47 protein-coding genes, 1 tRNA gene and 1 other RNA gene (1 of these 49 running past the window's edge) are annotated in these 57,671 nt (G+C 66.9%); 3 read left to right on the top strand and 46 right to left on the bottom strand.

The annotated features are described in order from the left end of the window. The 9 genes from rplB to rpsL form a co-directional block, all read right to left on the bottom strand. Positions 1-578 carry the 5' portion of a 50S ribosomal protein L2 gene (gene rplB / locus N1F91_RS11545; protein WP_289992304.1) on the bottom strand. Its footprint begins 256 nt before the window's first position, so 578 of the gene's 834 nt are visible here — the first part of the coding sequence; it begins with the start codon at positions 576-578; its stop codon lies off the left edge, out of view. 18 nt (positions 579-596) lie between these two features. Continuing rightward, the gene (locus N1F91_RS11540) at positions 597-890 is read right to left on the bottom strand and encodes a 50S ribosomal protein L23 (protein ID WP_187972037.1); all 294 of its coding nucleotides are present in this window, start codon (positions 888-890) and stop codon (positions 597-599) included. After that, on the bottom strand, positions 887-1,507 hold the full coding sequence (rplD, locus tag N1F91_RS11535) for a 50S ribosomal protein L4 (protein WP_289992303.1): 621 nt from the start codon (positions 1,505-1,507) through the stop codon (positions 887-889). The genes N1F91_RS11540 and rplD overlap by 4 nt, the downstream gene beginning before the upstream one ends. Further along, positions 1,507-2,214, bottom strand: a complete 708-nt coding sequence (gene rplC, locus N1F91_RS11530) for a 50S ribosomal protein L3 (protein ID WP_289992302.1) — start codon at positions 2,212-2,214, stop codon at positions 1,507-1,509. The genes rplD and rplC overlap by 1 nt, the downstream gene beginning before the upstream one ends. Positions 2,215-2,277: 63 nt before the next feature. Next, positions 2,278-2,586 (bottom strand): 30S ribosomal protein S10, encoded by a 309-nt coding sequence (gene rpsJ / locus N1F91_RS11525; protein WP_072606015.1) that lies wholly within the window; start codon positions 2,584-2,586, stop codon positions 2,278-2,280. 70 nt (positions 2,587-2,656) lie between these two features. Then, entirely contained in the window at positions 2,657-3,832 is a 1,176-nt protein-coding gene (gene tuf, locus N1F91_RS11520) for an elongation factor Tu (protein ID WP_289992300.1), read from the bottom strand. Between the two features lie 66 nt (positions 3,833-3,898). After that, a complete protein-coding gene (gene fusA / locus N1F91_RS11515) occupies positions 3,899-5,989 on the bottom strand; it encodes an elongation factor G (protein WP_289992298.1) in 2,091 nt (696 codons plus the stop codon). 34 nt (positions 5,990-6,023) lie between these two features. Continuing rightward, positions 6,024-6,494, bottom strand: a complete 471-nt coding sequence (rpsG, locus tag N1F91_RS11510) for a 30S ribosomal protein S7 (RefSeq protein WP_126702528.1) — start codon at positions 6,492-6,494, stop codon at positions 6,024-6,026. Positions 6,495-6,521: 27 nt separating this feature from the next. Further along, a complete protein-coding gene (gene rpsL, locus N1F91_RS11505; protein ID WP_024585419.1) occupies positions 6,522-6,893 on the bottom strand; it encodes a 30S ribosomal protein S12 in 372 nt (123 codons plus the stop codon). A gap of 475 nt (positions 6,894-7,368) precedes the next feature. Between rpsL and N1F91_RS11500 the strand changes: the two genes are divergently transcribed. After that, the gene (locus N1F91_RS11500) at positions 7,369-7,650 is read left to right on the top strand and encodes a transcriptional regulator (RefSeq protein WP_289992289.1); all 282 of its coding nucleotides are present in this window, start codon (positions 7,369-7,371) and stop codon (positions 7,648-7,650) included. A 400-nt stretch (positions 7,651-8,050) separates the two neighbouring features. On the opposite strand, the gene rpoC is transcribed toward N1F91_RS11500, so the two are convergent. The 30 genes from rpoC to mraZ form a co-directional block, all read right to left on the bottom strand. Next, a complete protein-coding gene (gene rpoC / locus N1F91_RS11495) occupies positions 8,051-12,250 on the bottom strand; it encodes a DNA-directed RNA polymerase subunit beta' (protein WP_289992288.1) in 4,200 nt (1,399 codons plus the stop codon). Between the two features lie 177 nt (positions 12,251-12,427). Beyond that, positions 12,428-16,564: a DNA-directed RNA polymerase subunit beta gene (rpoB, locus tag N1F91_RS11490; protein WP_289992285.1), complete on the bottom strand. Its 4,137-nt coding sequence runs from the start codon at positions 16,562-16,564 to the stop codon at positions 12,428-12,430. Positions 16,565-16,762: 198 nt separating this feature from the next. Further along, entirely contained in the window at positions 16,763-17,140 is a 378-nt protein-coding gene (rplL, locus tag N1F91_RS11485; RefSeq protein ID WP_289992284.1) for a 50S ribosomal protein L7/L12, read from the bottom strand. A 60-nt stretch (positions 17,141-17,200) separates the two neighbouring features. Further along, positions 17,201-17,719: a 50S ribosomal protein L10 gene (rplJ, locus tag N1F91_RS11480; RefSeq protein ID WP_289992283.1), complete on the bottom strand. Its 519-nt coding sequence runs from the start codon at positions 17,717-17,719 to the stop codon at positions 17,201-17,203. A 373-nt stretch (positions 17,720-18,092) separates the two neighbouring features. Continuing rightward, positions 18,093-18,797, bottom strand: a complete 705-nt coding sequence (gene rplA, locus N1F91_RS11475; RefSeq protein WP_289992281.1) for a 50S ribosomal protein L1 — start codon at positions 18,795-18,797, stop codon at positions 18,093-18,095. A gap of 4 nt (positions 18,798-18,801) precedes the next feature. Beyond that, positions 18,802-19,230, bottom strand: coding sequence for a 50S ribosomal protein L11 (gene rplK, locus N1F91_RS11470; protein ID WP_289992279.1), 429 nt, complete (start codon positions 19,228-19,230; stop codon positions 18,802-18,804). Between the two features lie 155 nt (positions 19,231-19,385). Beyond that, entirely contained in the window at positions 19,386-19,913 is a 528-nt protein-coding gene (gene nusG / locus N1F91_RS11465) for a transcription termination/antitermination protein NusG (RefSeq protein WP_289992278.1), read from the bottom strand. A 27-nt stretch (positions 19,914-19,940) separates the two neighbouring features. Further along, positions 19,941-20,144, bottom strand: coding sequence for a preprotein translocase subunit SecE (secE, locus tag N1F91_RS11460; protein ID WP_187972051.1), 204 nt, complete (start codon positions 20,142-20,144; stop codon positions 19,941-19,943). A 332-nt stretch (positions 20,145-20,476) separates the two neighbouring features. After that, positions 20,477-20,552: transfer RNA gene (locus tag N1F91_RS11455), tRNA-Trp, on the bottom strand. Between the two features lie 126 nt (positions 20,553-20,678). After that, positions 20,679-22,856 carry an NAD-dependent DNA ligase LigA gene (ligA, locus tag N1F91_RS11450; protein WP_289992277.1) on the bottom strand — a complete coding sequence of 726 codons (2,178 nt, stop codon included), beginning with the start codon at positions 22,854-22,856 and terminating at the stop codon, positions 20,679-20,681. A 126-nt stretch (positions 22,857-22,982) separates the two neighbouring features. Next, positions 22,983-24,644: a DNA repair protein RecN gene (recN, locus tag N1F91_RS11445; protein WP_289992276.1), complete on the bottom strand. Its 1,662-nt coding sequence runs from the start codon at positions 24,642-24,644 to the stop codon at positions 22,983-22,985. 16 nt (positions 24,645-24,660) lie between these two features. Beyond that, positions 24,661-25,518 (bottom strand): outer membrane protein assembly factor BamD, encoded by an 858-nt coding sequence (locus N1F91_RS11440; RefSeq protein WP_289992274.1) that lies wholly within the window; start codon positions 25,516-25,518, stop codon positions 24,661-24,663. A 254-nt stretch (positions 25,519-25,772) separates the two neighbouring features. Further along, entirely contained in the window at positions 25,773-26,723 is a 951-nt protein-coding gene (gene lpxC / locus N1F91_RS11435; protein WP_289992273.1) for a UDP-3-O-acyl-N-acetylglucosamine deacetylase, read from the bottom strand. Between the two features lie 293 nt (positions 26,724-27,016). Further along, positions 27,017-28,735 carry a cell division protein FtsZ gene (gene ftsZ / locus N1F91_RS11430; protein ID WP_289992271.1) on the bottom strand — a complete coding sequence of 573 codons (1,719 nt, stop codon included), beginning with the start codon at positions 28,733-28,735 and terminating at the stop codon, positions 27,017-27,019. A gap of 67 nt (positions 28,736-28,802) precedes the next feature. Further along, positions 28,803-30,113 carry a cell division protein FtsA gene (gene ftsA / locus N1F91_RS11425; RefSeq protein ID WP_289992269.1) on the bottom strand — a complete coding sequence of 437 codons (1,311 nt, stop codon included), beginning with the start codon at positions 30,111-30,113 and terminating at the stop codon, positions 28,803-28,805. Further along, positions 30,110-31,045, bottom strand: coding sequence for a cell division protein FtsQ/DivIB (locus N1F91_RS11420; RefSeq protein WP_289992268.1), 936 nt, complete (start codon positions 31,043-31,045; stop codon positions 30,110-30,112). The genes ftsA and N1F91_RS11420 overlap by 4 nt, the downstream gene beginning before the upstream one ends. Further along, a complete protein-coding gene (locus tag N1F91_RS11415; protein ID WP_289992265.1) occupies positions 31,033-31,959 on the bottom strand; it encodes a D-alanine--D-alanine ligase in 927 nt (308 codons plus the stop codon). Before N1F91_RS11415 ends, N1F91_RS11420 begins: the two co-directional genes overlap by 13 nt. 251 nt (positions 31,960-32,210) lie before the next feature. Further along, a complete protein-coding gene (locus N1F91_RS11410) occupies positions 32,211-33,545 on the bottom strand; it encodes an MBOAT family O-acyltransferase (RefSeq protein WP_289992263.1) in 1,335 nt (444 codons plus the stop codon). A gap of 207 nt (positions 33,546-33,752) precedes the next feature. After that, positions 33,753-34,718 carry a UDP-N-acetylmuramate dehydrogenase gene (gene murB / locus N1F91_RS11405; RefSeq protein ID WP_289992261.1) on the bottom strand — a complete coding sequence of 322 codons (966 nt, stop codon included), beginning with the start codon at positions 34,716-34,718 and terminating at the stop codon, positions 33,753-33,755. Beyond that, positions 34,715-36,118, bottom strand: a complete 1,404-nt coding sequence (gene murC, locus N1F91_RS11400; protein ID WP_289992260.1) for a UDP-N-acetylmuramate--L-alanine ligase — start codon at positions 36,116-36,118, stop codon at positions 34,715-34,717. Before murC ends, murB begins: the two co-directional genes overlap by 4 nt. A gap of 32 nt (positions 36,119-36,150) precedes the next feature. Beyond that, complete coding sequence (murG, locus tag N1F91_RS11395; RefSeq protein WP_289992258.1) at positions 36,151-37,257, bottom strand: undecaprenyldiphospho-muramoylpentapeptide beta-N-acetylglucosaminyltransferase; 1,107 nt, start codon at positions 37,255-37,257, stop codon at positions 36,151-36,153. A 16-nt stretch (positions 37,258-37,273) separates the two neighbouring features. Beyond that, on the bottom strand, positions 37,274-38,425 hold the full coding sequence (gene ftsW, locus N1F91_RS11390; RefSeq protein ID WP_289992256.1) for a putative lipid II flippase FtsW: 1,152 nt from the start codon (positions 38,423-38,425) through the stop codon (positions 37,274-37,276). Continuing rightward, positions 38,425-39,825, bottom strand: coding sequence for a UDP-N-acetylmuramoyl-L-alanine--D-glutamate ligase (murD, locus tag N1F91_RS11385; RefSeq protein WP_289992255.1), 1,401 nt, complete (start codon positions 39,823-39,825; stop codon positions 38,425-38,427). The genes ftsW and murD overlap by 1 nt, the downstream gene beginning before the upstream one ends. Position 39,826: 1 nt before the next feature. Further along, positions 39,827-40,909, bottom strand: a complete 1,083-nt coding sequence (mraY, locus tag N1F91_RS11380; RefSeq protein ID WP_289992254.1) for a phospho-N-acetylmuramoyl-pentapeptide-transferase — start codon at positions 40,907-40,909, stop codon at positions 39,827-39,829. Between the two features lie 19 nt (positions 40,910-40,928). Beyond that, positions 40,929-42,371, bottom strand: a complete 1,443-nt coding sequence (locus tag N1F91_RS11375) for a UDP-N-acetylmuramoylalanyl-D-glutamyl-2,6-diaminopimelate--D-alanyl-D-alanine ligase (protein ID WP_289992253.1) — start codon at positions 42,369-42,371, stop codon at positions 40,929-40,931. Then, positions 42,368-43,822: a UDP-N-acetylmuramoyl-L-alanyl-D-glutamate--2,6-diaminopimelate ligase gene (locus N1F91_RS11370; protein WP_289992251.1), complete on the bottom strand. Its 1,455-nt coding sequence runs from the start codon at positions 43,820-43,822 to the stop codon at positions 42,368-42,370. The genes N1F91_RS11375 and N1F91_RS11370 overlap by 4 nt, the downstream gene beginning before the upstream one ends. 57 nt (positions 43,823-43,879) lie before the next feature. Further along, positions 43,880-45,592, bottom strand: a complete 1,713-nt coding sequence (locus tag N1F91_RS11365; protein ID WP_289992250.1) for a penicillin-binding protein 2 — start codon at positions 45,590-45,592, stop codon at positions 43,880-43,882. Next, the gene (locus tag N1F91_RS11360) at positions 45,589-45,963 is read right to left on the bottom strand and encodes a hypothetical protein (protein WP_289992249.1); all 375 of its coding nucleotides are present in this window, start codon (positions 45,961-45,963) and stop codon (positions 45,589-45,591) included. Before N1F91_RS11360 ends, N1F91_RS11365 begins: the two co-directional genes overlap by 4 nt. Before the next feature lies 1 nt (position 45,964). Beyond that, positions 45,965-46,987, bottom strand: a complete 1,023-nt coding sequence (gene rsmH / locus N1F91_RS11355; protein ID WP_289992248.1) for a 16S rRNA (cytosine(1402)-N(4))-methyltransferase RsmH — start codon at positions 46,985-46,987, stop codon at positions 45,965-45,967. Next, complete coding sequence (gene mraZ, locus N1F91_RS11350) at positions 46,984-47,451, bottom strand: division/cell wall cluster transcriptional repressor MraZ (protein ID WP_289992240.1); 468 nt, start codon at positions 47,449-47,451, stop codon at positions 46,984-46,986. Before mraZ ends, rsmH begins: the two co-directional genes overlap by 4 nt. A 382-nt stretch (positions 47,452-47,833) precedes the next feature. Between mraZ and N1F91_RS11345 the strand changes: the two genes are divergently transcribed. Then, a complete protein-coding gene (locus N1F91_RS11345) occupies positions 47,834-48,943 on the top strand; it encodes a cystathionine gamma-lyase (RefSeq protein WP_289992238.1) in 1,110 nt (369 codons plus the stop codon). Positions 48,944-48,991: 48 nt separating this feature from the next. Here N1F91_RS11345 and N1F91_RS11340 read toward each other — a convergent pair whose 3' ends face one another. From N1F91_RS11340 to N1F91_RS11310, 7 genes are all read right to left on the bottom strand, one after another. After that, a complete protein-coding gene (locus tag N1F91_RS11340; protein ID WP_289992236.1) occupies positions 48,992-49,255 on the bottom strand; it encodes a type II toxin-antitoxin system ParD family antitoxin in 264 nt (87 codons plus the stop codon). An 86-nt stretch (positions 49,256-49,341) separates the two neighbouring features. Beyond that, positions 49,342-49,776, bottom strand: an RNA gene (gene rnpB / locus N1F91_RS11335) — RNase P RNA component class A. A 90-nt stretch (positions 49,777-49,866) separates the two neighbouring features. Next, entirely contained in the window at positions 49,867-50,478 is a 612-nt protein-coding gene (locus tag N1F91_RS11330; RefSeq protein ID WP_289992234.1) for a transglycosylase SLT domain-containing protein, read from the bottom strand. Between the two features lie 186 nt (positions 50,479-50,664). After that, complete coding sequence (locus N1F91_RS11325) at positions 50,665-51,429, bottom strand: N-acetylmuramoyl-L-alanine amidase (RefSeq protein ID WP_289992232.1); 765 nt, start codon at positions 51,427-51,429, stop codon at positions 50,665-50,667. Then, the gene (locus N1F91_RS11320; RefSeq protein ID WP_289992231.1) at positions 51,426-52,142 is read right to left on the bottom strand and encodes a DnaJ family molecular chaperone; all 717 of its coding nucleotides are present in this window, start codon (positions 52,140-52,142) and stop codon (positions 51,426-51,428) included. The genes N1F91_RS11325 and N1F91_RS11320 overlap by 4 nt, the downstream gene beginning before the upstream one ends. A 147-nt stretch (positions 52,143-52,289) precedes the next feature. Beyond that, on the bottom strand, positions 52,290-52,607 hold the full coding sequence (locus N1F91_RS11315) for a hypothetical protein (RefSeq protein ID WP_289992230.1): 318 nt from the start codon (positions 52,605-52,607) through the stop codon (positions 52,290-52,292). A 125-nt stretch (positions 52,608-52,732) separates the two neighbouring features. Next, positions 52,733-53,254, bottom strand: coding sequence for a winged helix DNA-binding protein (locus N1F91_RS11310; RefSeq protein WP_289992228.1), 522 nt, complete (start codon positions 53,252-53,254; stop codon positions 52,733-52,735). Positions 53,255-53,365: 111 nt separating this feature from the next. Between N1F91_RS11310 and N1F91_RS11305 the strand changes: the two genes are divergently transcribed. Next, positions 53,366-57,304: a hydantoinase B/oxoprolinase family protein gene (locus tag N1F91_RS11305; protein WP_289992227.1), complete on the top strand. Its 3,939-nt coding sequence runs from the start codon at positions 53,366-53,368 to the stop codon at positions 57,302-57,304. The last annotated feature ends 367 nt before the right edge of the window (positions 57,305-57,671 follow it).

The raw sequence follows: 57,671 nt of genomic DNA, 5'->3' as shown, positions 1-57,671 counted from the left end.
CCGACGGTGGCCATGCAGGAGCCGTGAACGATGCGCTGTTCGCCCGAGTTCAGGCGCAGGATCGCCATGCCCTGGTCGCGGCCGACGAGCTGCACGTAAGCACCGGCCGAACGGGCGATCTGGCCGCCCTTGCCCGGCTTGAGCTCGACATTGTGCACGATCGTGCCGACCGGCATGGCCGACAGCGGCATCGCGTTGCCCGGCTTCACGTCGGCGCTTTCGCCGGCGATCACCTTGTCGCCCGCCACCAGGCGCTGCGGCGCCAGGATGTAGGAAAGCTCGCCGTCCTCGTAGCGGATGAGCGCGATGAAGGCGGTGCGGTTCGGGTCATACTCCAGGCGCTCGACGGTCGCGACCATGTCGAACTTGCGGCGCTTGAAATCGATGATGCGATACGTGCGCTTGTGACCGCCGCCGATGAAGCGGGCCGTCACGCGGCCGTAGTTGTTGCGGCCACCGGACTTGGTCAGGCCCTCGGTGAGGCCCTTGACCGGCTTGCCCTTGTAGAGGCCGGAGCGGTCGACGATCACCAGCTGGCGCTGGCTGGGCGTCACCGGATTGTACTTCTTGAGTGCCATATCGTTACCTCAAGCCTCTCAGAGACCGGTTGCGACGTCGATGGAGTGGCCTTCGGCCAGCGTCACGACCGCCTTCTTGACATCACTCAGGCGGCCGACGGTGCCGCGGAAGCGCTTCACCTTGCCCTTGCGGACCTGGGTGTTCACGGCGCGGACCTTGACCCCGAACAGCGCCTCGACGGCGGCCTTGATCTCCGGCTTCGTCGCCTTGCGGGCGACGTTGAAGACCACCTGGTTGAACTCGGAGGCCATCGTGGACTTTTCGGTGATCGCCGGGCTGACGATCACATCGTAGTGGCGAAGGTCAGTCATTTGAAGCGCTCCTCGAGAGCCTCGACCGCCGCCTTCGAGAGGACGAGCGTGCCGCGGCGCAGAATGTCGTAGACGTTGATGCCCTGGATCGGCAGCACGTCGATGTTCGGGATGTTGGCCGCAGCGCGCTTGAAGCCCGCATCGACCTCGGCACCGCCGATCATCAGCGCATTCGACAGGCCGAGCGACGTCAGGCTCTGCAGCAGCGCCTTCGTCTTGGCCTCGCTCAGCGCCAGCTCATCGACGACGATCAGGCTGGACGACTTCACCTTGGCCGAAAGCGCGTGCTTGAGGCCAAGCGCGCGGACCTTCTTGGGAAGGTCGTGCTCGTGGCTGCGGACGACCGGGCCGTGGGCCTTGCCGCCGCCGCGGAACTGCGGTGCGCGGGCGGAGTGGTGGCGGGCGCGGCCCGTACCCTTCTGCTTGTACATCTTGGCGCCGGTGCGGGCGATCTCGGACCGCCCCTTCGCCTTGTGGGTACCCTGGTGCTTCTTGGCGAGCTGCCAGCGCACCACGCGCTGCAGGATGTCCTCGCGGGGGTCGAGACCGAAGATCTCGTCCGAAAGGGAAACCTGCCCGGCGTCGCCGCCGCTCAGCGTCGTAATCTTGATGTCCATCACGCGGCTCCTTCGACGGCCGGAGCTTCATTCTTGGCCCGCAGCGCAGCCGGCTTCGGCGCATTGTCGGGCAGAGAGGCTTTCACCGCGTCGCGAACCAGGATCCAGGCGCCCTTGGAGCCGGGAACGGCGCCGCGGATGAGGATCAGGCCGCGATCCGTGTCGGTCGACACGATCTCGACGTTCTGCGTCGTGACGCGGGTGTCGCCCATGTGTCCGGCCATCTTCTTGCCCTTGAACACCTTGCCGGGGTCCTGGCGCTGACCGGTCGAGCCATGCGTGCGGTGCGACACCGAGTTGCCGTGCGTCGCGCGACCACCACCGAAGTTGTGCCGCTTGATGACGCCCTGGAAGCCCTTGCCGATCGAGGTACCCGTCACGTCGACCTTCTGGCCGGCGACGAAGTGATCGGCAGTGATCTCGGAGCCGACCTCGAGCATGAACTCGGGGGAGACGCGGAACTCGGCGACCTTCGACTTCGGCTCGACCGACGCGGTCGCGAAATGGCCGCGCATCGACTTCGACGTGTTCTTCACCTTGGCGAGCCCGACACCGAGCTGCACGGCGGTGTAGCCGTTCTTTTCCTGGGTGCGCTGTGCAACGACCTGACAGTTCTCCATCCGGAGGACCGTGACGGGCACATGTTCGCCCGCGTCGTTGTAGATGCGCGTCATCCCGATTTTCTGTGCGATAACACCTGAACGCATCGGTTCGAATTCCTTTTCAGGGTTCCAGGCCCGGGTAGCCCCTGCCTGCCTTTTGCCCGCTGCTTAGAGCTTGATCTCGACGTCGACGCCGGCGGCGAGGTCGAGCTTCATGAGAGCGTCCACCGTCTGCGGCGTCGGGTCGACGATGTCGAGGAGCCGCTTGTGGGTACGCATCTCGAACTGCTCGCGGCTCTTCTTGTCGATGTGAGGCGAGCGGTTGACAGTGAATTTTTCGATCCGCGTCGGCAGCGGAACCGGGCCGCGAACGCTGGCGCCGGTGCGCTTGGCCGTCGAGACGATCTCGCGCGTGGAAGCGTCGAGAACGCGATGGTCGAACGCTTTCAGGCGAATGCGGATGTTCTGACCGTTCATGCGTCAATTCCTTCAGATCTTTCGCGGGCGCGGGCGATGCCCGCCCGCGACAGACCGTTTATTCTTCTTGTTACTCGACGATGGTGGCGACGATGCCCGAGCCGACGGTGCGACCGCCTTCACGGATGGCGAAGCGCAGCTTCTCTTCCATGGCGATCGGCACGATCAGCGTGACGTCGACGGCCAGGTTGTCGCCCGGCATCACCATTTCCGTGCCTTCCGGCAGCGTCACCACGCCCGTCACGTCGGTCGTGCGGAAGTAGAACTGCGGACGGTAGTTGGTGAAGAACGGCGTGTGGCGGCCGCCCTCGTCCTTGGTCAGGATGTAGACCTCGGCCTTGAACTTGGTGTGCGGCTTCACCGAACCCGGCTTGCACAGCACCTGGCCGCGCTCCACGCCCTCGCGGTCCACGCCGCGCAGCAGCGCGCCGATGTTGTCGCCGGCCTGGCCCTGGTCGAGCAGCTTGCGGAACATCTCGACGCCCGTCACCGTCGTCGACGTCGTCGCGCGGATGCCCACGATCTCGACCGTCTCGCCGACCTTGACGATGCCGCGCTCGACGCGACCCGTCACCACCGTGCCGCGGCCCGAGATCGAGAACACGTCCTCGATCGGCATCAGGAAGGGCTGGTCGACCGGACGCTCCGGCGTCGGGATGTAGGCGTCGACCGCCTCCATCAGCTTGCGAACCGCGTCCTCGCCGATCTCCTTCTGCTTGTCCTCGAGGGCGCAGACCGCCGAGCCGGCAACGATCGGAATGTCGTCGCCCGGGAACTCGTACATCGACAGCAGCTCGCGAACCTCGAGCTCGACCAGCTCGAGAAGTTCCGGATCGTCGACGAGATCGACCTTGTTCAGGAACACCACGATCGAAGGCACGCCGACCTGGCGGGCGAGCAGGATGTGCTCGCGCGTCTGCGGCATCGGGCCGTCGGCGGCCGAGACCACCAGGATCGCGCCGTCCATCTGCGCGGCACCCGTGATCATGTTCTTGACGTAGTCGGCGTGGCCCGGGCAGTCGACGTGGGCGTAGTGGCGCGCCGCCGTCTCGTATTCCACGTGCGCCGTCGAGATCGTGATGCCGCGCGCCTTCTCCTCCGGAGCGGCGTCGATCTGGTCGTACGCCTTGTACTCGCCGAAGTACTTCGTGATCGCAGCCGTCAGGGACGTCTTGCCATGGTCGACGTGACCGATCGTGCCGATGTTCACATGAGGCTTGGTGCGCTCGAATTTACCTTTTGCCATGTGAGGTCTCCATTTCTGCTGCCCGCGAGGGGCGTTGAAGTCGGTTTATTGCCAATCCCGCGGGATTTACGCGTATTTCTTCTGGATTTCCTGCGCGACAGCGTTCGGCACCGGTTCGTAGTGATCGAACAGCATCGTGTACTGGGCGCGGCCCTGCGACATCGAGCGCAGGTTGTCGACGTACTTGAACATGTTGGCCAGCGGCACCATCGCGTTGATGACGGCAGCGTTGCCGCGTGCCTCCTGGCCCTGGATCTGGCCGCGGCGGCCGTTGAGGTCGCCGATGACCGAACCCACGTAGTCTTCCGGCGTGACGACCTCGACCTTCATGATCGGCTCGAGCAGCTGGGCACCGGCCTTCTGCGCACCCTCGCGGAACGCCGCGCGGGATGCGATCTCGAAGGCGAGAACCGAGGAGTCGACGTCGTGGAAGGCGCCGTCGATCAGGGTGGCCTTCACGCCCAGCATCGGGAAGCCCGCGACCGGACCCGACGACATGACGCTCTGGATGCCCTTCTGGACGCCCGGGATGTATTCCTTCGGCACCGAACCGCCGACGATCTTGGACTCGAACACGAAGTCCTCGCCCGCCGGGTTCGGCTCGAAGATGATCTTGACGCGGGCGAACTGGCCCGTGCCGCCGGTCTGCTTCTTGTGCGTGTAGTCGATCTCGGCGACCTTGGTGATCGTCTCGCGATAGGCGACCTGCGGGGCGCCGACATTCGCCTCGACCTTGAACTCGCGGCGCATGCGGTCGACGATGATGTCGAGATGCAGCTCGCCCATGCCGGCGATGATCGTCTGGCCGGATTCCTCGTCGGTCTTGACGCGGAAGGACGGATCCTCGGCGGCCAGGCGGTTGAGGGCGAGGCCCATCTTCTCCTGGTCGCCCTTAGTCTTCGGCTCGATCGCGATCTGGATGACCGGATCGGGGAACTCCATGCGCTCCAGGATGACCGGCTTCAGCGGGTCGCAGAGCGTGTCGCCCGTGGTCGTGTCCTTGAGGCCGGCCAGCGCGACGATGTCGCCGGCGAAGGCCTCCTCGATGTCCTCGCGGGAGTTGGAATGCATCTGCAGCATGCGGCCGATGCGCTCCTTCTTCCCCTTCACCGTGTTGTCGAGCGAGATGCCCTTGGTGAGCTTGCCCGAATAGATGCGGCAGAAGGTGAGCGAGCCGACGAACGGGTCGTTCATGATCTTGAAGGCGAGCATCGACAGAGGCTCTTCGTCGGACGACTTGCGCACGATCTCGGCTTCGGTCTTGGGGTCAACGCCCTTGATGTCCGGAACCTGGTTCGGCGCCGGCAGGTAGTCGACCACGGCGTCGAGCAGCGGCTGTACGCCCTTGTTCTTGAAAGCCGAGCCGCAGAACATCGGGAAGAACTTGACCGCGATCGTGCCCTTGCGGACCAGCGAGCGAAGTTCGTCGTGCGACGGCAGTTCGCCGTCGAGGTAGCGCTCCAGTGCGCCCTCGTCCATCTCGACCGCGGCTTCCACGAGCTTCTCGCGGAATTCCTCGGCGCGAGCCTGCATGTCGGCCGGAATCTCGACCACGTCCCATTCGGCGCCGAGGTTCTCGGACCTCCAGACGAGCGCCTTCATCTCGACGAGGTCGATGACGCCGGCGAAGTCGTTCTCCGCGCCGATCGGCAGCTGCATGACGACGGCCTGCGCACCGAGGCGCGAGCCGATCATCTCGTAGGAGCGATAGAAATCGGCACCGATCTTGTCCATCTTGTTGCAGAAGATGAGACGCGGCACGTGATACTTGTCCGCCTGGCGCCAGACGGTCTCCGTCTGAGGCTCCACACCGGCATTGGCGTCGAGAAGCGCGATGGCACCGTCGAGAACGCGCAGCGAACGCTCGACTTCGATGGTGAAATCGACGTGGCCCGGCGTGTCGATGATGTTGAAGCGGCGCATCTTGCCGTCGCGACCGGTCCAGTAGGTGGTCGTCGCGGCCGACGTGATCGTGATGCCGCGCTCCTGCTCCTGCTCCATCCAGTCCATCGTGGCGGCGCCGTCATGGACTTCGCCGATCTTGTGGGACTTGCCGGTGTAGTAGAGGACGCGCTCGGTCGTCGTGGTCTTGCCGGCGTCGATGTGCGCCATGATACCGAAATTTCGGTAGTCTTCGATCTTGTACTCGCGGGCCATGGGAGGTGCCTCTCGCTTGCTATTCGACCTGGGATTACCAGCGGTAGTGCGCGAAGGCGCGGTTGGCTTCCGCCATCCGGTGCGTGTCTTCGCGCTTCTTGACGGCGGTGCCGCGGTTGTTGGCCGCGTCCATGAGCTCGCCGGACAGCCGGTCAACCATGGTGGTCTCGTTGCGACCGCGGGCAGCCGTGATCAGCCACCGGATGGCCAGCGCCTGGCGGCGCTCCGGGCGCACATCGACGGGAACCTGATAGGTGGCGCCGCCGACGCGACGCGACCGGACTTCCACGTGCGGAGCGACATTGTCGAGCGCCTGATGGAAGACCGTCACCGGCTCCTGCTTCGTCTTGGCCTGGACCTGATCCAGCGCGCCGTACACGATGGTCTCGGCGATGGACTTCTTGCCGTGATGCATGACGGCATTCATGAACTTGGTGACGATCAGGTCGCCGAACTTCGGGTCCGGGTTGATCTCACGCTTCTCTGCACTGTGACGACGGGACATGGGTCTCTTTGCCTCGCTAAGCTCTGGTCACTTCGGACGCTTCGCGCCGTACTTGGACCGGCGCTGCTTGCGGTTTTTGACGCCCTGGGTATCGAGCACGCCGCGGATGATGTGGTAACGCACGCCCGGAAGATCCTTCACGCGGCCGCCGCGGATCATGACCACGGAGTGCTCCTGAAGGTTGTGACCTTCGCCGGGGATGTAGCCGATCACTTCGAAGCCATTGACGAGGCGGATCTTCGCAACCTTGCGGAGCGCCGAGTTCGGCTTCTTCGGCGTCGTCGTATAGACGCGCGTGCAGACGCCACGCTTCTGCGGGTTGGCCTGCATGGCCGGAACCTTGTTGCGCTTCACCGGCGCAATGCGCGGCTTGCGGATCAGCTGGTTTACGGTAGGCATTCAACCTTCCCTCTTTTTCAAATCCGTGTCCAAAGCCCGTTTCAGGGCCGTCAGAAGCGCCGCTTCCATACGCAAATTCGGGCCAAAAACCGCCATCGCGGTCCTGCCCGAACAAAAAGCAGAGGAAGCGCAACGCGCTTCGTGCATGCCGGAAATGTCGTCGCTCGTAAAACGAACCCTGTTTGAGACGAACTTCAGAGCGTGTCGCTCCGAAAGGCCAAGTCTCACATCGGCTCAGACGAGGCGGCTTCTAACCCCAACGACCGCCATCGTCAAGCCCGCAGCGCGAGTTTTCGCTTCGAACACGCCAACGGAGCGCAGCCGGCGGCCGAAATGTGGATTTCTTACGAAATCGAGGCGCTGCGAAATGGAATGTGACTATACACGGCCTGTCACATCCGGCCTATCGGTGCGACTATAACAATAGGCGGGGCAACCACTCCCTTAACCCATAGCGATTCGGAAGCTTATATAGATGAACGACAACGAAGCTCGCCCCGTGACGATCATTACCGGCCGGGTCTGGCGACGGAAGGGCGGCGATTCGGAAGGGGTTCATGTCCTTCTTATCGCGCCGGACGACGACACGGCGGTGCGAGTCGCCCTCGAATCGCTCGCTCGCGAAGGCTACGCGGAAGCCGAGTTCGACCAGATCGGCGACCTCGACGGAATCCCCGACGACGAGCCGCATCTGTCGGCCTACCAGGGCGCGATCGAGGGCGAAGTCTCGGTCGTCACGTTCGACGAGCCGGCCTGACGCTTCGTCCATTCCCCTGTGCATTCGCTGCCTGAAAGGCCGGTCGCTCGGCAACTGCGGCAATCGCATAAAAAAAGGCCGTCCGGCGGGGCATTGTCCGGACGGCCAGAATGCGGCTGGGAGGTCATTGACCCGATCGACTGCCGCGCCTTCTTCTCTAGCGCGGCTGTTGTCACGCCGTATGTGAGCTACTTCACTCAGAGCGAAAGCGTTCCATGAAGCAGCTCCGGCGTGCCGCAAAGGGCCCGGATCCCCTCACGGATCGATACGATCTCGGCGGCAAGGTCCGGCCATCGTCCGGCGACCTGCATTCTCCGCTCGCGGTTCTGCCGACCCCTTGAAATGCAAAGGCCGCCGGATGGATCCGGCGGCCCTTGTTCGTCGATCGGGAAACGATCGCCTATTCGGCGGGCGTCCGCGACATGTCGGCCAGCATCGGCTCGGCCATCTCCACGCCCGATGCCTTGCGGCGCTCGTCGAGGATGAGTTCGTCGCGGGCCTTGGCGATGCGCCGGATCTGGCTCATCGTCCCACCCGTGCCGGCCGGGATGAGGCGGCCGACGATGACGTTCTCCTTCAGGCCCTGCAGCGTGTCGGTCTTGCCGGCCACGGCAGCCTCCGTCAGCACGCGGGTCGTCTCCTGGAAGGAGGCGGCCGAGATGAAGGATGGCGTCTGCAGCGAGGCCTTGGTAATGCCGAGCAGGACCGGCTGGCCCTGCGCCGGCTTCTTGCCGTCTTCGACCAGCCGCTCGTTGATCTCGTCGAACTCGATCACGTCGACATGGTCGCCCGGGATGTACACCGAGTCGCCCTGCTCCGTGATCTCGATCTTCTGCAGCATCTGGCGAACGATCACCTCGATGTGCTTGTCGTTGATCAACACGCCCTGCAGCCGGTAGACTTCCTGGATCTCGTTGACGAGGTAGGAGGCCAGCGCCTCCACGCCCTTGATCGCCAGGATGTCGTGCGGCGCCGGGTTGCCGTCGAGGATGTAGTCGCCCTTCTCGATCGCGTCGCCGTCCTGGAGATGGAATGGCTTGCCCTTCGGGATGAGATACTCCACCGGCTCCGCGCCTTCCTCGTGCGGCTCGATGATGATGCGGCGCTTGTTCTTGTAGTCGCGTCCGAACCGCACCGTGCCGTCGATCTCGGCGATGATGGCATGGTCCTTCGGCCGACGGGCCTCGAACAGTTCCGCCACGCGCGGCAGACCGCCCGTGATGTCCTTGGTCTTGGCGCTTTCCATCGGGATACGCGCGACGACGTCGCCCGGCCGCACCTGCGAGCCCGGCTCCACCGACAGGACCGCTTCCACCGAGAGCATGAAGCGGGCGTCGCCACCCTTGGCGAGCTTGCCCACCTTGCCCTTGGCGTCGAGGATGGTGATCGCCGGCTTGAGGTCCGAGCCGCGCGGCGTCGACCGCCAGTCGATGACCTCGCGCTTGGTGATGCCGGTCGATTCGTCGGTCGTCTCCTGCACGGAGATACCGTCGACCAGATCCTCGAACTCCGCCCTGCCCTCGATTTCCGTGAGGATCGGACGGGTATAGGGATCCCACTCGGCCACGCGCTGGCCGCGCTTCACCTTGTCGCCCTCGTCCACGAAGATGCGCGAACCATAGGTGACGCGGTGGACCGCCCGCTCCTTGCCGCCCTCGTCGAGGATGACGATGGCCATGTTGCGGCCCATGACAACCAGATGGCCGTCGGAGTTGCGCACCACGTTGCGGTTGCGGATCTGGACCGTGCCCTCGTAGGAGGCTTCGAGGAATGAGCTGTCGACCACCTGGGCCGTGCCGCCCATGTGGAAGGTACGCATGGTGAGCTGTGTGCCCGGTTCGCCGATCGACTGCGCGGCGATGACGCCCACCGCCTCGCCCTGGTTGACGGGGGTGCCCCGCGCCAGGTCGCGGCCGTAGCAGACGGCGCAGACGCCGACCTTCACCTCGCAGGTGAGCGCCGAGCGGATGCGGATCGTCTGGATGCCCGCCTTCTCGATCGCCTCGACGTCACGCTCGTCCATCAGCGTACCGGCCTTGACGATCAGGTCACCAGAGACCGGGTGGTTGATGTCGTCGAGCGCCGTGCGGCCGAGAACGCGCTGGCCGAGCGAGGCCACCACCTGTCCGGCATCCACGATCGGCTGCATGGTCAGGCCCTTGTCGGTGCCGCAGTCGACCGCGTTGACGATGCAGTCCTGCGCCACGTCGACGAGGCGACGCGTCAGATAGCCCGAGTTGGCCGTCTTCAGCGCGGTGTCGGCCAGGCCCTTGCGGGCGCCGTGGGTGGAGTTGAAGTACTCCAGAACGGTCAGGCCTTCCTTGAAGTTCGAGATGATCGGCGTCTCGATGATCTCGCCCGACGGCTTGGCCATCAGGCCGCGCATGCCGGCAAGCTGACGCATCTGGGTCGGAGACCCGCGCGCGCCGGAGTGCGACATCATGTAGATCGAGTTCATCGGCTTCTGCCGCCCGTCGGGGGTGAACTCGACCGCCTTGATGCGGCCCATCATCTCCTCGGCGACCTTCTCCGAGCACTTCGCCCAGGCGTCCACCACCTTGTTGTACTTTTCGCCCTGGGTGATCAGGCCGTCATTGTACTGCTGCTCGTATTCCTTGGCGAGCGCCTCGGTCTTCGCGACGAGTTCGGCTTTCGCGTCCGGGATCAGCATGTCGTCCTTGCCGAACGAAATGCCGGCACGGCAGGCATGGCCGAAGCCGAGCTGCATGATGCGATCGCAGAAGATCACCGTCTCCTTCTGGCCGCAGTGGCGATAGACCGTGTCGATCATCCGGGAGATGTTCTTCTTTGTCATCTCCTGGTTGCAGGTATCGAACGGAACGTTGACGTTCTTTGGCAGAAGCTCGCCGATGATCATCCGGCCTGGAGTCGTCTCGTAGATCTTGGACGTCGGCTTGCCCTGCGCATCGACGGTCTTGAAACGACCGCGGATCTTGGTGTGCAGCGTCACAGCCTTGGTCTCGAGCGCGTGATGGAGCTCGCCCATGTCGGCGAAAACCATCCCCTCGCCCGGTTCGTTCTGGTTGACGATCGACAGGTAGTAGAGACCCAGCACCATGTCCTGCGACGGCACGATGATGGGCTGGCCGTTCGCGGGATGCAGGATGTTGTTGGTCGACATCATCAGCACGCGGGCCTCGAGCTGGGCTTCCAGCGACAGCGGCACGTGAACCGCCATCTGGTCGCCGTCGAAGTCCGCGTTGAAGGCCGTGCAGACCAGCGGGTGCAGCTGGATCGCCTTGCCTTCGATCAGGGTGGGCTCGAAGGCCTGGATGCCCAGGCGGTGCAGCGTCGGCGCGCGGTTGAGCAGTACCGGATGCTCGCGGATCACCTCGTCGAGGATGTCCCAGACCTCCGGCTTCTCCTTCTCGACCAGCTTCTTGGCCTGCTTGACGGTCGAGGAGTAACCCTTGGCGTCGAGGCGGGCGTAGATGAAGGGCTTGAACAGCTCGAGCGCCATCTTCTTCGGCAGGCCGCACTGGTGCAGCTTCAGCTCCGGGCCGGTCACGATGACAGAGCGGCCGGAATAGTCGACGCGCTTGCCGAGCAGGTTCTGGCGGAAGCGGCCCTGCTTGCCCTTCAGCATGTCGGACAGCGACTTCAGCGGACGCTTGTTGGCGCCCGTGATGACGCGGCCGCGGCGGCCGTTGTCGAACAGCGCGTCGACGGCCTCCTGCAGCATGCGCTTCTCGTTGCGGATGATGATGCCGGGCGCGCGCAGCTCGATCAGCCGCTTCAGGCGGTTGTTGCGGTTGATGACGCGGCGGTAGAGGTCGTTCAGGTCCGACGTCGCGAAGCGGCCGCCGTCCAGCGGAACCAGCGGACGCAGGTCCGGCGGGATCACCGGGATGATCTTCATGATCATCCACTCCGGACGGTTGCCGGACTCCATGAAGTTCTCGACCACCTTCAGCCGCTTCAGAAGCTTCTTCTGCTTGAGGTCGGACGTCGTCGTGGCGAGGTCGTCGCGCAGCTGCACGGCGATCTTGTCGAGTTCCATCGAGGCCAGCAGCTCGTGGATCGCCTCGGCGCCGATCATGGCGGTGAAGGAATCCTCACCGAAATTGTCGACGGCGGCCATGTAGTCCTCTTCCGACAGCAGCTGGTGCTGCTTGAGGTCGGTGAGGCCCGGCTCGGTGACGATGTAGTTCTCGAAATAGAGGACGCGCTCGATGTCCTTCAGCGTCATGTCCAGCAGCGTGCCGATGCGCGAGGGCAGCGACTTCAGGAACCAGATGTGCGCGACGGGCGCTGCGAGCTCGATGTGGCCCATGCGCTCGCGGCGCACGCGCGACAGCGTGACTTCCACGCCGCACTTCTCGCAGATGATGCCCTTGTACTTCATGCGCTTGTACTTGCCGCACAGGCACTCGTAGTCCTTGATCGGGCCGAAGATGCGCGCGCAGAACAGGCCGTCACGCTCGGGCTTGAACGTACGGTAGTTGATCGTCTCGGGCTTCTTGATCTCGCCGTAGGACCACGACAGGATCTTGTCGGGGCTGGCCAGCGAGATCCGGATCGAATCGAACGTCTGCGCCGGAACCTGCGCGTTGAAGAGATTCATGACCTCTTGGTTCATGCCGTTCTCCTGTTAGGAACCGTCGCCGGCCCCCTTTTCGAAAATCTCCGGGCGTCAGGCCCGGACTACCGGACGACGACGGACGCACGGGTCCCATCGTCGTCTCTGAAGACTTCCCCGCAGCCCCGTCCGGGCGGCAGGAATGGGTGCGCCGGTTACGGCGCACCCGGGGTGCGGTTACTCGGCCGCGTCGGGCAGTCGGGCCTGCGCATCGTCGAGACGGCTGTTCTCGAGTTCGACGCTGAGACCCAGCGAGCGCATTTCCTTGACGAGAACGTTGAAGCTCTCCGGAATGCCGGCCTCGAAGGTGTCGTCGCCGCGCACGATCGCCTCGTACACCTTGGTACGCCCGGCCACGTCGTCCGACTTGACCGTCAGCATCTCCTGCAGCGTGTAGGCCGCGCCGTAGGCTTCCAGCGCCCAGACCTCCATCTCGCCGAAGCGCTGACCGCCGAACTGCGCCTTGCCGCCCAGCGGCTGCTGGGTGACGAGCGAGTAGGGTCCGATCGAACGCGCGTGGATCTTGTCGTCCACCAGGTGGTGCAGCTTGAGCATGTAGATGTAGCCCATCGTCACCTTGCGATCGAACGGCTCGCCCGTGCGTCCGTCGTAGAGCACCGACTGGCCGCTCGTGTGCAGGCCGGCCTGTTCCAGCATCTCGTTGATGTTGGCCTCGTTGGCACCGTCGAAGACCGGCGTGGCGATCGAGACGCCCCGCTTCATCTGGTCGGCGAGCCGCACGATGCTGTCGTCGTCATAGCGGCGCACGGGCTCGTTGCGGTCGTTGTCCGGGATCAGCTCCTCGAGCGTGTCGCGCAGCGGCTGGATTTCGCCGCCGGCACGATAGGCCTCGACGAGATCGCCGATCTTGCGGCCCATGCCCGCGCAGGCCCATCCAAGATGGGTCTCGAGGATCTGGCCCACGTTCATGCGCGACGGCACGCCGAGCGGATTGAGCACGATGTCGGCATGCGTCCCGTCTTCCAGGAACGGCATGTCCTCCACCGGCACGATCCGCGACACGACACCCTTGTTGCCGTGACGGCCGGCCATCTTGTCGCCCGGCTGGATCTTGCGCTTCACAGCGACGAAGACCTTGACCATCTTCATGACGCCGGGGGGCATCTCGTCGCCGCGCTGCACCTTCTCGACCTTGTCCATGAAGCGCTGCTCGAGCGCCTTCTTGGAATCGTCGTACTGTGCGCGAAGCGCCTCGAGTTCGCCCTGCAGCCTCTCGTCCTCGAGAGCGAACTGCCACCACTGCGAGCGCGGATAATCGTCGAGCACGGCCTTCGAGAGGGCGGAGCCCTTCTTGAAGCCCTTGGGCCCGGCAATCGCTTCCTTGCCGTTCAGCATGTCGACCAGGCGCGAATAGACGTTGCGATCGAGGATCGCCTGCTCGTCGTCGCGGTCCTTGGCGAGGCGTTCGATCTCCTCGCGCTCGATCTGCATCGCGCGCTCGTCCTTCTCCACGCCGTGGCGGTTGAAGACGCGCACTTCGACGACCGTGCCGAAGGTCCCGGGCGGCATCCGCATGGAGGTGTCGCGGACATCCGACGCCTTCTCGCCGAAGATGGCGCGCAGGAGCTTCTCCTCCGGCGTCATCGGGCTCTCGCCCTTCGGCGTGATCTTGCCGACCAGGATGTCGCCCGGCGCCACTTCCGCGCCGATGTAGACGATGCCGGCCTCGTCGAGGTTCTTCAGCGCCTCTTCCGACACGTTCGGAATGTCGCGCGTGATCTCCTCCGGTCCGAGCTTGGTATCGCGCGCGGCGACCTCGAACTCCTCGATGTGGATCGAGGTGAAGACGTCGTCCGACACGATCCGCTCGGAGAGCAGGATGGAGTCCTCGTAGTTGTAGCCATTCCACGGCATGAACGCGACGAGCACGTTGCGGCCGAGCGCCAGATCGCCGAGGTCGGTCGACGGACCGTCGGCGATGATGTCGCCCTTCTCGAGCCGGTCGCCCACGCGCACCAGCGGACGCTGGTTGATGCAGGTGTTCTGGTTCGAGCGCTGGAACTTCATCAGGCGATAGATGTCGACGCCCGACTTGCCGGGATCGAGATCCTCGGTCGCGCGGATGACGATACGGGTCGCGTCCACCTGGTCGACGATGCCGGTGCGGCGGGCGGCGATCGCCGCGCCGGAGTCACGCGCCACGATCGGTTCCATGCCGGTGCCCACGAACGGCGCCTCGGCGCGAACCAGCGGCACCGCCTGGCGCTGCATGTTCGAGCCCATCAGCGCGCGGTTGGCGTCGTCGTTCTCGAGGAACGGGATCAGCGCCGCGGCCACCGAGACCATCTGCTTGGGCGACACGTCCATCAGGTCGACGTTCTCGCGCGGAGTCATCATCACCTCGCCGGCGTGGCGGCAGATGACGAACTCCTCGGTGAAGCTGCCCTCCTCGTCGAGAATGGCGTTGGCCTGCGCGACGTAGTGCTTGGCCTCCTCCATCGCCGAGAGATAGACGACCTCGTGGCTGACCTTGCCGTCGATGATCTTGCGGTACGGGCTCTCGATGAAGCCGTACTTGTTGACCCGGGCGAAGGTCGCGAGCGAGTTGATCAGGCCGATGTTCGGGCCTTCCGGCGTCTCGATCGGGCAGATGCGGCCGTAATGCGTGACGTGCACGTCGCGCACCTCGAAACCGGCGCGCTCTCGGGTGAGACCGCCGGGTCCGAGCGCCGACAGGCGGCGCTTGTGGGTGATCTCCGACAGCGGGTTGGTCTGGTCCATGAACTGCGACAGCTGCGAGGAACCGAAGAACTCGCGCACGGCGGCGGCCGCCGGCTTGGCGTTGATCAGGTCCTGCGGCATGACGGTGTCGATCTCGATCGACGACATGCGCTCCTTGATCGCGCGCTCCATGCGCAGCAGGCCGACGCGGTACTGGTTCTCCATCAGCTCGCCGACCGAGCGGACGCGGCGGTTGCCGAGATTGTCGATGTCGTCGATCTCGCCCTTGCCGTCGCGCAGCTCGACCAGCGTGCGGACCACGGCAAGGATGTCCTCCTTGCGCAGCACGCGCACCGTGTCGGCAGCGTCGAGTTCCAGGCGCATGTTCATCTTGACGCGGCCGACGGCCGACAGGTCGTAGCGCTCCGAATCGAAGAACAGCGAGTTGAACATCGCTTCTGCGGTCTCGAGCGTCGGCGGCTCGCCCGGACGCATCACGCGGTAGATGTCGAACAGCGCGTCCTGGCGGCTCTCGTTCTTGTCGACCGCGAGCGTGTTGCGGATATAGGCGCCGATGTTGACGTGGTCGATGTCGAGAACCTGGATTTCATCCAGGCCCGCGTCGAGCAGCACCTTCAGCGTCTTCTCGTCGATCTCGTCGCCGGCCTCGAGGAAGATCTCGCCGGTCTCCGGGTTGACGATGTCTTCGGCGAGATAGCTGCCGTAGACGTCGTCCTGGTTGGCGCGGATGAACTTCAGGCCCTTCTCGCCGAGCTGCCGCGCCTGGCGCGCGGTGATCTTCTTGCCGGCCTCGACCACGACTTCGCCGGTATCGGCGTTGACGAGCTCGGTCACCGCCTTGCGGCCGCGGAAGCGGTCGACGGAGAACGGCAGGCGCCAGCCCTCGCCGTCACGCTCGAAGGCGAGCTTGTTGTAGAAGGTCGACAGGATCTCTTCGCCGTCCATGCCGAGCGCCATCAAAAGCGACGACACCGGAATCTTGCGGCGACGGTCGATGCGCGCATGCACGACGTCCTTCGAGTCGAACTCGATGTCGAGCCAGGAGCCGCGGTACGGGATCACGCGCGCGGCGAACAGCAGCTTGCCCGACGAGTGCGACTTGCCCTTGTCGTGGTCGAAGAACACGCCCGGCGAACGGTGCATCTGCGAGACGATGACGCGCTCTGTGCCGTTGACGATGAAGGTGCCGTTCGACGTCATGAGCGGCATGTCGCCCATGTAGACGTCCTGCTCCTTGATGTCCTTGATCGACTTGGCCCCGGTGTCCTCGTCGATATCGAACACGATCAGGCGCAGCGTCACCTTCAGCGGAGCGGCGTAGGTCAGGTCGCGCTGGCGGCACTCGTCGACGTCGAACTTCGGGTGCTCGAACTCGTACTTGACGAACTCCAGCATCGAGGCGCCCGAGAAGTCGGAGATCGGAAACACTGACTTGAAGACGGCCTGCAGTCCCTCGTCCGGCCGCCCGCCTTCCGGCTCCTCCACCATCAGGAACTGGTCATAGGATGCTTTCTGAACCTCGATGAGGTTCGGCATTTCCGCAACTTCCGGAATCTTTCCGAAGAACTTGCGTACGCGCCTGCGACCGTTGAACGTGTGGGTCTGGGCCATCGTCGCTCCTTGCTGCCATACTGGCTTGTCGTTCGCCGCAGCTTCGAAGGTGCCGCGGTAGTCAAAACAGGTGAAAACCCTTTTCCGGAAGGCCGGTATACGGCCGTCAGGAAATGGGTTCCCGGACGCATCCCGACGACAACTCCCCTCGGGCGGGGTCGGCGGACGGGACGGGCCCGTCCGCCTTCACGCAGATGCTTACTTCAGCTCGACCTTGGCGCCGGCTGCTTCCAGCTGTGCCTTGAACTTGTCGGCATCGGCCTTGGACACGGCTTCCTTGACGGGCTTCGGCGCGCCTTCGACCAGATCCTTGGCTTCCTTGAGGCCCAGGCCGGTGATGGCGCGGACTTCCTTGATGACGTTGATCTTCTGAGCGCCGGCTTCCATCAGCACGACGTCGAATTCGGTCTTCTCCTCGACGGGAGCGGCAGCGGCGGCGCCACCACCGGCAGCGGCCACGGCCACCGGAGCGGCGGCGGAAACGCCCCACTTCTCTTCGAGCATCTTCGACAGCTCGGCCGCCTCGAGGACGGTGAGGCTGGAGAGGTCGTCTACGATCTTGGCGAGATCAGCCATTGTTGTGTTCCTTCAGTGAGAATGTGTTCGAACGTGTGTTGGTATGTCCGAGGACCGGCCTCATGCCGCCTCGTCCTTCCGGGCATAGGCGCCGAACACGCGGGCAAGCTGCGCTGCCGGCGCGTTGACGACCTGGGCGATCCGGGTTGCCGGCGTGGAGATCATCCCCACCAGCTTTGCGCGAAGCTCGTCGAGCGACGGGAGCGTCGCAAGCGTCTTCACGCCCTCGACGTCGAGCGAGGTCTCACCCATCGCGCCACCGAGAATGACGAGCTTGTCATTCCCCTTGGCGAACTCGGATGCGATCTTCGGCGCGACGACCGGATCTTCCGCATAGGCGATCAGGGTCTGTCCGATGAACAGATCCTTCATCCCCTCTGACGGCGTGCCCTGAAGAGCGATTCTGGCGAGACGGTTCTTCGCGACTTTGACGGAACCACCTGCTGCGCGCATCTTCGTACGAAGATCGTTCATTTGCGCAACGGTGATGCCGGCATAGTGGGCCACGACCACCGAGCCGGAAGTCTGGAAGACTCCGTTCAGGTCCGTGACGAGTTCGCGTTTTTCCGCTCTGTCCACTGCCTATCTCCAGTTGGCGATCCCTCCCGAGGGAGGAACTGCCGGGTTGCCTTTTGCCGGCCGGGACAATCCGTTAGAATCGCCCGAGCGGCGCTCGAGGATCCTGCCCCCTTTCGCCTCGCCCGCCGGATGGTGATCCGCCGGAGCGCGCTGACAAAAGGCACACACGGTTCGAAACCTTCTCCGAAGCGACGCGTTCGCTTCTTCGTCGGCTCGACCCCGTCTCATGCAGACCCAATCGGATTAAGGACCGGATTGAACCGGCCCGCCTGCAATCTCGGACAGGAGTGCGGGAAGTTACCCTCCCGCAGATCCGGGCCGTTGAGCCCGGAATTCGCTTTGCCGGAGGCGGAACCCGCCTCCCCTGATCGCGTCAGGACGCGACGGTGAGCGTCGCCGGATCGATCTTCAGGCCGGGGCCCATCGTCGAGGACAGCGCCACGCGCTTTACGTAGTTGCCCTTGGCGCCTGCCGGCTTGGCCTTGATCACCGCATCGGCGAAGGCGCGGACGTTCTCGACCAGCTTGTCAATCTCGAACGAGGCCTTGCCGACGCCGCCATGGATGATGCCGGCCTTCTCGACGCGGAACTCGACGGCACCGCCCTTGGAGGCCTTGACGGCAGCGGCGACGTCCATCGTCACGGTGCCGACCTTCGGGTTCGGCATCATGCCGCGCGGGCCGAGCACCTTGCCGAGACGGCCGACGAGCGGCATCATGTCCGGGGTCGCGATGCAGCGGTCGAAGTTGATCTCGCCCTTCTGCACGATCTCCACCAGATCCTCTGCACCGACAATGTCGGCGCCGGCCTTGGTGGCTTCCTCGGCCTTCGCGCCGCGGGCGAACACGGCCACGCGCACGGTGCGGCCGGTGCCGTTCGGCAGGTTGACGACGCCTCGGACCATCTGGTCGGCGTGGCGCGGGTCGACGCCGAGGTTCATCGCGACCTCGATCGTCTCGTCGAACTTTGCCGTGGCGCGCTCCTTGAGCATCTTCAGGGCTTCGGCGAGGTCGTAGGACTTGTTGACGTCGACGCCCTCACGGGACTTGGCGACGCGCTTGGCGAGCTTCTTTGCCATGATCTTACCCCACCACCTCGAGGCCCATCGAACGGGCGGAGCCTTCGACCATGCGCATCGCTGCGTCGACGTCGTTGGCGTTCAGGTCCTTCATCTTCTTCTCGGCGATCTCGCGGATCTTGTCGCGGGAGATCTCGCCGGCCTTGACCTTGCCGGGCTCCTTGGAGCCGGACTGCAGGTTCGCGGCCTTCTTGAGGAAGTAGCTCACCGGCGGCGTCTTCATGACGAAGGTGAACGACTTGTCCTGGTAGTAGGTGATGACCACCGGGGTCGGCTGACCCTTCTCGAGCTCCTGGGTCTGGGCGTTGAACGCCTTGCAGAACTCCATGATGTTGATGCCACGCTGACCGAGCGCCGGGCCGATCGGGGGCGACGGCGTCGCCGATCCCGCTTTGACCTGGAGCTTGAGCTGGCCCACGATCTTCTTAGCCATTTCTCTTCTGCCCTGGTTATGCCGGCTTCATCCGGCGTTGCAGTCGGGTGGTGCGGGTCCGGGGCCGGCTTCAGCCCCCTGTCCCTTCCACCCATTCCAATCGGAGCCGATGGCCCCGCCTCACCCGCCGGCCTTAGCCGGGCGGGGTTATCCGGTCAGCCCTTTTCGACCTGACCGAATTCCAGATCGACCGGGACGGCCCGTCCGAAGATCGACACCTCGACCTTGAGGCGCGACCGCTCCTCGTCCACTTCCTGGACGAAGCCGTTGAACGACGCGAACGGGCCGTCGGAGACGCGCACCTGCTCGCCGATCTCGAAGGTGATCGAGGGCTTGGGTCGCTCCACGCCCTCCTGCACCTGGTGCAGGATGCGGTCGGCCTCGGCGTCGGTGATCGGCACCGGGCGCGAGTCGCCCAGGAAGCCGGTGACCTTCGGCGTGTTCTTGATCAGCGAGAAGACGGCGTCGGAGAGGTTCGCCCGCACGAGCACGTAGCCCGGGAAGAACTTGCGCTCCGAGTCGACCTTGCGGCCGCGGCGGATCTCGACGACCTTCTCGGTCGGGACCACGATCTGCTCGATCTGGTCCGACAGGCCCTTTCGCTTGGCCTGGTGCTCGATGTCCTCGGCGACCTTCTTCTCGAAATTCGAATAGGCGTGGACGATGTACCACCGCGCAGTCATGTCAGGTGCTCTCCTTAGTCGCCGGCGTTATCGACCGATGCCGAGTATCAGCTCGACGCCCAGAGCCATGATCTGGTCCGCGGCGAAGAAGAAGATCGCGGCGATGAACGCGAAGGCCAGAACCATGATGGTGGAGATCAGAGTTTCGCGGCGGGACGGCCACGTGACCTTCGCCGTCTCCTGACGCACCTGCTGAAGGAAGGTGAAGGGATTCGAAGTCTTCGACGCCATCTGCCGCTCTGCTTTCAGGAACCCGTGGACCGGGTCTTCTGGATCGTCCCGCGAAACGGGAAACTTGCCTTATCACGAGGAACAACCACTTTCCGGGGAAGCGATCATCCGCCCATGCAATAAAGGCACGTAAAGCCGATCGTGGCTCCACGCACCGCTTGTCTGGATAGCGCTACATAAAGACGATTCCGTCGGCACGCAAGTGCGGATGTGGAAATTGTTCCCGAGCAGCCGCTCGCTCCGTAGCCCGATCAGGGGCCGCATTGCACAGATCGCTCGTTCCAGGACGTTCCCATGCGCCGGTGACGGCCGTGTGACCGGCTTCCGGGCGCTGGCAGGGGCAGCAGGGCTCGAACCTGCGACCTGCGGTTTTGGAGACCGCCGCTCTACCAACTGAGCTATACCCCTAGGCGCGAGCGGCTACATACACAGTCGTTCGCCCGCGCGCAACGGCGTTTTGTCGTCGAGGCGGGATCGATTCGCCGGTTTCTCCCGCCGCCTTGCACGGCAGGTCGACCAACCGTAGCTCCGCCCCTACCCGCCGACGCGTTCGAACCACGCATCCTCGTCGATCACCTCGATGCCGAGATCGGTCGCCTGCTTGAGCTTCGAGCCGGCGCCCGGGCCGGCCACCACGAGGTCGGTCTTCTTCGACACCGAGCCGGCCACCTTGGCGCCGAACCGCTCCGCCATCGCCTTGGCCTCGTCGCGCGACATCCGCTCCAGCGCACCGGTGAAGACGACGGTCTTGCCCGCCACGGGCGAGGACACGGCGCCCACCGGCTCCTCGTCGAGCGGCGTCGCCCCGGCCGCCAGCAGCGCGTCGACGGCCTCGCGGTTGTGGCCCTCGGCGAAAAAGTCGACCAGCGCTTCCGCCACCACGTCGCCGATGCCGTTGACGCCGACGATCTCGCGCCAGTCCTCGTTGCCCGGATCGCCCTTGCCCTGCGGCGGCACCGCCCTCTCGGCCGCCTCCCGCAGCCGGGCAAAGGACAGGAAATGCCGCGCCAGCCGCTTGGCGTTGGTTTCGCCGATGTGGCGGATGCCGAGCGCGAAGAGGAAGCGCGACAGCGCCACCTGCCGCCGCTCGTCGATGGCCGCGAAGAGCTTGCGCACCGATACCTCGCCGAAGCCCTCCACCTTGTCGAGCCGCTGCAGCGAGCCGTCCAGCGTGTCGGGAAGCGCCTCCTGGCGCGTCCTGAGCGTGAAGATGTCGGCGGGCGTGGCGATTCGCTGCGCCGGCTTGTCGGTGGTGAAGAAGAACTCGATCTGCTTTTCGCCCAGCCCCTCGATGTCCATGGCGTTGCGCGACACGAAGTGGCGCAGCCGCTCCATCGCCTGCGCCGGGCACACCAGCCCGCCGCTGCAGCGCCACACCGCCTCGTCCTCCTCGCGCACCGCGTGGCTGCCGCAGACCGGGCAGCTGTGCGGAAACACATAGGGCGTCGGCCCGCGCGGTCTGTCCGTCACCACGTCGAGGATCTGCGGGATGACGTCGCCGGCGCGCTGCACGACCACCGTGTCGCCCTCGCGGATGTCATGTCCCTCCGGGCGGATCCGCTCGCCGGAATTGCCGATCCCCTGGATGTAGTCCTCGTTGTGCAGCGTGGCGTTGGTGACGACCACGCCGCCGACCGTCACCGGCGAAAGCCGCGCCACCGGCGTCATCGCCCCGGTGCGGCCGACCTGGATGTCGATCCGCTCCACCACCGTCGTCGCCTTCTCGGCCGGAAACTTGTGCGCGGTGGCCCAGCGCGGCGAGCGCGAGCGGAAACCGAGCCGCTCCTGCAGGTCGAGCCGGTCGACCTTGTAGACTACCCCGTCGATGTCGTAGGGCAGCGCCGCCCGCCCGGCCTCGATCGCACGGTAGTGGGCGATCATCTCGTCCAGCGAGGCGCAGCGAACCATCAGATCGTTGGTCTGGAAGCCCCAGTCGCGGAAGGCCTGGACGGCGTCGAACTGCGTCCCCGCCAGCGGCGCGCTCGTCTCGCCCCAGGCATAGGCGAAGAACTTCAGCGGCCGCGACTTCGTCACCTCCGGGTTCTTCTGGCGCAGGCTGCCGGCGGCCGAGTTGCGGGGGTTGGCGAAGGCCGGCTGGCCGTTCTCGGCCATGCGGGCGTTCAGCGCCATGAAGTCGTCGCGGCGCATGTAGACCTCGCCCCGCACCTCGATCACGTCGGGAACGCCGGCCGGCAGTTCGTCCGGGATCTCGTCGATGGTGCGGATGTTGGCCGTGACGTTCTCGCCCGTCGTGCCGTCGCCGCGGGTGGCCGCCGTCACCAGCCGCCCCTTCTCGTAGCGCAGCGACATCGACAGTCCGTCGATCTTCGGTTCGGCGGTGAAGACGAGTTCGGCTTCCGCTGACAGCGACAGGAAGCGCCGCACGGAGCCGACGAAATCCGCCACGTCCGCGTCGGAGAACACGTTGTCGAGTGACAGCATGGGCTTGGCATGCCGCACCTCGGAGAAGGTGCCGGAGGGCGCAGCGCCAACGCTGCGCGTCGGCGACGCCGCACTCGCCAGCTCCGGATAGGCCTCCTCCAGCGCCAGCAGGCGGCGGCGCAGCGCGTCGTATTCCGCGTCGGTAATCTCCGGCGCATCCTTGCCGTGGTAGAGTTCATCGTGGCGCGCCACCTCCGCCGCCAGCCGCTTCGATTCGTCGGCCGCCTCCTCGAGCGTCAGTGTCTCGACCGGCTTGGCGGAAAGGGTCATGGCGAGGTTTCCGGATTGTCTGCGAACGGCCGACTCTAGGCAGCCGCGAGCCGAGGGTTCAAGAGGGACGGCGGCGAAGCTGACGTCTCATGACGGCGCCTCGCGCGGCGAGGCGGACGAAGTCCCCTACTCCGTCTCGGCCAGAAGCCGCCCCGCGGCCGCGCGTGCCTCGTCGGTGATGGTGGCACCCGCGAGCATGCGGGCGATCTCTTCCTGGCGGGCCGGACGCGGCAGCTGAGCGACCCCGGTCGACACGCGGTCCGCGCCGGACTTCGAGATCAGGAAATGCGTCGCGGCGCGCGCGGCCACCTGCGGCGCGTGCGTGACCGACAGGACCTGCACGCGTTCCGCCAGCCTAGCCAGCCGCGCGCCGATCGCATCGGCCACTGCGCCGCCCACACCGGTGTCGATCTCGTCGAAGACGAGCGTCGGCGCCGAGCCGCGGTCGGCCAGGGCCACCTTGAGCGCCAGGAGGAAGCGCGACAGCTCGCCGCCGGAAGCGATCTTCGCCATCGGCCCCGGCCGCGATCCCGGATTGGTCCGCACCCAGAACTCGACCTGGTCGATCCCCTCCTCCCGCCGGTCGTCCGGTTCGGAGGCGATCTCGACGAGGAAGGCCGCGCGCTCGAGCTTCAGCGCCGGCAGTTCGGCCATCACCGCGCCGGCCAGCGCCTCGGCCGCATCCCGCCGCAACGCCGAAAGCCGCCGGGCTGCCGCGTCATAGGCGGCTCGGGTCTCCAGCGCAGCCTTCTCCAGCCCGCCCAGCCGCTCCTCGCCCGCGTCGAGATCGGCGAGGTCGGCCGTCATGCGGTCGCGCAGGACGGGCAGCGCGTCGACGGCGACATTGTGCTTGCGGGCGGCAGCGCGCAGCGCAAACAGCCGCTCTTCGGTCTGCTCCAGCACGCGCGGATCATATTCCGAGGCGCGCATGGCGGCGTCGATCCCGGTCTGCGCGGCGTCGAGCGACATGAGTGCCTCGTCGAGCGACTTCACCACGTCGTCGAGCATGCCCGGCACTTCCTGTGCCTTCCGCTCGAGGCGGCGCAACAGGCTGGCGAGCACCGGCACCGGCGACTGGTTGCCCGAAAACACCTCCTGCGCCTCGCCGATGTCGGAGGCGATCTTCTCCGCCTTCATCATCTGGGCGCGCACGCCGGCCAGATCGGTCTCCTCGCCCTCGCGCGGGTCGAGCTTGCGCAATTCCTCGACGGAAGCGCGAAGATAGTCGGCCTCGCGCGCGGCCGCCTCGACGCGGGCGCGATGCCGGGCGAGTTCCTGCTCGGCCTGCCGCCAGCCCCCGAAGGCCTTTCGGACGGAAACCACGTCCGCGCCGTGACCGCCAAACTGGTCGAGAACATCGCGATGCGCGTCCGCGTCCACCAGCGCGCGCTCGTCGTGCTGGCCGTGGATCTCCACGAGCGCCCGGCCGATGTCGCGCATCAGCGCAACGCTGGCCGGCCGATCGTTGACGAAGACGCGCGAGCGGCCGTCGGCGTTCTGGACACGGCGAAGCAGGATGTCGCCCTCGTCCTCGATGGCGTTGTCGGCGATCAGGCGGCGGGCGGGATGGTCGAGCGGCACGTCGAAGACGGCCGTGACCTGGCCCTGTGCCGATCCGTGTCTGACGAGCGAGGCATCGCCGCGCCCGCCGAGTGCGAGCGACAGCGCGTCGAGAAGGATGGACTTGCCGGCACCCGTCTCGCCGGTCAGCACCGACAGGCCGCGCGCGAACTCGATGTCCAGCTTTTCGATCAGGACGATATCGCGGATCGACAGTTGGACGAGCATGCGCGTTCCGCGCCGGTCAGCTGCCGACCAGCATGGCTCCGGCCTTCGAGATCCACGAGCCGCGGTTCTCGCGCGGCTCGAGGCCGCCCGTCTGCAGCAGCTTGTAGGAATCGCGGTACCAAGGGCTGTCGGGGTAATTGTGGCCGAGCACGGCGGCCGCCGTCTGCGCTTCCGACACCAGCCCCATGGCGTAGTAGGTCTCGGTCAGGCGGGCCAGCGCCTCCTCCACGTGCCGCGTGTCGGAGTAGACCTCGACGACATAGCGGAAGCGCTTCACCGAGGCGATGTACTCGCGGCGCTCGAGATAATAGCGGCCGATCTGCATTTCCTTGCCGGCCAGCTGGTCGCGGCCGAAGCGCTTCTTGGCCTTGGCGTCCTCGACATACTGCGAATCGGGCCAGCGCGTGATCACCTCGTCCATCGCCTCGACGGTGCGGCGCGCTTCCTTCTGGTCCTGCGTCACGTCGCGGATCTGGCGGAACCAGCTGAGGCCGACGATGTACTGCGCATAGGCCGCATCGGGATGCGACGGATAGAGATTGACGAAGCGGGAGGCGTTCGCGATCGAATCCTCGTAATTCCCCTGCCGGTACTGGGCGAAGGCGGTCATCACCAGCGCCTTGCGCGCGAACTCCGAATAGGGGTGCTGCCGGTCGATCGCCTGGAACTTGGCCACGGCCTCCTTCAGGCGCCCGGCCTCGAGGTTGGCGAGACCCTGGTTGTACAGGGCGTCCGCGGGCTCCACGTCCTCGACATAGCTCGTCAGGTCGAGGTCCTTCTCGGACATGCAGCCCGACACCAGCAGGCTCACCGCCACCATCGGCGCCGCGAGCAGTGTCAATCGTGCCGGTCCGGCAGTCCGCTTGGAGATCATCGTTCGCTCAATTCCCTCTGGCGCGAGCGCAAGCCGGCACCCGTGGCCATAAATCATACCCGTCCCCGGGGAACAACGCTATCGCCGTTCTTTCGCGCTTTTTTGTGGCACGGCGACCCCGGCCCGGTCACATTTGCCGTTGCTGGGCCCGTCGCACACGCCCGGAACGCGGACCGCTTCCGATCATCGCAGGACGATCGTGCTGGCGAAAGGAGAGGCAAAGCGTCAGGCGAAAATCGGGCGGCGCGAGCCGCTCAGAGCGCCCAGGGAGCGAAAACCGGCGCGTTGACGGCGATCAGCTCGGCGGCACGGCCGCGCTCGCGGCGGGTCGTCTCGACGATCTCGAAGGCGCTGCGGTCGGAGAGAAGGCGGCGAAGCGCCGTCGCGTTCAGCTTGTGGCCGCCGCGATAGGAGCGGAAGCAGCCGATGAAGCGGGCACCGGCAAGCGCAAGGTCGCCCATCGCGTCCAGCGTCTTGTGGCGCACGAACTCGTCCTCGTAGCGCAGGCCTTCCAGATTGATCACGCGGTCGTCGTCGCCGATGACGACGGAATTCTCCAGCGACGAACCGAGCGCGTAGCCCGCAGCCCAAAGCCGCTCCACGTCCTTCATGAAGCCGAAGGTGCGGGCCCGGGCGATATCGCGCTTGAAGGCCTCCGCCGTGATGTCACCGGCATAGAGCTGGCGGCCGATCGAAGGCGATTCGAAATCGATCTCCACCTCGAAGCGTGTGCCGGTATAGGGCAGGAACTCCGCCCAGGAGCCGCCCTTCTCGATGCGGATCGGCTTGATGACCCGGATGTAGCGGCGCTTGGAGGCGAGCTGGCGCAGCCCGGCCTGCTCGATGGCCTCGACGAAGAGCTCGCTCGATCCGTCGAGGATCGGCACTTCCGACCCGTCGATGTCGATGCTGACATTGTCCACGCCGAGCGCAAACAGCGCGGCCATCAGATGCTCGACGGTGGCGACGTGCACGCCATCGGTGTCGCCGAGCACGGTGCAGAGGTCGGTCCCGCCGATCTCCGAGACAAGGCCCCGGATCTCGCGGCAATCGTCGCCGTCCGTGCTGCAATTGAAGATGACGCCGGTATCGGCATCCGCGGGATTGAGATGAAGGGTGACCGGCTTGCCGCTATGGACGCCGACGCCCGAAAGGGTGGCACGCGAGTTGAGGGTCGTCTGATAGTCGTGCAACTCTATCCCCATGATCCCGCCCCGTTCAGGACCGCTTGTGCCGATCGGCTGCGGTTCTTGTCTCGCAAGGTTACGAGCGACCGGTATCCCCAAACCCACACGCCGGAAGCTCTCGATTGGTCGCGAAGATAAAGATGCCGCAGGGAGTCGCCAAATCACGGTTTCTTACCTTCTGTTACGCCAATCCAGGTTGAACTTCCGGGTGCAAAGCTATGATTTCAAAAGGCTCTATAAAAAAACGGAACGGCTGGTTCACAGCCGTTCCGCTCATTTGTTAGCGCATCGTCAACGGACGCCCGCGAAGGTCAGTTCGCCTGGCGGCGAAGGAACGCGGGAATCTCCAGCTGATCGTCATCGCTGACGGCCCGCTGAGCCGGAACGAGGCGACCATGATCGTCCAGCTGGCCCCGGCGCGGTGCGTAGAGCTGGGCGTCGGGACCCGACAGGCGGCGTGATTCGGCCTGCGGCTGCACGAACTGCGGCTCGCGCGGCGCTGCCGGCTTCGGGCGGGCGACATCCTCGTCGCGCCGCGACGACAGACCGGCCGTCAGGCGCTTCAGGAGCCCGCTCATCGGCCCACGGTCCTCGACCGGCTCGGCAGCAGCAGCTGCTGCCGCCGCCGCGGCGGCGCGGGCGTTCTGCTGCGCGTCCATCTCCGCCTTCACCAGCGGCGGGAAGTCCTCGACGCGCGGCATGCGCGGCTGCTGCATGACCGGCTCCGGCCGCTGCACCGGCGCCTGGGCGGCCGGCTGCATCATCGGCCGCGGCTGCGGCTGCGGCTCGGGGGCCGGGGCGCGGAACAAGCGGTTCTGCGGCATGAAGTCGTCGGCCGGCGCGGCGGGGCGCAGGCTGGTGCGCTCGGCCTCGCGGATCGCCTCCGACACCGGATCGCTGTCCATCGCCTGCTGCGCTGCCGGTGCCTCGTAGTGCTGCTGCACGGGCGCCGGCGCGGGCGCCGCCGCCACGGGAACCGGGCGGATCTCGGCCTGCTGAACCGGCCGCGGCTGCGGCTTCGGCACCTGGCGGATCTCGATCGGCGCGGCCGAAATCTCGTGCGCCTTCTTGTCGATGCCGGTGGCGACCACCGACACGCGGATCACGCCTTCCAGGTCCTCGTCGAAGGTCGCGCCCAGGATGATGTTGGCGTCCTGGTCCACTTCCTCGCGGATGCGGGTCGCGGCCTCGTCGACCTCGAACAGGGTCAGGTCACGGCCGCCGGTGATCGAGATCAGCAGCCCGCGCGCGCCCTTCATCGACGATTCGTCGAGCAGCGGGTTGGCGATCGCCGCCTCGGCAGCGGCCATCGCGCGGCCCTCGCCGGAAGCCTCGCCGGTGCCCATCATCGCCTTGCCCATCTCGCGCATCACCGAGCGGACGTCGGCGAAGTCGAGGTTGATCAGGCCTTCCTTGACCATCAGGTCGGTGATGCAGGCGACGCCCGAATAGAGCACCTGGTCGGCCATCGAGAAGGCGTCGGCGAAGGTGGTCTTGTCGTTGGCGATCCGGAACAGGTTCTGGTTCGGGATGACGATCAGCGTGTCGACGTTCTTCTGCAGCTCCTCGATGCCGATGTCGGCCGTCTTCATCCGGCGCTGGCCCTCGAAGTGGAACGGCTTGGTGACGACGCCGACGGTGAGGATGCCCTTCTCGCGCGCCGCACGCGCCACGACCGGGGCCGCGCCGGTACCCGTGCCGCCGCCCATGCCGGCGGTGACGAAGCACATATGCGTGCCGGCCAGGTGGTCGACGATCTCGTCGATGCACTCTTCGGCGGCCGCGCGTCCGACCTCGGGCTGCGACCCCGCGCCCAGGCCTTCCGTCACGTGCGCGCCGAGCTGGATCAGGCGCTCGGCCCGCGACATCGTCAGCGCCTGCGCATCGGTGTTCGCGACCACGAACTCGACGCCGCGCAGGCCCGCATTGATCATGTTGTTGACCGCATTGCCGCCGCCGCCGCCGACGCCGAAGACCGTGATGCGCGGCTTGAGCTCGGTGATGTCCGGCTTCTGAAGATTGATCGTCATGTCCTCGTCCTTTTCGCCTTGTCTTGCCGCAACGCCGCCGCGGCCGCCTGGGGCAAGCCCCTCGATTCTAGAAACTGTCTTTCAACCACTGTCCCACGCGCTCCAGTCGTCCCCCGGTTCCGGTGGAGCGCATACGCAGGAAACCCGTCACGCGGCCGCTTTCGAAGGAGGCGACCTGCGGATAGATCATTAGACCCACCGCCGAAGAGAAGGCTGGCCCCTTGGCCGCTTCGGGTAGTCCGGCAACCCCCAGCGGCCGTCCGACACGCACGTTGCGGCCGAGAATGCGGCGGGCAGCATCCGGCAGTCCCGACAGCTGGCTGGCCCCGCCCGTCAAAACCACACGCTTGCCCACCGTCGGGCCGAAGCCAGACTGGGCGAGCCGGTCGCGCACCAGTTCCAGCGTCTCCTCGACGCGGGCGCGGATGATGCGCGTCATGACCGAGCGCGGCACCTGCAGCGGCATGTCGCCCTCCTCGGCGCCCACCGGCGGAACGTTGACGACGTCGCGATCGTCGGCGCCCGTCGGCAATGCCGAACCGTGCATCACCTTGAAGCGCTCTGCGGTCTCGACGCTCGACGACAGTCCGCGGGCGAGATCGAGGGTGACGTGGATGCCGCCCACCGGAAGCGAATCGGCATGGATGAACTTGCCTTCGGAGAAGACGGAGATCGTCGTGGTTCCGCCGCCGAGATCGATGCAGGCAGCGCCCAGTTCCGCCTCGTCGTCGACCAGTGCCGCGAGCCCGCTCGCGTAGGGCGTCGCCACCATGCGCTCGACCGACAGGTGCGACCGGTTGATGCAGAGCTCCATGTTGCGGATCGGCGCGGCGTCGCCGGTCAGCACGTGCATGTCGACGCCGAGCGTCTCGCCCAGCATGCCGCGCGGGTCGCGGATGCCCCTTTCGCCGTCGAGCGAAAAGCCCGTGGCCAGCGAATGCACCAGCTCGCGCTCCACCTGCAGCGCCTGCTTGGCGCCCGCAGCCAGCACCTTGGTGATGTCGGAGGCATCCACCTCGTGGCCGCCGAGATTGACGGTCGCGGTCGAGATCTGGCTCTTCAGCCGACCGGCCGACAGGTTGACGATCAAAGAATCGACCGTCAGTCCCGCCATCCGCTCCGCCGCGTCCACCGCCAGCCGGATCGCCTGTTCGGCGCGATCGAGATCGACGATCATGCCGGACTTCACGCCCTGCGACTTCTGATGGCCGATGCCGATGACGCGCACCTGGTGCGTGCGGCCGCGCAGCGACTCGCCCGGCTCGATCGGCTTCAGTTTGCCGATGATGCAGCAGATCTTGCTCGACCCGATGTCGAGGACCGTCACGATGCCGGAGCGTCGCGACGTGTTGGAGACGTTTCCACCAAGCCAGCTCATGTGCGCCGTCCCGCTGCCTTCTCGGCCTTCTGCATGGCCTTCACGTCGGCCTCCCGCTGCTTCAGCCCTTCCGGCGTCAACTGGACGACCAGCCGGTCCGAAAGCCGCAGGTCCACGGCCGCGATGTCGCGCGACAGCAGGGAATCGCTCTCCTCGACCGACATCAGCCAGTCGAGCGCCTTGGCCTCGCCCGTCTCCGGCAGCTTCAGCACGACGCCGTTGTCGAGCCGCAGGTCCCAGCGCCGATCGGCGATGCGCACGTAGCCGCGCACGCGCCGGGCCAGCGTGGGATGATCGGCCACGAGCGAGACGATGCCGCCCGCACGCTGGGCAGCGCCCTCGCCGACGACCAGCGGCAGCGACGCGAAACGCTCGCTGGTGAAGGGAACGATCGGCGCGCCCGAGCGCTCGACCAGCGAAAGCTCGCCGTCGTGCTGCCAGATCGCAAAGGGCTGTTTCTCGACGAGCGATATCTCGAGGGTGGTCGGGTAGACCTTGCGCACGGTGGCACTCTCGACCCAGGGCAGCGCCACGACGCGCTCGCGCACCTCGTCGGCGCCAAGACCGATCAGCGAGGTCCAGCCGTCGAGGGAAAGAACCTGCAGGACGTCGATGTCGGAGACCTCGCGATTTCCCGACACGCGCACGTCGTCGACCGCAAAGCCGCTGTGGGCGGTGAAACTCTGCACCACCTGCGGATAGTGCCCGCCGAGCGCCATGCCGTAGAGGGCGGTGGCGGCAAACAGGCCGCCGGCCAGCATCAGGCCGGCGAAGCGCGGCGCCTCGACCTCTCCCGAGGTCAGCCGGCCGAGCAGGCGGGCAGGCCGCCGCAGGTAGCGCGGCAACACGCCCGTGCCGGACCGTGCAGAGGCCGTGCCGGACGACCGCGCGAGCGGCGCCTGCAGATCCCGTCCGGTTCTCAGCGCAAACACGAAGCGTCCTCCACCATCCAACTCAAGAGTTCACCAAATCGATGGCCGGCATGTGCGGCGATCTCGGGCACCAGCGATGTCGGCGTCATCCCGGGCTGCGTGTTGATTTCCAGCCAGATCACCTCTCCGTTTTCGGAGAAGCGGTCGTCATATCGGAAATCGGATCGACTCACGCCGCGACAGCCCATGGCTTGATGCGCCTTGAGAGACAGTGTCTGTATTTTTTGGTAAATATTCGGTGAAATTTTTGCCGGGCATTCGTGTTTTGAACCGCCGGCGGCATACTTTGCATCATAGTCGTAGAAGGCGTGGCCGAGCGGCACGATCTCGGTCACGCCGAGCGCAACGTCACCCATCACGGCGCATGTCAGCTCACGCCCGTGCACGAATCGCTCGACCATGACGACGTCGCCGTATTTCCAGTCCGTGGAGCCGATGACCTGCGGCGGATTGGCCTGCCCCTCCTTCACGATCACCACGCCGAAGCTGGATCCCTCCCGCACCGGCTTGACCACGTAGGGCGGCTTCATCGGATGCTCGTGGCCGATGTCGAAGCGGTTCATCACCCGTGATTCGGCGACCGGAATCCCAGCGGCACGCGCGACCTTCTTGGCCCGCTCCTTGTCCATGGAGAGCGCGGAGGCCAGCACGCCGGAATGGGTGTAGGGAATTTCCAGATATTCGAGCACGCCCTGGATCGTGCCGTCCTCGCCGAAGGGGCCGTGCAGCGCATTGAAGGCAACCTCGGGGCGCAGCCGCGAGAGGACCTCCACCACGTCGCGACCGACGTCCACCCGGGTGACGGGATATCCCTCGGCCTCGAGCGCATCTGCGCAGGCGTTTCCGGAGGAGAGCGACACGGGCCGTTCGGACGAGAACCCTCCCATCAGAACGGCTACATGCTTCTTCGACATACCCCCGACTTTCCCTCTCTCGCGGGCCGCACAAAAGCGAATCCCGGCATGAATCGTGCCGTTCCGGGGAACGGGACCCCAGAAGGTACGCGACCGACGCGTGCACGAATCAAACCCGGAAACGCTGTAGCACCATAGGAATCAGAGGATGAATAGCGTGGCAACCCCTGAACGTCCGGAGCTTACGCCAAGTTGAATATGCCCGGGATCCGCATCCGATTCCGAGCGCTGCCGGACAGCCCTCGGAGGCGCTAGAATCCGAACATGCGGGGCAGGATCAGTCCGCCGCCGAAGAAGTGATCGTGGATGAAGACCACCGAGAAGACGTTGGTGTGGAACACGAACACCATGCCGGCGATGGCCGACGGCCAGGAGTTGTAGAGCCGGTAGCGCCTGCCGATCGCATGGATCCTGTCGCCACGCGCCTCGTGCCGCTTCCAGAAGGCGTGCCACCCCGTCGTGAGCTCGATCAGCACGATCTGCAGGACCGGAAAGGCGAGCGCGGCGCTCAGCGACGGGAAATGCCAGAATCCGCTGTAGGCGAAGACGCAGAAGAAGCCGAGCCGCGCCTTGCGCAGGCCGCCCACGGGAAAGAACACCTCCTCGCGCAGGAAGACGCCGGCCTGGATGTGCCAGCGCCGCCAGAATTCGAGGATGTCGCGCGAGAACAGCGGCCAGTTCGAGTTCTCCGGTACCCGGATTCCCATCAGCAGGTTCATGCCGATGACGCCGTCGCTGAGCGCGGAGATGAAGATCATGATGCGCAGCATGAACAGGTAGAGCATCAGCCACAGATGCCCGGGATCGGCTGTTCCCGCATTGGCGAAGAGCGCGTCCGCGAAGGGACCGAAATAGCCGTTGGGATAGAAATGGTCGAGGTTGAACAAATGGAAGACCACCAGGAACTTCGCGACGCCGATGAGGATGCGCAGCCAGCCCCTGAGCTGGTTCCCCACCGTCTGCCGCTCTTTGCAGCTGTCCACCTCGCCGCTGAACTGCTTGAACTTCTGGTAGGGGCCGAACCAGAAGGACGGGAAGTGCACGATGAAGTGCACGAACCGGACGAAGGCCCCCGGCTCGTACAGGTCGACCCGGCTCTTGCTGGCCAGGTGGATGTAGTGCAGTGACCGGAAGACGACAAAGGCCGGCCCCCAGAAGAGGACCAGTTCGCCCACCGTCATGAAGCCTTCGAACGTCGGAAGGATGGTGAAGAACAGCGGTGCGTAGAAGGCGTTCACCACCACCCACCCGGCCAGCAGCGGCAGGCCGGCGCCACCCCGGTGCAGCGCCCATCGCTGCAGCACCCGCGCCAGGACGAAAACCAGGACGCAGGCGGCGAGGAGCAGCGTCGTGAAGATCAGCCCGGTCATCACGAGCAGGCAAGCCAGGCTGAGCGCGATCAGCCCTGCACGGACATCCTGCTGCCGACAGAAATAGACCACGGCGACGCCGAGCACGCCGAGATTGAGGGCGAATGGCGTGCGCGCCAGTTCCAGCAGCGGGATCTTGTTGATCCGGATCGCCTGTATGAAATCGAGGGCGAAGACGCCGTGCAGGAGACTGTCCAGGATACCGTTCCGATCCATCCAAGCGGCGGAGGGAGCATGCCGGGTGCGCTCGGCTGAGCCGTCCCCCCGAGCGAGCCCCCCACCCGCCCCCATTCAACTCAGCGCGTCAGCTGACCGCGTCCCGGCGCGATCCGACTTCGCCTTGCGACCCAGAAATATGTCCGCATCGGCCGCCGGCCCCGTCCCGCCATGGTCCAGATAAGCCCGGACCGGCAGCCTGCACCGTCAGAGAAGCTGCCCCAGATAGGGCTGGACTTCGTGACCGGGCCGGAACTCGCCGATCCGCTTGATTTCCCATTCGAGCCGGATGCCGGATGTCTCCAGCACCCGCGCCCGCACCGTCTCGCCCAGATACTCGAGATCATAGCCGGTGGCGTTGCCGGTGTTTATCATGAAGTTGCAGTGCATCGGCGAGATCTGCGCCCCGCCGATCATCAGGCCGCGGCATCCGGCCTTGTCGATCTCCTTCCAGGCAGACGTGCCCGGCGGGTTCTTGAAGGTCGAGCCGCCCGTCTTCTCGCGGATCGGCTGCACCGTCTCGCGGTGGTGCTGGACCTCGTCCATCGCCTTGCGGATCGCGTCGCGGTCTGCCGGCAATCCCTCGAAGATCGCGGAGGTGAAGATCAGATCCTTCGGCGCCGCCGAGTGACGGTAGGCATAGCCCATCGCGGCATTGTCGAGAACGTGCAGCTTGCCGCCGCGGTCGAGTGCCCTCACCTCGACCACGCGCTCGCGCGTCTCGACGCCGTTCGCCCCGGCATTCATGCGCAGCGCGCCGCCGATCGAGCCGGGAATACCGTGGTAGAAGTGGAAGCCGCCGATCCCGGCATCGAGCGCCACCTGCGCCACGCGCTTGTCCGGCGTCGAGGCGCCGGCCCGGATCCGCGTCGGCGCGATCGCTTCCGCCTCGCCGAAACCCCTGGCCGAGAGACGCACCACGAAGCCGCGGATGCCGCCCTCGCGCACGAGCAGGTTGGAGCCGATGCCGACGACCGTCAGCGGCACCTCGTTCGGCACCGCCCTCAGGAAAGCGGCCAGATCGTCCTCGTCGGCCGGGTGGAAGAGGACGTCGGCCGTGCCGCCCGCCCGGAACCACGTGATCTTGTCCATCGCCGCGTCGGGCGTCAGACGTCCGCGCAGGCCAGACAGCCGGTCGCTAAACCGGTCGAGAAGCTCCGCGCCGCCCCTCATGTCCCCGCCTCGAGGTTCTTGGGCAGCTGGTAGGCCCACTGCGTGATGTTGCCGGCGCCGAGGAAGACGACGAAGTCGCCCGCCTTCGCCATGTCCCGGATGGCCGGGGCGATCGCCTCCGGGCCGGCGATGAAGCGCGCATCGCGATGCCCGCCCGACCGGATGCGCGAGACGAGCGCTTCCGACGTGATGCCCTCGATCGGCTCCTCGCCCGCGGTGTAGACGGGCGCGATCATCACCGTATCGGCCTCGTTGAAGCAGGACGAGAAGTCGTCGAACAGGTCGCGCAGCCGGGTGAAGCGGTGCGGCTGCGCGATCGCGATGACGCGGCCGGGCGCAGATTCGCGTGCGGCCCGCAGCACCGCCTTGATCTCGACGGGATGGTGCCCGTAGTCGTCGAAGACGCGCACGCCGTTCCACTCGCCCGTCGGCGTGAAGCGGCGCTTGACGCCGCTGAAGCCCAGGAGCCCCTTTCGGATGGCGTCCGCCGAGATACCCAGTTCGTGTGCGACGGCGATGGCGGCCGTCGCGTTCGAGACGTTGTGGTGGCCGGGCATCGGCAGCCTCAGACCCTCGATCTCGGCCACGGCGCCCGTCTTGCGGTCCCGGATGGTCACGTCGAACCGGCAGCCGCTGGCATCGGTCTCGATGTTGCGGAAGCGCACCGCCGCCTGCGGATTGCCGCCATAGGTGACGACGCGGCGGTCCTCGATGCGTGAAACCAGCGCCTGCACCTCGGGATGATCGATGCACATCACGCCGAAGCCGTAGAACGGCACGTTCTCGACGAACTGGCGGAAGGCCTCGCGCACCTTGTCGAAGCTGCCGTAGTGGTCGAGGTGCTCGGGGTCGATGTTGGTGACGACCGCGATTTCGGCAGGCAGTTTCAGGAACGTGCCGTCGCTCTCGTCGGCCTCCACCACCATCCAGTCGCCCGCACCCATCCGCGCATTGGTGCCGTAGGCGTTGATGATGCCGCCATTGATCACGGTCGGGTCGAGCCCGCCGGCGTCGAGCAGTGCCGCCACCATGGAGGTGGTCGTGGTCTTGCCATGCGTCCCGCCGATCGCCACCGCCTGGCGGAAGCGCATCAGTTCGGCGAGCATTTCCGCCCGTCGCACGATCGGCAGCAGCCGCTCGCGGGCGGCGAGCAGTTCGGGATTCGTCTTGCGGATGGCCGTCGAGACCACCACCACTTCCGAATCGCCGAGGTTCTCCGCCGCATGGCCGACGAAGACCGCGATGCCCTTGTCGCGCAGGCGCTGCACATTGGCGCCGTCGGACTGGTCGGACCCCTGGACCCGATAGCCCAGGCTGTGCAGCGCCTCTGCGATGCCGCTCATGCCGATCCCGCCGATCCCGATGAAATGGACGAGGCCGATCGTCTCCGGCATCTTCATGGCAGTCTCCTGATGTCTTCTTGTTTTGGCGACTATGCTGCGGCGGTCTTGCCCGAGGCAAGCGCTTCCACCAGATCGGCGAGCAGCCGCGCCGCGTTCGGCTTGCCTGTCTTCTGCGCAGCCGACGCCATCGCCGCAAGCCTGTCCGGCTCGGTCATCGCCTTGAGAATGAGTTCGGCTAGCCGTTCGGTGGTCAGCGTCGCCTGGGCATGGACGTCGGCGCCGCCGGCCGAAGCCAGCGCTGCCGCGTTCGCCGCCTGGTCGTGGTCGAGCGCGTGCGGATAGGGCACCAGCAGCGAGGGCCGGCCGATCACCGCGATCTCCGACACCGTCGAGGCGCCGGCACGCGAGATGACGAGGTGGGCCGCCGCCATGCGCTCGGCCATGTCGGTGAAGAACGGCGCGATCTCGGCCTGGATGCCGAGCCCGGCATAGGCCTTGCGCACCGCCTCCTCGTCCTCCGGCCGCGCCTGTTGCGTGATCCGCAGCCGCATGCGCGCATTGTCCGGCAGCGCCGCTATCGCCGGCGGAATAGCCTCCGAGAAGAACTGCGCGCCCTGGCTGCCGCCGAAGACGAGCAGATTGAACCGTGCATCGGGGATGGACGCGAAGTAGGGCGTCCGCGCCGCTTCGATCACTGCCGGGCGCACCGGATTGCCGGTCGCGACCGTTTTCCCGCCTTCGGGCAGGAAGCCGCCGGCGATGGCCGTCACCCGCGCCGCCAGCGCCCTGTTGGCGCGGCCCATCACCGCGTTCTGCTCGTGGATCAGCGTCGGCAGCCCGCGCCGCGTCGCAGCGTAGAGCGGCGGCAGCGTCGGATAGCCGCCGAATCCGACGACCGCCTTCGGCTTCAGCCGGTTGATCAGCTTCGTCGATGCCTGCACGCCCGACCAGATCGTCAGCCCCGCCCGGATGAGCGTCACCGGGTTGCGCGAGCCGATCGTGGCCGACGGCACCGTGTGGATCGCGTCCGCCGGGAAGCGGCCGGCATAGCGCTCGGCCCGCCCGTCGGTGACGAGATGCACGCTCCAGCCGCGCTGCGTCAGTTCGTGTGCCAGCGCCTCGGCGGGAAACACGTGCCCGCCCGTCCCGCCGGCTGCGAGCAGGATGACGCCCTTCGTCGTGTCGCCACTCTCCATCGCGCGCGTCGCCTTTTCACTCTGCCGGCAGGATGCGCGGCGGGAACACGTAGTCCGACGTCTTGCGGCGTTCCGGCCGGCGCGTCGTCAGCGCCAGCACCATGCCCATCGAGATCGCCATGGCGACCAGCGACGAGCCGCCATAGGAGATGAAGGGCAGCGTCATGCCTTTGGCCGGCATCAGCTGCAGGTTAACGCTCATGTTGATGACCGACTGGAAGCCCATCAGGATGACGAGGCCGGACACGGCGAAGCGCGTGAAGTCGTCCTCCTCCCTGAGCGCGAAGCGCAGGCCCTTGAGCACGATGAAGGCAAACAGCGCCACCACCACGAAACACAGCACGATGCCGAACTCTTCGGCTGCGACCGAGAAGATGAAGTCGGTGTGGCTGTCGGGCAGGATGCGCTTGACGGTGCCCTCGCCCGGTCCCTGCCCCCACCAGCCGCCGCGGATGATCGCCTCGCGGCCGGTATCGACCTGGAACGTGTCGCCCTCGCCGGTCAGGAAGCGGTCGATGCGGCCGGCGACGTGCGGGAACACCGTATAAGCGGCGAGCGCGCCTGCGATGCCGAGCGCTCCGAGCAGCAGGATCCAGATCCACGGCATCCCCGCCATGAAGAACATCACGCCCCAGGTCCCCGCCACCAGCATGGTCTGCCCGAGGTCGGGCTGGGCCACCAGAAGCGCGAGCACCAGAACGAGCAGGATCATGGCGAACAGGTTGCCCGGAATCTCGGGCTGGCGCCGGTGCTCGGCAAACAGCCATGCGCAGATGATCACGAAGGCGGGCTTCATGAACTCCGACGGCTGCACCGACACGCCGGCCAGCGCCACCCAGCGCCGCGCGCCCTTGACCTCGACACCGATGAACAGCGCCGCCAGCATCAGGAGCAGCGATCCCGCCAGGATCAGCAGCGCCAGCCGCCGCACGTTGCGCGCCGACAGGAACGAGACGCCGATCATCGCGATCAGCGCCGGGATCATGAACATGATCTGGCGCTCCACGAAGTGGAAGCTGTCGAGGCCGATGCGCTCGGCCACCGCGGGGCTCGCCGCAAAGGACAGCACCACGCCGAGCACCATCAGGCTCAGGAACGCCGCGAGGTACCAGCGGTCGACCGTCCACCACCACGTCGCGACCGGTCCCCTGTCGACACGGCTTGCCATCAGATTGTCCCTCCGATCGGTCGGATTCCTTCGAGCGCGTACACGGCGGCACGGAAGGCCTCGCCGCGCACCTCGAAATTCTTGAACTGGTCGAAACTCGCGCAGGCGGGCGAGAGCAGCACGACGGGCTCGGCCGCGGCGTCGCGCGCGGCATCCGCCGCGGCGTGCCGCACCGCCGCCTCCAGCGTGCCGGAGATCTCGTAAGGCGCATCCTCGCCCAGCGTCGCCGCGAAGGCCGGCGCCGCTTCGCCGATCAGATAGGCCCGCGCGACGCGCGAGAAGAGGCTCCTGAGCGGCTCGATCCCGCCCTCCTTCGGCAGGCCGCCCGCAATCCAGTAGATCCGCTCGAAGCTCGACAGCGCGGGCGCCGCCGCTTCGGCGTTGGTAGCCTTGGAATCGTTGACGAACAGCACCTTGCCGGCGCGTCCCACCTGTTCCATGCGGTGCACGAGGCCGGGAAAGCTCGACAGTCCGGCCTGGATTTCCGCTGCGCTCAGCCCGACTGTCAGGCAGGCCGCCACCGCCGCCAGCGCGTTCTGGGCGTTGTGCTGGCCGCGCAGCGAGCCGATGCCGTCGAGCGACGCCAGCGTCTTCGTGCGGCCGGCCTTCGCGAGCTTCAGCACCCCGCCTTCCGCGAACAGGCCGTCCGTCAGCGCCAGGCGCTTGGAGATGCGCAGCACCGGCTTGCCGGTGCGCTCCAGCCGGTCGGCGATCTGCGCGCACCAGCTGTCGTCGATGCCGACGATCGCCGTGCCGCTGCCGGCCACCAGCCGTTCCTTGATCTCGGCGTAGTGCTGCATCGTGCCGTGCCGGTCGAGATGATCCGGCGTCAGGTTGAGCAGCACCCCTGCCGTCGGGTCGATCGAGGGCGCGAGATCGATCTGGTAGGACGAGCATTCGACGACGTAGACCCGCCGCGGTGCAGGCGGCTCCAGCGTCATGACCGCGCGGCCGATGTTGCCGCCCATCTGCGCGTCCCGGCCGGCCGAGGCGAGAATGTGCGCCGTCAGCGCCGTCGTCGTCGACTTGCCGTTGGTGCCGGTGATGGCGATCAGCGGCGCATCCGCCGCCCATGCGGCGCGCTCGCGCACGAAGAGTTCGATGTCGCCGATCACCTCCACGCCCGCCGCGCGCGCCAGTTCGACGGTCCAGTGCGGCTTGGGATGGGTCAGCGGCACGCCCGGCGACAGCACGAAGGAGGAGAGCCCGGCCCAGTCGGCCTGGCGCAGGTTGCCCGTCGGCACCCCCTGCGCGGCGGCGCGCGCCACGCATTCGGGATTGTCGTCGAAGGCGAGCACGTCGGCGCCGCCCGCGATCAGCGCATGCGCCGTGGCGATGCCGGACCCGCCGAGACCGAACAGGGCGACGCGCTTGCCGGAGAAGGTGGTGGCGGGGATCATTCTATCTGAGCTTCAGCGTGGAGAGGCCGATCAGGGCGAGGATGACGGCGATGATCCAGAACCGGATGACGATCTGGCTCTCGGTCCAGCCCATCTTCTCGAAATGATGGTGGATCGGCGCCATCAGGAACACGCGCTTGCCCGTCATCTTGAACACCGCCACCTGGATGATCACCGACAGGGCCTCCATCACGAACAGCCCGCCGATGATGGCGAGCACGATCTCGTGCTTGGTGGCGACCGCGACCGCGCCGATCAGGCCGCCGAGCGCCAGCGACCCGGTGTCGCCCATGAAGATCGCCGCCGGCGGCGCGTTGAACCAGAGGAAGCCGAGGCCCGCGCCGATCACCGCGCCCAGCACGACGGCGAGTTCGCCGGTACCGGGCGTGAAGTGGATCTGCAGGTAGTCGGCAAACACCGCATTGCCCGAGAGATAGGCGATCACCCCGAAAGAGGAGGCGGCGATCATCACCGGCACGATCGCCAGCCCGTCGAGCCCGTCCGTCAGGTTGACGGCGTTGCCCGCGCCGACGATGACGAAGGCGGCGAAGGGCACGAAGAAGATCGACAGGTTGATGATCAGGTCCTTGACGAAGGGAAAGGTCAGCGACGAGGAGAACGGCGCCTGGCCGTTCTGCATGATGATGTAGGAGGCGAGGCCCGCGATCAGGAACTCGAGCGCCAGCCGCATCTTTCCCGATATGCCGAGATGGCTCTGCTTGGTCACCTTCTTGTAGTCGTCGTAGAAGCCGATCGCGCCGAAGCCGAGCGTCACCATGAGCACCACCCAGACGTAGACGCTGGAGAGGTTCGCCCACAGGAGCGTGGAGCCGACGATGCCGGTCATGATCATCAGGCCGCCCATCGTCGGCGTCCCGGCCTTCTTGAAATGCGTCTGGGGTCCGTCCGCGCGGATCGGCTGGCCCTTGCCCTGCCTGATGCGCAGCGAGTTGATGATCGCCGGACCGAACATGAAGACGATCAGCGCCGAGGTGATCAACGCCCCGCCGGTCCGGAATGTGATGTAGCGGAAGACGTTGAAGACCGAGATGTCGTCGGCCGCGCCTGCGAGCCAGGTCAGCATGAAATGGAATTCCCCTGGTTCATTGGTCCGTCCCCGCGGGGCCCGTTGCGCCCGCCGCCGGGAAACGCGCATTGAGCGCGTCGACGATTTTCGAAAAGCCCGCGCCGTTCGACGACTTGATCATCACGACGTCTCCGGGCTTCAGAGTTGCGACAAGAAGCGGCACGAGGTCCGCGCCGGTCTCGCGATATTCGACCGGCATGCCCTCGCCGAGGGCGGTTTCGAGCGCAGCCATTTCCGCGCCGCCCAGGAAGACCAGGTCGGGCGCCGCCTCGCGCAGGGGCTCGGCCAGCGCCGCATGCAGCTTCTTGGAATGGACGCCCAGTTCCCGCATGTCGCCCAGGACGGCGATCCGCCGGCCACCGTCGCGCACCTCGGCGCGCGCGAGCAGGTCGAGCGCCGCCTTCATCGAGGCGGGATTGGCATTGTAGCTCTCGTCGATCAGCGTGAACGGCCCGTCGGGATGCATCAGCGCGGCGCGCGCACCGCGTCCCCGCTCCGCCTGCAGCGAGCCCAGCGCCTCCGCACCCATTCCCACGTCGGCGCCCGCGAGATGCACCGCCCCGAGGACGGCAAGCACGTTCTGCACCATGTGCCGCCCGGGCGCGCCGATGCGCGCCTCGAAGGTCTCGCCGCCGAGCTTGACGGAGATGGTCGACTGCTCGGCACCGAGCGTGCAGGCCAGCAGCTTGACCTGCGACCTCGAATGCTCGCCGAAGCCGACGATGTGCTGGACACCCGCCTCCCGGGCGAGCTTGTCGAGGATGCGCCAGCGGTGGTCGTCGCGGTTGATCAGCGCATGACCGCCCGGAACGATCCCCTCGAATATCTCCGCCTTGGCGCGCGCGATGTCGTCGAGCGAATGGAAATGGCCGAGATGGGCGGCCGCGATCAGCGTCACGATGGCGACGTGCGGCCGCACCAGCTTCACCAGCGGCCGGATCTCGCCCGCATGGTTCATGCCGATTTCGAAGACGGCATAGTCGACGTCCGACGGCATGCGCGCCAGCGTCAGCGGCACGCCCCAGTGATTGTTGAAGGATTTCTCCGCCGCATGCACCGTGCCCGAGACCGACAGCGCCAGCCGCAGCGCTTCCTTGGTGGACGTCTTGCCGGCCGAGCCGGTCACGGCGATGACCCTGGCCTTGGTCCGCGCCCGGGCGGCGGCCCCCAGCATTCCCAGCGCCGCCAGCACGTCCTCGACGACGATCATCGGCATCGTCAGCCGTCCGAGCGCCGCGAGCTTGCTGTCGGCGACCACCATCAGGCTCGCGCCCGCCGCCATCGCGGCCGTGGCGAAGTCGTGCCCGTCGAAGGTCTCGCCCTTGATCGCGAAGAAGGCGTCGCCCGGCTTCAGCGTGCGGGTGTCGATCGAGATACCGGAAATGCCCCGGGGCATCGTGCCGAGTGGACGTCCGCCCATCGCGGCGATCATCGCCTCGCTTGTCCACAGGTCGTTCATCGCGCCAACTCCGCCAGCGCCGCGCCCGCTTCCTCGTGATCGGAAAAATGATGGGTCTCGCTACCCACGGTCTGGCCCACCTCGTGACCCTTGCCCGCGATCACCAGCGTGTCGCCGGCGCAAAGCATGCCCACCGCCTCGCGGATCGCCTGGCGCCGGTCGCCGATCTCGATGGCGCCCGGCGCGGCCGCCATGATCTGCGCCCTTATGTCGGCTGCTACCTCCGAGCGGGGATTGTCGTCCGTCACGACGGCGACGTCGGCGAGGCGCGTGGCGATCTCGCCCATGATCGGCCTCTTGCCCCTGTCGCGGTCGCCGCCGCAGCCGAACACCACGACGACGCGGCCGGTCGTGAAGGGCCGCACCGCCGCCAGCACGTTTTCAAGCGCTTCCGGCTTGTGCGCATAGTCGACATAGACCGGCGCGCCCGTGGCCGTCGAGCCGACCAGGTCGAGCCGTCCGGGAGCGCCTTCGAGATGCTCCAGGGCCTTCAGGGCCGTCACGGCGTCGATCCCCGTCGAGATCACGAGGCCCGCGGCCACGAGCGCGTTGGAGATCTGGAAGTCGCCCGCCAGCGGCAGCACGATCTCGTGGATGATGCCGGAGGCCTCGATCTCCGCGCGCTGCCGGCGCCGCTCGTGCTCGACCCGCTTCAGCGACAGGAAGGTCCCCTTGCGGCCGACCGTCCGCACGTCGAGACCGGCGCCTGCGGCCGCCGCGATCGTCGCGTCCGACCAGGGATCGTCGGCGAAGATGACCGCCGGCGCGCCTTTCGGCATCAGCTCCGTGAAGAGCCGCATCTTGGCGGCGTGGTAGTCCTCGACGGTCGGGTGGTAATCCATGTGGTCGCGGCCGAGATTGGTGAAGCCGGCGGCGGCAAGCCGCACGCCGTCGAGCCGGCGCTGGTCGAGACCGTGGCTGGACGCCTCCATGGACGCGTGGGTGACGCCGGCCGCAGCGAGTTCGGCCAGAAGCCGGTGCAGTTCCACCGGATCAGGCGTCGTCAGCGAACCGTATTCGTTGCGGCCGGGCGCCACCACGCCGGTGGTGCCGATGCTGGCGGCTGCCTTGCCGGCATGCGCCCAGATCTGGCGCACGAAGGCGGCGACCGACGTCTTGCCGCTGGTCCCCGTCACCGCCACCATGGTTTCGGGCTGGCGGCCGTGGAAACGCGCAGCCGCGAGCGCCAGCGCCCGTCGCGGGTCGCCGGCACGCAGCAGAGGAACAGACAGTCCGGAGCCATCCGCATCCTGAGCGGCGATCACGGCGATCGCCCCGCGCGACACGGCATCCGCTGCGAAAGCCATCCCGTCGCTCCTGGTGCCCTTCAACGCCGCGAAGACGTATCCCGGCCGGACGGCGCGGGAATCCGACGTGATACCCTCGACGGTCGCCTCGCCTGAGGCGGCGGAACCGTTGGGTATGATGTCTGCGAGATCGCGGAGTTTCATGCGTTCACTGTATCGGGGTTGTCGCGCGCAATACCCACGGCGCGTCGATCAGAATCATCAGTTCGAGACCAGCAGGGCCCCGCTTTCATGGCCGAATTCCGGCTTCACGCCAAGCAGCGGCGCGGAGCGGCGGATGATGTTGGCCACGATCGGAGCCGCGTTCGAGCCCGCCGTCGCGCCCATTCCCGGCTTTTCCGGCTTGGGCTCGTCGATCACGGACAGGACCACATATTGCGGGTTCTCGATCGGGAAGGCCGCCAGGAAGGCGTTGAAGCGCTTGTCCTTGGCGTAGCGCCCGTTGACCACCTTCTCGGCCGTGCCGGTCTTGCCGCCAACCCGGTAGCCCGGCACCTCAGCGCGCTTGCCGGAGCCCTTCTCGGCGTTGAGGCGATAGAGGTAGCGCATGTCCATCGTGGTGCGCGGGTTGAGGACCTGGACGGCGACCTCGTCGGCCTCCGCCTGGGTGCGCGGCAGGAAGGTCGGCGGGATCAGCTTGCCCCCGTTCATCAGCGCCGCCGCCGCAACCGCGGTCTGCAGCGGCGTGGTGGCGAAGCCGTGGCCGAACGAGATGGTGATCGAGTTCAGCTGCTTCCACTCCTTCGGCTCGGTCGGCGATGCCACCTCGGGCAGCTCCGTCTGCATCCGGTCGAGCAGCCCAAGCCGGTGCAGGAATTCGCGGTGGCCGGCGATGCCGACGTCCATCGCCATGCGCGCCGACGCGATGTTCGACGAGTAGATGAACACCTCCGGCACTGTCAGCACGCGGCCCTTGCCGTGGAAGTCGCGGATGGTGAAGCGCCCCATCGAGAGCGGCCGCGACGCGTCGTAGGAACTCGTCAGCGTCGCCTTTCCGGCGTCGAGCACCATGGCGGTGGTGAAGCTCTTCACCGTCGAGCCCATCTCGTAGACGCCCGCCGACATCCGGTTCAGCCGGTCCTTCTCATGGGCGTTGAACGGATTGTTCGGGTCGAAATCCGGCACCGAGGCCATCGCCATGATCTCGCCGGTGTTGACGTTGAGCACCACCGCGCCGGCAGCGATCGCGTGATAGCGCTCCATCGCGGTGGCAATCTCGTCGCGCACGATGTGCTGGACGCGCAGGTCGATCGACAGGTTGACCGGCGCCAGCGAGGAGGCGGAGACGAGCCCGGTCGCGCGCAGGTCGGCGAGCCCCTGCCCGTCGACGTACTTCTCCATCCCGGCAATGCCCTCATTGTCGATGTTGACGAGGCCGAGGATATGCGAGGCTGTCGGTCCGCCCGGATAGAAGCGCCGCTTCTCCGGCCGGAAGCCGATGCCGGGAATGCCGAGCTGCAGGATCTCGTTCTGCTGCCGCGGCGTGATCTCGCGCTTCAGCCAGGCGAAGCCCGAGCCGCTGGTCAGCTTGCGGTAGGTCTGTTCGTAGTCCAGCGACGGCAGCACCGTGGACAGCAGTTCGACCGCCTCGTCGGGATCGACGATGCGGCGCGGCTCGGCGAACAGCGATGCGGACTTGATGTCCGTCGCGAGAACCTGGCCGTTGCGGTCGAGGATGTCGGGCCTGGAGGCCGCCATCCGCCCGCCGCCGAAGAACTGCCCGGTTTCCGGTTCCTGCATCCCCAGATAGACGAGACGCCCGGTGATGGTGGCATAGATGCCGAAGAACACCGCCATGGTGATGAAGACGCGCGAGCGCCCGCCATTCGCCTTGCGCCGGCCCTCCACGACGATGCCCTGTGCCTCGGCGTGCGGCTTCGTCCGCGCGATCCCTGCCTTCAGCCAGCGCTTCATTGGGGTGTACTCCCGGTCGTGGTTGCGTCGGTGCCGCCGGAGGCGAGCCCTTCGGGCGGCGTCTGCGCCGGATCGTCGAGATCGACGGCCGGCATCGGGATGGCGCCCGGATCGGCGATCTGCCGCGCGTCGATGGGCTGGAGGTTCAGTTCCGCCTGGTAGGTCGTCACCAGCGTCTGCAGACGCACGGGCTGCGTGAGCAGGCTCCAGTCGGCGCGCAGCAGGTCGGCCGTCTCTTCCTCGAAGCGGATCTGGCTCTCCAGCCGGCGCAGCGCGCGCAGTTCGTCCTCGGCGGCATGCTTGGTCTGGTAGGTGAAGGCCGCGGCGGAGACCATGACCGCGATCAGCACGATGTCGGTGGTACGGAACACGTCAGCGCCCCTCGCCTGTGGATCGGACATCCGGAAGCCGCGGAAATCCGAAGATGGAATGGTCTTCGCGCCGCGCCGGCGCTTCCGTCCGGACCGCGGCACGCAGCTTGGCCGAGCGCGCGCGCGGGTTGCGGTCCGCCTCCGCGTCCGACGCGGCGACCGCCTTGCCGGCCTGCGCGAAGGTCGGCGCTTCCTCGCGCACCTCGGGCAGATGCCGCGAACCGCCGGTCGTGCCGGAACGGTCGGCGATGAAGCGCTTGACGATGCGGTCTTCGAGCGAATGGAACGTGACGACGACGAGCCGCCCGCCCGGCCGCAGCGCCCGCTCGGCGGACGACAGCGCGCGCGCCAGTTCGCCCAGTTCGTCGTTGACGAAGATGCGCAAGGCCTGGAACACGCGCGTCGCCGGATGGATGCGGTCCTTGGGATGGCGACCGACCAGCGCCTCGATGGCGTTGGCGAGGTCGAGCGTGCGCTCGAACGGCCTTGCCGTGCGCCGCTTGTCGATCATCCGGGCGATGCGCCCGGCATGCCGCTCCTCGCCGAGAATACCGAAGATGCGCGTCAGGTCGCCGGCCTTGACGGAGTTGACGACGTCGGCCGCCGTCGGCCCCGTCTGCGCCATGCGCATGTCGAGCGGACCGTCGTAGCGGAAGGAAAAGCCGCGCTCGGCCTGGTCGAGCTGCATCGACGAGACGCCGATGTCGAGCACGACGCCATCGACGGGCGCGCCGACATGAACGTCGAGTTCCGAAAAGGCGCCCTGCACGAGCCTGAGCCGCCCGCCGGACGCCGCCTCCAGCGCGCGACCGTCGCGGATCGCATGAGGATCCCGATCGACGGCGATCACCGTGGCGCCGGCGCCGAGGATGGCGCGCGTATATCCACCCGCGCCGAAGGTGCCGTCCACGATGGTGTCGCCCGGTCGCGGCGCCAGCGCCGCGAGCACCTGGTCGAGGAGGACCGGAATGTGGAGGACCGGTCCGCCACCGGCGTCCTCGCGGCCGCCGTCGCCCGCCATCATTCCGGCCCCCGGATGAATGCGGTCGTGCCCGGTTGGTTGCGCAGCCGCGACAGCCGCGCCCGCGCCTCTTCCCGGTAGGCCTGGAACCGCCGCGGCTCCCACATCTGGAAGAACGGACCGCGTCCGACGAAGGCCACCTCGCCCTCGATGCCCGTGTGCTCGCGCATGAAATCCGTCATCGTGATGCGCCCGTCTCCGTCCAGCTTCAGGAAGGCCCCGTCTCCATGACAGAAGAAGGACATGTCGTCGGCCGTCTGCGCGAAGGGATCCTCCTGCGCGATCCGCTGCTCGTAGCGGTCGAGCAGGTCGAGCCCGCCGACGTCCAGCGCCGGCATGTCCAGCGCCCGCAGGGCGTAGAGTTCGCCCTCGCCCCGCTTGGCCAGGACCGCCCTGAAATGCGCCGGAACGGAAACGCGACCCTTCTGGTCGATCCGGTTCACCGCGCTGGAAAGGAAGCGATCCATCACCCGTCAATGCCGCCCGCGCCGCAGCGCATTCGTTCATTTTCTTCATCGCGACAGGTCGCGGCACCGGCACGCATCCGCCTGCGGCAACGCCGAACGGCGATCGCACCGCGACCCCGGGGATCGCGGCCAAATCGGACGTATGACGCGCCCGTCTGACGGAGACGTGATTACGCGAAAGGGATAACATGGGCACTCATGGGCGTCAACGGGACGAAGCTCCACCTGACGGGATGGCCGCCGATTCCTGCGAACCGACCGATTCCTCCTTTATCGTTCATTAGGCCTAACGAAGAGTTGAGACCGGGGCTGACGGACGACGTCCTCTGGCGTTCGTTCGGCAGGTCGAATAGACGATCCGGAAACGAAAAGGATCATCGCCATGACCGACCTGGCCGCCCGCGCCGCCGATCTCCTGCACCTGCGCCGCCGCCATCTGGCCAAGGGTGATCCGGTCGCCCTGCCGCTGACGATGACGTCGATGTTCCACCTGCCCGGCGACCCCGCCGGCTTCGCCCAGTACGGCCGCTTCGACAACGCCACCTGGGAAGCAGTGGAAGACGCGCTCGGCCATCTCGACGGCGCCCCTGCACTCGCCTTCCCGTCCGGCATGGGCGCGATCTCGGCGGTGCTGACCGCCTTGTCGAAGGCCGGCGACCGCATCCTCCTGCCCTCGGACGGCTACTACACGGTGCGCGTCTTCGCCGACCGCTTCCTGTCGCGCCTCGGCATCACGGCCGACCGGCGGCCGACCGCCTCCTTCCTCGACGGCGGCTTCGAAGGCTATTCGATCGTCTATGTCGAGACGCCCTCGAACCCCGGCCTCGACATCTGCGACATCGCCGCGATCGCCGACGCCGCGCATGCGGCGGGCGCGCTGGTCGTCGTCGACAACACCACCATGACCGCCTTCGGCCAGCGGCCGCTCGATCTCGGCGCCGACATTCTGGTCTGTGCCGACACCAAGGCCGCCAACGGCCATTCGGACGCGCTGTTCGGCCACGTCTCCAGCCGCGACGAGGCCGTGATGAAGGCCATCGCCGAGTGGCGCAAGCTGTCGGGCGCCATCCCCGGCCCCTTCGAGGCCTGGCAGGTGCATCGCGGGCTGGAAACGCTCGAACTGCGCTTCGAGCGCATGTGCTCCACCGCCGAACTCGTCGCACCGCGCCTGCGCGACCACGAGGCGATCGCGTCAGTCCGCTTCCCCGGCCTGCCCGACGACCCGGCGCACAATCTCGCCCGCGTTCAGATGAACCGCTTCGGGTTCCTGATCGGGCTGACGCTGGAAAGCGCCGAAAAGGCCGAGGCCTTCATCGACGGCTGCCGCCTCCTCCAGCCCGCCACCTCCTTCGGCGGCACCCACTCCTCCGCCGAACGCCGCGCCCGCTGGGGCGACGCCGTCGCCCCGGGCTTTGTGCGCCTGTCGATCGGCTGCGAGCCGGCGGAGGAGCTGTGGGCGGCGCTGGAGGAGGCGCTGGATCGGGTGGGGTGAGTGGATCAGCCGCCCGGTCCCGGAACTCCGCAGCGGTGATGTTCTGCTCTAGCGAGCTCGGCCGGTATCGTTCAACAGGCGCTCCATGAAGGCCCGCCCGTCGATGCCCGGACCGCTGTCGATGCCATCCTGCACCAGCCGTCGCAGTTCGGCGAGCGAGTAGCCGTCATTGTCGCGCCGCTCCTTCCAGTCCCGAAGCGCTTCGCCGACGATCTCGTCCGCCGAGCCGTATTCGCCCGCGGCGATGACCCCGTCGACTTCCGCCGCCAGTTCCTCCGGCAATGTCAGCTTGAAGACATCGGGTCGTCCCATGGGTCGCTCCCGCAACAAATCTGCTGGAGAGTAAGGGGCGCTTGGCGCGGCCGCAAGCACGGCCGGCTTCCGTCGGCATGGAAAAAACTGCCAGCCGGCCTGTAAGCCGGGTTCTGTATGGCCCCGGCGCATTGCTGCTCCGGAACGTGGCGGCCATTCATCTGCGGCGGACATTGCTGTCCGCCTGGTGCAACCTACCCGGATGGCTGGGCCGGAAACTGCCCGGGAGCGAACTCCCGCGCCATCCCTATTCGGTCTTGCTCCCGGTGGGGCTTGCCGTGCCGCTTCCGTTACCGGTCGCGCGGTGGGCTCTTACCCCACCCTTTCACCCTTACCCCGCCGGTGCTCCGGTCCGCCGGGCGATGGCGGACCGGAAGACAGGCGGGGCGGTCTGCTCTCTGTGGCGCTATCCCTGGGGTCGCCCCCGCCGGCCATTAACCGGCACCGTGTTTCCATGGAGCCCGGACTTTCCTCGAACGCGGTCTTTCGACACTTGCGCCCGCGGCCGCCCGGCCAGCTGGCAGGACGCATAAAGGCTTTCGCGCGGCAAAACACAAGCCTCCGGGAAAGCCTTCGGGCGACGGATCCGTCCGCCGCCCGAAAAAGGCGCGTCAGCTACCGATGACGCGCTTCACCTTGGTGCAGTAGGCCGAGGAAATCCGGTTCATGCGCTTGGCCGCGTGACCCGCATTGTAGCGCAGGATCGTGCCGCAGGTGTCGCCGCCGCCGAGTTCGTGCGCCTTGGCGAGGTACTTCATGCCGTACTTGACGTTCGTCTCGGGATCGTAGAGCCCCTTGGCGGACCCGGAATAGCCCATCATCCGCGCAGTGGCCGGCTTGATCTGCATGAGGCCGATCTCGCCGGCGCGGCCCGTGACGTGCGGCCGGAAATTGCTCTCCACGGTCACGACGGCATGAGCCAGGGCGACGGGCACGCCGTATTCCTTGGCATAACGCGTCACGATGGCCGGGAGCCCGCCCTTCACCGCCTTGAGGTCGACCTTGGCGGCAGGTTCGTCGCCGCCGAGCCTCGCGAGAAGACCCTTGCCGCTCCCGCCGGTGATCGATGCGGTGGTGGTCATGTCGACGCCGGGCAGCGCTTCTGCTTTCGCCGCGGCCACGGCCGACTTGCCGGCGTCCTGGCGGCGGTCGCTCTCTGCATGGGCAACGGAATTCACTGCGACGGCGGCAAGCGCCACCGCGACGAGGAGAGTGCTCTTCATTCGATCCAGTATCTTCTTTTGGGCGCCCGGTCGGCCCGGACAGCGGTTTCCCGTTTGATCCGGCGGCCATCGCGGCACTCCGGGGGTGGAACGGGGCCGCATGTGAAGGGGGAATGAGCGGCCAAGATGACCGCCCACCTCAACTTTGGTGACAGCTTGTTACATCAACCGCTTGATTCGATTGGATTACGCTGCGTCACTTGTGGCACCGGACAGCACGCGGCGGAGGACGGATCGCGTCGCGGCATCGGCCACGCCGTCGACGCATGACGGCCGGAACCGGCGCTGGAACGCTTCCACCACCACCCGCGTCAGGGGCTCGAATCGCCCGGTGATTTCAATGCCGTAGCCATGCAGCGCCAGCATCGCCTGCAGTTCCTCGACGACCCGACCCGAAGCGCCGGGGCCGATCCACGGCCCGCCCTCTTCCGTCGGCTCCGGCCGGCGGGCCGCCACCCCGGCCGCGGCCAGGCGATCCCAGGGAAATTTCTCGCCGGGATCGATCTTTCGACCCGGTGCCACGTCAGAATGTGCGAGAACGCGCTCGATCGGAATGCCGTTCCGGGCGCAGATTCCGCCACAAAGGGCGACCACCGCCTCGATCTGGGCGTCCGGGAAGTCCGGGTAGCCGAGAAAATGGCCGGGATTGACGATCTCTATGCCGACCGAGCGGGAATTGATGTCGCTGACGCCTTTCCAGGAACTGCGCCCGGCATGCCACGCGCGGTCGGCCTCGCGCACCATCTGCACGATCCGGCCGTCCTCGTGCACGAGATAGTGCGAGGACACTTCGCTCTGCGGATTGCACAGCCAGCTCTCGGCCCCCTCGCCGCTCTCCATGCCGGTGTAGTGCAGGATGATCATGTCGGGACCGGCGACGCCGACGCGCGGGCCGAAATTCGGCGAGACCCTGATGTCGGCGCCGGCATGGTCGGCGGAAAATCCGCTCATGCGGCGACGCGTCCGCGTTCGATCGTCTCGTAGGCGGCGTTCAGCGCCGCCATCCGGTCGTTGGCCAGCGCCAGGAACTCCTCGGGCACCCCGCGCGCCATCATCCGGTCGGGATGATTGTCGGAAACGAGACGCAGATAGTGCCGCCGCACCTCCTCGAAGGACGTGTCGCGCGCCACGCCCAGTACCGCCCAGGGATCCTTCTCGCCGATGACGTGGCGCGCCAGGATCGCCTCGAAGCGTCGCTCGCCGATGGCGAAGATCTCGGCGATCCGGGCCAGGAAGCGCAGCTCCTTCTCGTGGATCAGCCCATCGGCCTTGGCGATGTGGAACAGGCCGTCGAGGATGTCCTCCAGCATGCGGCAGTCGGGCTGGCCCGAGCCGCAGAGGCCCGCAAGGCGTTCGGCATAGATTTCGTAGCCGGCCGTATCGGCCATGGCCAGGCGATAGAGACGCTCGACGTTGCGCCGCTCTTCCTGCGGCATGGCGAAGATGTCCTGGAAGGCGCGGATCTCGTCCTGGGTGACGATGCCGTCGGCCTTGGCCATCTTGGCCGACAGCGCGATCATGGCGACCGAGAAGGCCACACGGCGGCGCAGTTCGGGGTCTCCTTCGAAGACCGTGCGGACGGCTTCGACGAGGTCGGCTACTCCGCCCGCCGCGCCGGAGGAGATGCGCGCGACGAACTCGCCTATGCGGGCCCAGATCGACATGACTTCTGTCTAAAGCGCTTCGCGGAAAAAGGCGAGCATGGCCGTATCAAATGATGGACAGGGCCGGACGCGTTTTCCACCGCAGGCCGACACAGCGAAAAAGCCGGGACGAAGCCCGGCCTTCCGCTGCGGATGCTGATGACGGCGTTACTGGACGGCCGGGACGTCATCGGCCGGCTCGACGTCGTCGGTGCCGATGGTGCCGCCCGGGGCTGCGCCCGTGGTGCCGGTGTCGTCCATCGTGCCGTCCGGCGTGATGCTCTGGGTCGTCGTGCCGTCGGCCGGCGTCGTGTCGTCGGTCTCGGGGACCACGATCACGTTGGTGTCGGTGCCGGGCGTGACGGTCGGGGCGGTCTCCTGGACCTCGGGCTCGACGCTCTGGGTCGTGGTGGTGTCGGTGTCGCTGCAGGCGGCGAGGCCCAGCAGCGCGAGCGACGACACGGAAGCGAGGATGATCTTCTTCATGATGGGGTCTCCTGTTGCAGGGTGCACCGCTGCGGCGCACCGTCGGGAGATGAATGCGCGGATGCCGCGGCGGTTTCGTCAACTCGGGTGACCGGTCGCAACATTGCGTCACCCGCCGCCTGCCGTCAGAGGCTCGCCGCGCTGCGCGAGGCCTGGTCGTACTGGCCGGACAGCGCCCGCATGAGCGCGGCGATCTGGCTGATCTCCGCGTCCTCGAAGTGAAGCGCCCTGACGCTGCCGACCAGCAGCGCCTCCCGCACCTCGCGGTAGCGGGCGCAGGCCTGCGCACCGGCGGCCGTCACCTTCACGGTCTTCTCCTTGCCGCGCCGCCCGGTCTCGATCAGGCCCGCGCCTTCCAGCTTCTTCAGCGCGTAGGAGACCAAGTGCGTGTCCTCGATGTTGAGCATCATGCACAGGTCCGCCAGCGTCTTCTCGCGGCCGCGGTGGTTGCTCGAATGCAGGATCTGCACGTCGAGCGGTCCGAGGCCCGAAATCCCTGCAGCACCCATGCACCGCACCATCCAGCGCTGGAAGGCATTGTTGAGAATGGTCATCGCGAACTCCATCTCCGACAGCGACGGCATCGCGCCGTCGGCCAGATGCGACGCCGAGACCACCGGCCCGAGAACCTTGCCGTCGCCTGCCACTCCACCCTCCTGCTCATCGACAAAATATCGACAATTCGTTGACGTTTTATCTCCGTTTGCCTTATAGCCGGAAACGCGCAAATCTTCAAACGCGACCGGAGGAGACGGCGGATGGACGGCAGGTGGGATTTCTGGATCGACCGCGGCGGCACCTTCACCGACGTCATCGGCCGCGATCCGGACGGCAATCTCCATCCGCGCAAGCTGCTGTCGGAAAATCCCGAGGCCTATCGCGACGCCGCCGTGCAGGGCATCCGCGACCTGCTCGGCGTGCCGGCCGGCGCGCCGATCCCCTCGCACCGCATCGGCGACGTCAAGATGGGCACGACGGTGGCCACCAACGCGCTGCTCGAGCGCAAGGGCGACCGGGTGCTGCTGCTCATCACCAGGGGCTTTCGCGATGCGCTGAAGATCGCCTACCAGGCAAGGCCCGACATCTTCGCCAAGGAGATCGTGCTGCCCGAGCAGCTCTACGAGCGGGTGATCGAGGTCGAGGAGCGCGTCCGCGCCGACGGGTCGGTCGAGACCATGCCGCGGCTCGACGACGTGAAGCCGCTGATCGAGCAGGCGCGCGCCGACGGCATCGAGGCCGTCGCCGTCGTGTTCATGCATTCGTGGATCTACCCGGATCACGAACTGATGGCCGCGAGCCTCTGCCACCATGCCGGCTTCACGCAGATCTCGGTCAGCCACCAGACCTCGCCGCTGATCAAGCTCGTCGGCCGCGGCGACACGGCCGTCGTCGACGCCTACCTGTCGCCGATCCTGGCGCGGTATGTGAGCCGGGTGGCGGCGGAGCTGGGGGCGGAGGCGGTCTCGGCGCCGACGGAAACGTCGGTGGAGGAAGAATCCGGGGCGACCTCTCATTCCGTCACGCCCCCCTCTGCCCTGCCGGGCATCTCCCCCACGAGGGGGGAGATCGGCCAGTCGCAAAAGCCGAACCTGATGTTCATGATGTCGTCGGGCGGGCTGACCGCCGCCGAGCTGTTCCAGGGCAAGGATGCGCTGCTGTCGGGTCCGGCCGGCGGCGTGGTCGGGATGGTCGAGACGGCGCGCCTGGCCGGCTTCGACAAGGTGATCGGCTTCGACATGGGCGGCACGTCGACCGACGTCGCCCATTACGACGGCGAATACGAGCGCGCCTTCGACACCGAGGTGGCGGGCGTGCGCGTGCGCGCGCCGATGATGCGCATCCACACGGTAGCGGCGGGCGGCGGCTCGGTGCTGCATTTCGAGGACGGCCGCTTCCAGGCCGGCCCGGATTCGGCCGGCGCCAATCCCGGCCCCGCCTGCTACCGACGCGGCGGGCCTCTGGCCGTCACCGACGCCAACGTGATGCTGGGCAAGCTGCAGCCGGAGTTCTTCCCGGCGATCTTCGGCCCCGGCCAGGACCAGCCGCTCGACCGCGACGTGGTGCGCGCACGCTTCGCCGACATGGCGCGTGCCATCGGCGACGGGCGTTCGCCCGAAGCCGTGGCCGAGGGCTTCGTCACCATCGCGGTGGAGAACATGGCCAACGCGATAAAGAAGATCTCGGTGCAGCGCGGCTACGACGTGACCGAGTACCTGCTGAACTGCTTCGGCGGCGCCGGCGGGCAGCATGCCTGCCTGGTGGCCGATGCGCTCGGCATGGAGGCGGTGCTGGTGCACCCCTTCTCGGGCCTGCTCTCGGCCTACGGCATCGGGCTTGCCGCCGTTTACGCCTCGCGCCAGCACGCGCTCCTGAAGCCGCTGGCGCAGGCGACGCTGCCCGAGATCCGCATGCTGGCCGACGGCCTGCGCAAGGCGGTCTATGCCGAGCTGAACGGCCAGGGCATCGCCGACGCCGAGATCGCCTGGCGGCCGATCCTGCAGGTCCGCTACGACGGCACCGACACGGCCCTGCCGGTCGATTTCGACGACTTCTCGGTCGAAAACGCCATCCGCGCCTTCGAGGCCGCGCACAAGGCGCAGTTCGGCTTCGTCTACGAGAACAAGGGCATGATCGTCGAGGCGATCAGCGTCGAAGGCATCGACATGCGCGATTCCGGCCGCGACGAGGCCGACCTGCCGGTGGAGGACCGCGTCGCCGAGACGGCCGAGACGCGGCCGATCTTCTGCGAGGGCGCATGGCGCGAGGCGGGCGTGTTCCGCCGCGAGAGCCTGTTCCCGGGCGCGACCGTCTCCGGACCGGCGCTTATCGTCGAAAGCCACCAGACGATCGTGATCGAGCCCGGCTGGCGCGCCGAGATCACCGCCAAGGACCACGTGCTGATGCGCCGGGTGGAGCGCAAGGCGCGCCAGGCGGCGCTGGGAACCGAGGCCGACCCGGTGATGCTCGAGGTCTTCAACAACCTCTTCATGTCGATCGCCGAGCAGATGGGCGTGACGCTGCAGAACACCGCCTATTCGGTCAACATCAAGGAGCGGCTCGACTTCTCCTGCGCCGTCTTCGACGCCGAGGGCGCGCTGGTGGCCAACGCCCCGCACATGCCCGTCCACCTCGGCTCGATGGACCGCTCGGTGGAGACCGTCATCCGGCTGAACGCCGGCGACGTGCATCCGGGAGACGTGTTCGCGCTGAACGCGCCCTACAATGGCGGCACGCACCTGCCGGATATCACGGTGGTGACGCCGGTGTTCGAGACGGTGGAGCTGCCGATCTCCCCCCGTGTGGGGGGTCCGGAGGACGGGCGAGACCTGCGGCTCGCCCCGGCCGGCAGGCCAGAGGGGGGCGCTGTCCCGCCGACCTCTCAGGAGCGCGGAGCCGCCCACCATCCCGATGCCTCGAGCCCTACGGCGCCCCCCTCTGCCCTGCCGGGCATCTCCCCCACAAGGGGGGAGATCGGCCAGTCGCCGAGGATCCTCTTCTGGGTCGCCTCGCGCGGGCATCATGCCGATGTCGGCGGCACCGCGCCGGGATCGATGACGCCGCTCGCCACCACGGTGGACGAGGAAGGCGTGCTGTTCGACAATTTCCGGATGGTCGAACGGGGCCGGTTCCGCGAGGCGGAGCTGCATCATCTCCTGACCGACCATCCCTGGCCGGCGCGCAACCCGCACCAGAACATCGCCGACCTGAAGGCGCAGATCGCGGCCAACGAGAAGGGCGTGGCGGAGCTCAGGAAAATTGTGGCGCATTTCGGGCTGCCGGTGGTGGAGGCCTATATGGGCCACGTCCAGGACAACGCCGCCGAGAGCGTGCGCCGCGTGCTGGAGCGGCTGCCGGACGAATCGCACTATGAATACCCGACCGACACCGGCCAGGTGATCAAGGTGAAGATCACGGTGGACCGCGACGCGCGCACGGCGAAGGTGGACTTCACCGGCACCTCGCCGGTGATGAAGAACAATTTCAACGCGCCGGAGCCTGTGGCCCGCGCCGCCGTGCTCTATGCCTTCCGCGTCATGGTGGAAGGCCAGATCCCGATGAATGCCGGGTGTCTCAGGCCGATCGAGATCGTCATTCCCGAGGGCTGCATGCTGCGACCCGCCTATCCGGCCGCGGTGGTGGCCGGCAACGTCGAAACCTCGCAGCACGTCACCAACGCGCTGTTCGGGGCGATGGGGGCGCTGGCCAATGCACAAGGCACGATGAACAACCTGACCTTCGGCAACGCCACCTACCAGTATTACGAGACGATCTGCTCGGGCTCGCCGGCCGGGCGCATGAACGACGGCCGCGGCTTTGCGGGCACCTCCGGCGTCCATGTCCACATGACCAATTCGCGGCTGACCGACCCCGAGATCCTCGAGCTGCGCTTCCCGGTGATGCTGGAGGATTTTTATATCCGCGAAGGCTCCGGCGGCAGGGGCAAATGGAACGCCGGCGACGGCACGCGCCGCACCATCCGCTTCCTCGAGACCATGGAATGCGCCATTCTTTCTTCCCACCGCGGGCGCCCGCCGCAGGGCCTCGATGGCGGCGGCGACGGCGAGGTCGGCCGCACCGAGGTGCGGCGCCGCGACGGCACGGTCGAGACGCTGAAGGCCTGCGACCAGACGGTGGTTCAGGCCGGCGAGGCGGTGATCGTGACGACGCCGACGAGCGGCGGATACGGCCGCCGCTGACCGCCGGGAATTGCGGGGACAGTTTACCGAATTCGGGCGACGGGCGCGGGTGTTTCGGCCGGAGCGGTCCCGAATTCGGTAAACTGTCCCCGTATTTCCCGTATTTCCGCCAGCGCCGGCGCGCCGGGAGGCGGCTCTGCCGCCCGGCCAGTCGGACCCGGGAGAGGTTCGGTGCAGCGGCGCGGTCACGTCAGGACGTGTCGTGGAACGGCGGCAGCGGGAAGCCGGCCCTGTCGCCGCCGGCCCTGGCAAGACGCGCGCCGCGGCAGGCAGGCCTGCCGCTGCTGCAGGCGGCCCGGTCGGGCGCGCGGTCGCGGCCGGTCATCCGGCAGTCGATGCCGCCGAGCCGGTCGAGCAGCGCGACAAG

It is taken from the genome of Aquibium sp. ELW1220 (assembly GCF_030398385.1).
Classification (GTDB): Bacteria; Pseudomonadota; Alphaproteobacteria; order Rhizobiales; family Rhizobiaceae; genus Aquibium.
The sequence above is the reverse complement of the archived record's forward strand: the minus strand, read 5'-3'. Positions and strand labels throughout refer to the sequence as shown.

What these genes read in the sequence shown, in the direction of transcription:
- recN (WP_289992276.1), bottom strand. Translation starts at nt 24,644, where the DNA reads ATGCTCGTCCAACTGTCGATCCGCGATATCGTCCTGATCGAAAAGCTG.
- murC (WP_289992260.1), bottom strand. Translation starts at nt 36,118, where the DNA reads ATGAAGATGCCGGAGACGATCGGCCTCGTCCATTTCATCGGGATCGGC.
- murB (WP_289992261.1), bottom strand. Translation starts at nt 34,718, where the DNA reads ATGAGGGGCGGCGCGGAGCTTCTCGACCGGTTTAGCGACCGGCTGTCT.
- N1F91_RS11305 (WP_289992227.1), top strand. Translation starts at nt 53,366, where the DNA reads ATGGACGGCAGGTGGGATTTCTGGATCGACCGCGGCGGCACCTTCACC.
- murD (WP_289992255.1), bottom strand. Translation starts at nt 39,825, where the DNA reads ATGATCCCCGCCACCACCTTCTCCGGCAAGCGCGTCGCCCTGTTCGGT.
- mraZ (WP_289992240.1), bottom strand. Translation starts at nt 47,451, where the DNA reads ATGGATCGCTTCCTTTCCAGCGCGGTGAACCGGATCGACCAGAAGGGT.
- rplC (WP_289992302.1), bottom strand. Translation starts at nt 2,214, where the DNA reads ATGCGTTCAGGTGTTATCGCACAGAAAATCGGGATGACGCGCATCTAC.
- mraY (WP_289992254.1), bottom strand. Translation starts at nt 40,909, where the DNA reads ATGCTGACCTGGCTCGCAGGCGCGGCCGACGACATCTCGGTCTTCAAC.
- N1F91_RS11365 (WP_289992250.1), bottom strand. Translation starts at nt 45,592, where the DNA reads ATGAAGCGCTGGCTGAAGGCAGGGATCGCGCGGACGAAGCCGCACGCC.
- rpsG (WP_126702528.1), bottom strand. Translation starts at nt 6,494, where the DNA reads ATGTCCCGTCGTCACAGTGCAGAGAAGCGTGAGATCAACCCGGACCCG.
- N1F91_RS11440 (WP_289992274.1), bottom strand. Translation starts at nt 25,518, where the DNA reads ATGATCTCCAAGCGGACTGCCGGACCGGCACGATTGACACTGCTCGCG.
- tuf (WP_289992300.1), bottom strand. Translation starts at nt 3,832, where the DNA reads ATGGCAAAAGGTAAATTCGAGCGCACCAAGCCTCATGTGAACATCGGC.
- ftsA (WP_289992269.1), bottom strand. Translation starts at nt 30,113, where the DNA reads ATGAGCTGGCTTGGTGGAAACGTCTCCAACACGTCGCGACGCTCCGGC.
- N1F91_RS11370 (WP_289992251.1), bottom strand. Translation starts at nt 43,822, where the DNA reads ATGAAACTCCGCGATCTCGCAGACATCATACCCAACGGTTCCGCCGCC.
- lpxC (WP_289992273.1), bottom strand. Translation starts at nt 26,723, where the DNA reads ATGGGGATAGAGTTGCACGACTATCAGACGACCCTCAACTCGCGTGCC.
- N1F91_RS11315 (WP_289992230.1), bottom strand. Translation starts at nt 52,607, where the DNA reads ATGAAGAAGATCATCCTCGCTTCCGTGTCGTCGCTCGCGCTGCTGGGC.
- N1F91_RS11330 (WP_289992234.1), bottom strand. Translation starts at nt 50,478, where the DNA reads ATGAAGAGCACTCTCCTCGTCGCGGTGGCGCTTGCCGCCGTCGCAGTG.
- rpsJ (WP_072606015.1), bottom strand. Translation starts at nt 2,586, where the DNA reads ATGAACGGTCAGAACATCCGCATTCGCCTGAAAGCGTTCGACCATCGC.
- rplD (WP_289992303.1), bottom strand. Translation starts at nt 1,507, where the DNA reads ATGGACATCAAGATTACGACGCTGAGCGGCGGCGACGCCGGGCAGGTT.
- rplA (WP_289992281.1), bottom strand. Translation starts at nt 18,797, where the DNA reads ATGGCAAAGAAGCTCGCCAAGCGCGTCGCCAAGTCCCGTGAGGGCGTC.
- secE (WP_187972051.1), bottom strand. Translation starts at nt 20,144, where the DNA reads ATGGCGTCGAAGACTTCGAATCCCTTCACCTTCCTTCAGCAGGTGCGT.
- N1F91_RS11320 (WP_289992231.1), bottom strand. Translation starts at nt 52,142, where the DNA reads ATGTCGATCTGGGCCCGCATAGGCGAGTTCGTCGCGCGCATCTCCTCC.
- rpoB (WP_289992285.1), bottom strand. Translation starts at nt 16,564, where the DNA reads ATGGCCCAGACCCACACGTTCAACGGTCGCAGGCGCGTACGCAAGTTC.
- rpsL (WP_024585419.1), bottom strand. Translation starts at nt 6,893, where the DNA reads ATGCCTACCGTAAACCAGCTGATCCGCAAGCCGCGCATTGCGCCGGTG.
- N1F91_RS11375 (WP_289992253.1), bottom strand. Translation starts at nt 42,371, where the DNA reads ATGAACGACCTGTGGACAAGCGAGGCGATGATCGCCGCGATGGGCGGA.
- rpoC (WP_289992288.1), bottom strand. Translation starts at nt 12,250, where the DNA reads ATGAACCAAGAGGTCATGAATCTCTTCAACGCGCAGGTTCCGGCGCAG.
- ligA (WP_289992277.1), bottom strand. Translation starts at nt 22,856, where the DNA reads ATGACCCTTTCCGCCAAGCCGGTCGAGACACTGACGCTCGAGGAGGCG.
- rplK (WP_289992279.1), bottom strand. Translation starts at nt 19,230, where the DNA reads ATGGCTAAGAAGATCGTGGGCCAGCTCAAGCTCCAGGTCAAAGCGGGA.
- nusG (WP_289992278.1), bottom strand. Translation starts at nt 19,913, where the DNA reads ATGACTGCGCGGTGGTACATCGTCCACGCCTATTCGAATTTCGAGAAG.
- N1F91_RS11410 (WP_289992263.1), bottom strand. Translation starts at nt 33,545, where the DNA reads ATGGATCGGAACGGTATCCTGGACAGTCTCCTGCACGGCGTCTTCGCC.
- ftsZ (WP_289992271.1), bottom strand. Translation starts at nt 28,735, where the DNA reads ATGACGATCAATCTTCAGAAGCCGGACATCACCGAGCTCAAGCCGCGC.
- N1F91_RS11540 (WP_187972037.1), bottom strand. Translation starts at nt 890, where the DNA reads ATGACTGACCTTCGCCACTACGATGTGATCGTCAGCCCGGCGATCACC.
- rsmH (WP_289992248.1), bottom strand. Translation starts at nt 46,987, where the DNA reads ATGATGGCGGGCGACGGCGGCCGCGAGGACGCCGGTGGCGGACCGGTC.
- N1F91_RS11340 (WP_289992236.1), bottom strand. Translation starts at nt 49,255, where the DNA reads ATGGGACGACCCGATGTCTTCAAGCTGACATTGCCGGAGGAACTGGCG.
- rplL (WP_289992284.1), bottom strand. Translation starts at nt 17,140, where the DNA reads ATGGCTGATCTCGCCAAGATCGTAGACGACCTCTCCAGCCTCACCGTC.
- murG (WP_289992258.1), bottom strand. Translation starts at nt 37,257, where the DNA reads ATGGAGAGTGGCGACACGACGAAGGGCGTCATCCTGCTCGCAGCCGGC.
- N1F91_RS11345 (WP_289992238.1), top strand. Translation starts at nt 47,834, where the DNA reads ATGACCGACCTGGCCGCCCGCGCCGCCGATCTCCTGCACCTGCGCCGC.
- fusA (WP_289992298.1), bottom strand. Translation starts at nt 5,989, where the DNA reads ATGGCCCGCGAGTACAAGATCGAAGACTACCGAAATTTCGGTATCATG.
- N1F91_RS11500 (WP_289992289.1), top strand. Translation starts at nt 7,369, where the DNA reads ATGAACGACAACGAAGCTCGCCCCGTGACGATCATTACCGGCCGGGTC.
- ftsW (WP_289992256.1), bottom strand. Translation starts at nt 38,425, where the DNA reads ATGGCAAGCCGTGTCGACAGGGGACCGGTCGCGACGTGGTGGTGGACG.
- N1F91_RS11415 (WP_289992265.1), bottom strand. Translation starts at nt 31,959, where the DNA reads ATGTCGAAGAAGCATGTAGCCGTTCTGATGGGAGGGTTCTCGTCCGAA.
- N1F91_RS11325 (WP_289992232.1), bottom strand. Translation starts at nt 51,429, where the DNA reads ATGAGCGGATTTTCCGCCGACCATGCCGGCGCCGACATCAGGGTCTCG.